Origin of the sequence: Stenotrophomonas sepilia, from assembly GCF_003244875.1 — a bacterium.
GTDB classification, from domain to species: Bacteria; Pseudomonadota; Gammaproteobacteria; order Xanthomonadales; family Xanthomonadaceae; genus Stenotrophomonas; species Stenotrophomonas sepilia.
In genome coordinates, this window is the sequence record NZ_LXXZ01000059.1 from 1 (window position 1) to 54,711 (window position 54,711).

General features: G+C 63.2%; 57 protein-coding genes and 1 tRNA gene (1 of these 58 only partly in view). 19 read left to right on the top strand and 39 right to left on the bottom strand.

Going from position 1 to position 54,711, the window contains the following annotated elements; translation table 11 throughout:
* Positions 1–272 precede the first annotated feature (272 nt).
* Complete coding sequence (locus tag A7X97_RS11980) at positions 273–659, bottom strand: H-NS family nucleoid-associated regulatory protein (RefSeq protein ID WP_008264690.1); 387 nt, start codon at positions 657–659, stop codon at positions 273–275.
* Between the two features lie 361 nt (positions 660–1,020).
* Entirely contained in the window at positions 1,021–1,926 is a 906-nt protein-coding gene (locus A7X97_RS11985; RefSeq protein ID WP_146260241.1) for a hypothetical protein, read from the bottom strand.
* Positions 1,927–2,854: 928 nt separating this feature from the next.
* Between A7X97_RS11985 and A7X97_RS11990 the strand changes: the two genes are divergently transcribed.
* From A7X97_RS11990 to A7X97_RS12000, 3 genes are read left to right on the top strand one after another with little or no spacing between them, the layout of a single operon-like run.
* Positions 2,855–4,543, top strand: coding sequence for a sensor domain-containing diguanylate cyclase (locus A7X97_RS11990; protein ID WP_008267364.1), 1,689 nt, complete (start codon positions 2,855–2,857; stop codon positions 4,541–4,543).
* A complete protein-coding gene (locus A7X97_RS22110; protein WP_245885002.1) occupies positions 4,540–4,917 on the top strand; it encodes a hypothetical protein in 378 nt (125 codons plus the stop codon). The genes A7X97_RS11990 and A7X97_RS22110 overlap by 4 nt, the downstream gene beginning before the upstream one ends.
* 6 nt (positions 4,918–4,923) lie before the next feature.
* On the top strand, positions 4,924–5,202 hold the full coding sequence (locus A7X97_RS12000; protein ID WP_040008414.1) for a membrane protein: 279 nt from the start codon (positions 4,924–4,926) through the stop codon (positions 5,200–5,202).
* A gap of 555 nt (positions 5,203–5,757) precedes the next feature.
* Here the strand turns inward: A7X97_RS12000 and A7X97_RS12010 are convergent.
* Positions 5,758–6,753 (bottom strand): magnesium transporter CorA family protein, encoded by a 996-nt coding sequence (locus A7X97_RS12010; protein WP_008265322.1) that lies wholly within the window; start codon positions 6,751–6,753, stop codon positions 5,758–5,760.
* A 190-nt stretch (positions 6,754–6,943) separates the two neighbouring features.
* Complete coding sequence (locus A7X97_RS12015; protein WP_008267992.1) at positions 6,944–7,357, bottom strand: hypothetical protein; 414 nt, start codon at positions 7,355–7,357, stop codon at positions 6,944–6,946.
* A gap of 244 nt (positions 7,358–7,601) precedes the next feature.
* Between A7X97_RS12015 and A7X97_RS12020 the strand changes: the two genes are divergently transcribed.
* Genes A7X97_RS12020 through A7X97_RS12030 form a run of 3 tightly spaced genes read left to right on the top strand, consistent with a single transcriptional unit; the run spans position 7,602 to position 9,374 of the window.
* Positions 7,602–8,096, top strand: a complete 495-nt coding sequence (locus tag A7X97_RS12020) for a YciE/YciF ferroxidase family protein (protein ID WP_040008420.1) — start codon at positions 7,602–7,604, stop codon at positions 8,094–8,096.
* Between the two features lie 47 nt (positions 8,097–8,143).
* A complete protein-coding gene (locus A7X97_RS12025; RefSeq protein ID WP_040008423.1) occupies positions 8,144–8,782 on the top strand; it encodes a DUF6766 family protein in 639 nt (212 codons plus the stop codon).
* Between the two features lies 1 nt (position 8,783).
* Positions 8,784–9,374: a cysteine hydrolase family protein gene (locus A7X97_RS12030; RefSeq protein WP_040008426.1), complete on the top strand. Its 591-nt coding sequence runs from the start codon at positions 8,784–8,786 to the stop codon at positions 9,372–9,374.
* Positions 9,375–9,403: 29 nt separating this feature from the next.
* Here the strand turns inward: A7X97_RS12030 and A7X97_RS12035 are convergent, their stop codons facing one another.
* The 6 genes from A7X97_RS12035 to A7X97_RS12060 all read right to left on the bottom strand — a co-directional run bounded on the left by A7X97_RS12035 (position 9,404) and on the right by A7X97_RS12060 (position 15,368).
* Complete coding sequence (locus A7X97_RS12035) at positions 9,404–10,333, bottom strand: NAD(P)/FAD-dependent oxidoreductase (RefSeq protein WP_050413388.1); 930 nt, start codon at positions 10,331–10,333, stop codon at positions 9,404–9,406.
* A gap of 66 nt (positions 10,334–10,399) precedes the next feature.
* Positions 10,400–10,969: a DUF488 domain-containing protein gene (locus tag A7X97_RS12040; RefSeq protein ID WP_111007974.1), complete on the bottom strand. Its 570-nt coding sequence runs from the start codon at positions 10,967–10,969 to the stop codon at positions 10,400–10,402.
* A gap of 106 nt (positions 10,970–11,075) precedes the next feature.
* Entirely contained in the window at positions 11,076–13,622 is a 2,547-nt protein-coding gene (gene ligD / locus A7X97_RS12045; RefSeq protein ID WP_111007975.1) for a DNA ligase D, read from the bottom strand.
* A 12-nt stretch (positions 13,623–13,634) separates the two neighbouring features.
* The gene (locus A7X97_RS12050) at positions 13,635–13,811 is read right to left on the bottom strand and encodes a DUF3606 domain-containing protein (protein WP_008266817.1); all 177 of its coding nucleotides are present in this window, start codon (positions 13,809–13,811) and stop codon (positions 13,635–13,637) included.
* 18 nt (positions 13,812–13,829) lie between these two features.
* A complete protein-coding gene (gene ku, locus A7X97_RS12055; RefSeq protein WP_111007976.1) occupies positions 13,830–14,774 on the bottom strand; it encodes a non-homologous end joining protein Ku in 945 nt (314 codons plus the stop codon).
* A gap of 84 nt (positions 14,775–14,858) precedes the next feature.
* Positions 14,859–15,368 (bottom strand): ferritin-like domain-containing protein, encoded by a 510-nt coding sequence (locus A7X97_RS12060; protein WP_111007977.1) that lies wholly within the window; start codon positions 15,366–15,368, stop codon positions 14,859–14,861.
* Between A7X97_RS12060 and A7X97_RS12065 the strand changes: the two genes are divergently transcribed.
* Positions 15,367–17,364, top strand: coding sequence for a YbhB/YbcL family Raf kinase inhibitor-like protein (locus tag A7X97_RS12065; RefSeq protein ID WP_218958786.1), 1,998 nt, complete (start codon positions 15,367–15,369; stop codon positions 17,362–17,364). The two genes, A7X97_RS12060 and A7X97_RS12065, sit on opposite strands and share 2 nt — an antisense overlap.
* Before the next feature lie 44 nt (positions 17,365–17,408).
* Here the strand turns inward: A7X97_RS12065 and A7X97_RS12070 are convergent, their stop codons facing one another.
* Complete coding sequence (locus tag A7X97_RS12070) at positions 17,409–17,786, bottom strand: response regulator (protein WP_102944373.1); 378 nt, start codon at positions 17,784–17,786, stop codon at positions 17,409–17,411.
* A 161-nt stretch (positions 17,787–17,947) separates the two neighbouring features.
* On the opposite strand from A7X97_RS12070, the gene A7X97_RS12075 reads away from it, so the two are divergent.
* On the top strand, positions 17,948–19,090 hold the full coding sequence (locus A7X97_RS12075) for a two-component system sensor histidine kinase NtrB (RefSeq protein ID WP_111007978.1): 1,143 nt from the start codon (positions 17,948–17,950) through the stop codon (positions 19,088–19,090).
* A gap of 1 nt (position 19,091) precedes the next feature.
* Complete coding sequence (locus tag A7X97_RS12080; protein WP_024957534.1) at positions 19,092–19,454, top strand: response regulator; 363 nt, start codon at positions 19,092–19,094, stop codon at positions 19,452–19,454.
* A gap of 39 nt (positions 19,455–19,493) precedes the next feature.
* Here the strand turns inward: A7X97_RS12080 and A7X97_RS12085 are convergent, their stop codons facing one another.
* Positions 19,494–19,946 carry a BLUF domain-containing protein gene (locus A7X97_RS12085; RefSeq protein ID WP_049422543.1) on the bottom strand — a complete coding sequence of 151 codons (453 nt, stop codon included), beginning with the start codon at positions 19,944–19,946 and terminating at the stop codon, positions 19,494–19,496.
* A gap of 144 nt (positions 19,947–20,090) precedes the next feature.
* Here A7X97_RS12085 and A7X97_RS12090 point away from each other — a divergent pair, with 144 nt between their 5' ends.
* Positions 20,091–20,924: a hypothetical protein gene (locus A7X97_RS12090; RefSeq protein WP_111007998.1), complete on the top strand. Its 834-nt coding sequence runs from the start codon at positions 20,091–20,093 to the stop codon at positions 20,922–20,924.
* On the opposite strand, the gene A7X97_RS12095 is transcribed toward A7X97_RS12090, so the two are convergent.
* The 3 genes from A7X97_RS12095 to A7X97_RS12105 all read right to left on the bottom strand — a co-directional run bounded on the left by A7X97_RS12095 (position 20,921) and on the right by A7X97_RS12105 (position 24,402).
* Complete coding sequence (locus A7X97_RS12095) at positions 20,921–23,122, bottom strand: fimbria/pilus outer membrane usher protein (protein ID WP_111007979.1); 2,202 nt, start codon at positions 23,120–23,122, stop codon at positions 20,921–20,923. The two genes, A7X97_RS12090 and A7X97_RS12095, sit on opposite strands and share 4 nt — an antisense overlap.
* A 9-nt stretch (positions 23,123–23,131) precedes the next feature.
* Positions 23,132–23,788, bottom strand: a complete 657-nt coding sequence (locus A7X97_RS12100; protein ID WP_158003717.1) for a fimbrial biogenesis chaperone — start codon at positions 23,786–23,788, stop codon at positions 23,132–23,134.
* A 116-nt stretch (positions 23,789–23,904) separates the two neighbouring features.
* Positions 23,905–24,402: a Csu type fimbrial protein gene (locus tag A7X97_RS12105; RefSeq protein ID WP_008266871.1), complete on the bottom strand. Its 498-nt coding sequence runs from the start codon at positions 24,400–24,402 to the stop codon at positions 23,905–23,907.
* A 351-nt stretch (positions 24,403–24,753) separates the two neighbouring features.
* On the opposite strand from A7X97_RS12105, the gene A7X97_RS22310 reads away from it, so the two are divergent.
* Together A7X97_RS22310 and A7X97_RS12115 are read left to right on the top strand one after the other, a co-directional pair.
* Entirely contained in the window at positions 24,754–25,026 is a 273-nt protein-coding gene (locus tag A7X97_RS22310; protein ID WP_322888679.1) for an HNH endonuclease, read from the top strand.
* Positions 25,013–25,834: a GIY-YIG nuclease family protein gene (locus tag A7X97_RS12115; protein ID WP_040008437.1), complete on the top strand. Its 822-nt coding sequence runs from the start codon at positions 25,013–25,015 to the stop codon at positions 25,832–25,834. Before A7X97_RS22310 ends, A7X97_RS12115 begins: the two co-directional genes overlap by 14 nt.
* A gap of 89 nt (positions 25,835–25,923) precedes the next feature.
* Here the strand turns inward: A7X97_RS12115 and A7X97_RS12120 are convergent, their stop codons facing one another.
* The gene (locus A7X97_RS12120; RefSeq protein WP_040008438.1) at positions 25,924–26,391 is read right to left on the bottom strand and encodes a hypothetical protein; all 468 of its coding nucleotides are present in this window, start codon (positions 26,389–26,391) and stop codon (positions 25,924–25,926) included.
* 369 nt (positions 26,392–26,760) lie between these two features.
* Positions 26,761–27,273 (bottom strand): H-NS family nucleoid-associated regulatory protein, encoded by a 513-nt coding sequence (locus A7X97_RS12130; RefSeq protein ID WP_040008444.1) that lies wholly within the window; start codon positions 27,271–27,273, stop codon positions 26,761–26,763.
* Between the two features lie 174 nt (positions 27,274–27,447).
* Between A7X97_RS12130 and A7X97_RS12135 the strand changes: the two genes are divergently transcribed.
* Entirely contained in the window at positions 27,448–27,939 is a 492-nt protein-coding gene (locus tag A7X97_RS12135; RefSeq protein WP_008266996.1) for a hypothetical protein, read from the top strand.
* Between the two features lie 38 nt (positions 27,940–27,977).
* Here the strand turns inward: A7X97_RS12135 and A7X97_RS12140 are convergent, their stop codons facing one another.
* From A7X97_RS12140 to A7X97_RS12230, 19 genes are all read right to left on the bottom strand, one after another.
* On the bottom strand, positions 27,978–28,796 hold the full coding sequence (locus A7X97_RS12140; RefSeq protein WP_040008446.1) for a hypothetical protein: 819 nt from the start codon (positions 28,794–28,796) through the stop codon (positions 27,978–27,980).
* A gap of 75 nt (positions 28,797–28,871) precedes the next feature.
* The gene (locus A7X97_RS12145) at positions 28,872–31,523 is read right to left on the bottom strand and encodes a DEAD/DEAH box helicase (RefSeq protein WP_008264601.1); all 2,652 of its coding nucleotides are present in this window, start codon (positions 31,521–31,523) and stop codon (positions 28,872–28,874) included.
* A 2-nt stretch (positions 31,524–31,525) separates the two neighbouring features.
* Positions 31,526–33,043: a site-specific DNA-methyltransferase gene (locus tag A7X97_RS12150; protein WP_040009802.1), complete on the bottom strand. Its 1,518-nt coding sequence runs from the start codon at positions 33,041–33,043 to the stop codon at positions 31,526–31,528.
* Between the two features lie 175 nt (positions 33,044–33,218).
* Positions 33,219–33,632: a hypothetical protein gene (locus A7X97_RS12155; protein WP_181503439.1), complete on the bottom strand. Its 414-nt coding sequence runs from the start codon at positions 33,630–33,632 to the stop codon at positions 33,219–33,221.
* 65 nt (positions 33,633–33,697) lie between these two features.
* Positions 33,698–34,009, bottom strand: coding sequence for a hypothetical protein (locus tag A7X97_RS12160; RefSeq protein ID WP_146260244.1), 312 nt, complete (start codon positions 34,007–34,009; stop codon positions 33,698–33,700).
* 68 nt (positions 34,010–34,077) lie between these two features.
* Complete coding sequence (locus A7X97_RS12165; protein WP_111007981.1) at positions 34,078–34,392, bottom strand: hypothetical protein; 315 nt, start codon at positions 34,390–34,392, stop codon at positions 34,078–34,080.
* Positions 34,389–34,709: a hypothetical protein gene (locus A7X97_RS12170; protein ID WP_111007982.1), complete on the bottom strand. Its 321-nt coding sequence runs from the start codon at positions 34,707–34,709 to the stop codon at positions 34,389–34,391. The genes A7X97_RS12165 and A7X97_RS12170 overlap by 4 nt, the downstream gene beginning before the upstream one ends.
* A 187-nt stretch (positions 34,710–34,896) precedes the next feature.
* Positions 34,897–35,106 (bottom strand): hypothetical protein, encoded by a 210-nt coding sequence (locus tag A7X97_RS12175; protein ID WP_008266166.1) that lies wholly within the window; start codon positions 35,104–35,106, stop codon positions 34,897–34,899.
* Positions 35,106–35,690: a hypothetical protein gene (locus A7X97_RS12180; RefSeq protein ID WP_024957517.1), complete on the bottom strand. Its 585-nt coding sequence runs from the start codon at positions 35,688–35,690 to the stop codon at positions 35,106–35,108. Before A7X97_RS12180 ends, A7X97_RS12175 begins: the two co-directional genes overlap by 1 nt.
* Before the next feature lie 106 nt (positions 35,691–35,796).
* On the bottom strand, positions 35,797–36,372 hold the full coding sequence (locus A7X97_RS12185) for a hypothetical protein (RefSeq protein ID WP_111007983.1): 576 nt from the start codon (positions 36,370–36,372) through the stop codon (positions 35,797–35,799).
* A gap of 166 nt (positions 36,373–36,538) precedes the next feature.
* Entirely contained in the window at positions 36,539–37,552 is a 1,014-nt protein-coding gene (locus tag A7X97_RS12190) for an ArdC family protein (RefSeq protein ID WP_111007984.1), read from the bottom strand.
* 67 nt (positions 37,553–37,619) lie between these two features.
* Positions 37,620–37,865 (bottom strand): hypothetical protein, encoded by a 246-nt coding sequence (locus A7X97_RS12195; protein WP_111007985.1) that lies wholly within the window; start codon positions 37,863–37,865, stop codon positions 37,620–37,622.
* 91 nt (positions 37,866–37,956) lie between these two features.
* On the bottom strand, positions 37,957–39,831 hold the full coding sequence (locus A7X97_RS12200; protein ID WP_146260245.1) for a DUF5906 domain-containing protein: 1,875 nt from the start codon (positions 39,829–39,831) through the stop codon (positions 37,957–37,959).
* Between the two features lie 56 nt (positions 39,832–39,887).
* A complete protein-coding gene (locus tag A7X97_RS12205) occupies positions 39,888–40,049 on the bottom strand; it encodes a DUF3450 domain-containing protein (protein ID WP_136191690.1) in 162 nt (53 codons plus the stop codon).
* A gap of 599 nt (positions 40,050–40,648) precedes the next feature.
* Positions 40,649–41,311 carry an N-6 DNA methylase gene (locus tag A7X97_RS12210; protein ID WP_111007987.1) on the bottom strand — a complete coding sequence of 221 codons (663 nt, stop codon included), beginning with the start codon at positions 41,309–41,311 and terminating at the stop codon, positions 40,649–40,651.
* On the bottom strand, positions 41,304–41,975 hold the full coding sequence (locus A7X97_RS12215) for a DNA N-6-adenine-methyltransferase (protein WP_181503440.1): 672 nt from the start codon (positions 41,973–41,975) through the stop codon (positions 41,304–41,306). Before A7X97_RS12215 ends, A7X97_RS12210 begins: the two co-directional genes overlap by 8 nt.
* Before the next feature lie 126 nt (positions 41,976–42,101).
* A complete protein-coding gene (locus tag A7X97_RS12220; protein WP_057502480.1) occupies positions 42,102–42,350 on the bottom strand; it encodes a hypothetical protein in 249 nt (82 codons plus the stop codon).
* Positions 42,351–42,562: 212 nt separating this feature from the next.
* Entirely contained in the window at positions 42,563–43,882 is a 1,320-nt protein-coding gene (locus A7X97_RS12225; RefSeq protein ID WP_111007988.1) for a hypothetical protein, read from the bottom strand.
* Between the two features lie 37 nt (positions 43,883–43,919).
* On the bottom strand, positions 43,920–44,690 hold the full coding sequence (locus A7X97_RS12230; RefSeq protein WP_111007989.1) for a hypothetical protein: 771 nt from the start codon (positions 44,688–44,690) through the stop codon (positions 43,920–43,922).
* Between A7X97_RS12230 and A7X97_RS21920 the strand changes: the two genes are divergently transcribed.
* Positions 44,680–44,832: a hypothetical protein gene (locus A7X97_RS21920; protein ID WP_181503441.1), complete on the top strand. Its 153-nt coding sequence runs from the start codon at positions 44,680–44,682 to the stop codon at positions 44,830–44,832. The two genes, A7X97_RS12230 and A7X97_RS21920, sit on opposite strands and share 11 nt — an antisense overlap.
* A gap of 3 nt (positions 44,833–44,835) precedes the next feature.
* On the opposite strand, the gene A7X97_RS12235 is transcribed toward A7X97_RS21920, so the two are convergent.
* The 3 genes from A7X97_RS12235 to A7X97_RS12245 form a co-directional block, all read right to left on the bottom strand.
* Positions 44,836–44,911: transfer RNA gene (locus A7X97_RS12235), tRNA-Thr, on the bottom strand.
* A 50-nt stretch (positions 44,912–44,961) separates the two neighbouring features.
* Positions 44,962–45,966, bottom strand: a complete 1,005-nt coding sequence (locus A7X97_RS12240) for a 2-hydroxyacid dehydrogenase (protein ID WP_111007990.1) — start codon at positions 45,964–45,966, stop codon at positions 44,962–44,964.
* A 97-nt stretch (positions 45,967–46,063) separates the two neighbouring features.
* Positions 46,064–48,937, bottom strand: a complete 2,874-nt coding sequence (locus A7X97_RS12245) for an autotransporter outer membrane beta-barrel domain-containing protein (protein ID WP_111007991.1) — start codon at positions 48,935–48,937, stop codon at positions 46,064–46,066.
* 236 nt (positions 48,938–49,173) lie between these two features.
* Here A7X97_RS12245 and A7X97_RS12250 point away from each other — a divergent pair, with 236 nt between their 5' ends.
* The 5 genes in view from A7X97_RS12250 to A7X97_RS12270 are tightly spaced (at most 44 nt apart) and all read left to right on the top strand, a layout consistent with a single transcriptional unit that may run on beyond the window.
* A complete protein-coding gene (locus A7X97_RS12250; RefSeq protein WP_088496450.1) occupies positions 49,174–49,701 on the top strand; it encodes an RNA polymerase sigma factor in 528 nt (175 codons plus the stop codon).
* Complete coding sequence (locus A7X97_RS12255; RefSeq protein ID WP_072166911.1) at positions 49,698–50,666, top strand: FecR family protein; 969 nt, start codon at positions 49,698–49,700, stop codon at positions 50,664–50,666. The genes A7X97_RS12250 and A7X97_RS12255 overlap by 4 nt, the downstream gene beginning before the upstream one ends.
* An 11-nt stretch (positions 50,667–50,677) precedes the next feature.
* Positions 50,678–53,476, top strand: coding sequence for a TonB-dependent receptor plug domain-containing protein (locus A7X97_RS12260; RefSeq protein ID WP_088496451.1), 2,799 nt, complete (start codon positions 50,678–50,680; stop codon positions 53,474–53,476).
* A gap of 44 nt (positions 53,477–53,520) precedes the next feature.
* Complete coding sequence (locus tag A7X97_RS12265) at positions 53,521–54,477, top strand: hypothetical protein (RefSeq protein ID WP_111007992.1); 957 nt, start codon at positions 53,521–53,523, stop codon at positions 54,475–54,477.
* On the top strand, positions 54,474–54,711 hold the beginning of the coding sequence (locus A7X97_RS12270) for a hypothetical protein (protein ID WP_072166914.1). 470 nt of this gene lie beyond the right edge of the window; only the first 238 of its 708 coding nucleotides appear in the window; it begins with the start codon at positions 54,474–54,476; its stop codon lies beyond the right edge, outside the window. The genes A7X97_RS12265 and A7X97_RS12270 overlap by 4 nt, the downstream gene beginning before the upstream one ends.

Sequence of the window (54,711 nt, forward strand, 5' to 3'; positions counted from 1 at the left end):
AAAACCGCCATAAGGGCCGCAGATCGCCGGAAAACTTGAACCGCAGCACATTTCCCGCCCAGCACCGGGCCCGGTGGAAGCCGAGGCCCCACCCGCCCTTTTTCCAACGCACTTTAAAAGAACGCGGCCCGGGGCCGCGCCTGAAAAGCCCCCTCCGGGGAGGAACGGCCCAGGGCCGGGGCTCCCGCCCCAGCCCCCGCTTCGCCCTGGTTCAACGCCCACAAAAAAAGCCCCGGTTTCCCGGGGCTCTATCTGCAACGCTGTAATGCCGGTCAGGCCTTATACGGGTGCGCCGGCCATTCCTGGTCCGGGTGCTTCTTTTTCCACGCCTTGCCTTCAGCGGTTTCGGCCCACGCAAGGAAGGCCTTCGGCTGACGTCCAGTGCCAGCCCAGGTGGTGCCGTCCGGGATCTGGAACTTCGGGGCGCGACTGATGCCGGCGCTCGCGGAAACCGCCTTGCGTGGCTCAAGCAGCGCCTTCAGATCGTTCTTCTGCTTCGTTGTGTAATGCTGCCCAAACTGCTGCAAGGTCTCGTAGACTCCTGCAAAGCTGGCCCCGGCTTCGGCCGCAAGCGCATCGCCTTCAGCCTTTTCCATTTCGGCCAGTAAGGCCTCGGCCTCGGCCTTTTTCTTTCGGATTTGTTCAAGCGTCAATGCCACGGCTTTCCCTTGGGGTTGGTCAAACCCCGATCCTGCCTTTTTGCGAGATTACTGTAAACCCTCAACGGCCCAACTCCGGCTCTCCAGTGGCGACTGCCACGGGGCTTCACCCTCAAGAGTCACTGAGGGCATGCCTTCCGCCGGCCACTGGAGCAAGCCCTCGGAGGTTAAGGGGACCGGCCGTGCCCACCTCCGCGTTCCACCATGCAATGCCGCAATGTCCAGGGGCTACCGGGCGCCGGCAAAGCCTTGGGCAGCGGTCCCGCGATCCGGGCGTTCAGGCGGTCAACCAGGTGCAAGGCGTGCTTGTGGAAGATGACGTGGATGTTGCCGTTCTTAAACCGCCCGCCCAGGAACGGCTTCAGCAGTTCCCCACCTCGTGCGTCACCAAGAACCCTTCGGAGCCCCGTGTCTCATCGGATGCAGGCTGCTGGGTGGCGCGATTGGCCTTCATGGCCATCGTCTCGGCCCAGACCCGCAATCCGATGTCCTGCAGAAGGATATCTTCCCTCTTTCGTGCGGTCGATTCGATGATCCAGTGGCGGCCATACGCGCCATGCAGCAATGGCCCCTCTGGCCATCCTTTCCGGGCGACGGTCATGGCCAGTCCGGCGATCAACTGAACGTCAAAGCATCGCCCCGTCTCTTCCTCGGATAGCTCCAAGCGTGGAGCAAGCAAGGCTTCCCGGGCCTTCGTATCGGTCTGTATGACCCGCTCAAGCTCTGCTGGGGTTGGAGCCTCCATGCGCGTCCACACTTGCGCTGGCAAGCATGCCTTGACCCAGTTCCAAGCGCTTGCGGTGTCGTCAGACGGATCAGCCGGGTGCAGGATGAGCCGACTTTCAAACAACGCCTGGAGGGTTTCCGGGTGCTTCCACTGGCGACCGTGGATGTAGTGTCCCCAAGCCAGGATCTTGTCGCACACGGGCACCACCACGGGTGCTGGCACGGTCAGGAAATCGTTCAACGCGCGTCGCACTATTTCGCCCAGGCTGACCTGCTCCATCCATGCCCTCGACTTCAACGTCGCCACCAACTCTGCTGGGGCTGACACCGGAGCCAGGGCGATGCGAGGCCCAGGCACCAGGCCTTGCGACGGGGATAAAGGCTTGGTGATCGCATCGGCCAACACTTGGCGCACGGCTTCGGCGATGGTCACGCCAGAGGTGCTGGCTTGCACTTGCAGCGCTTGGTGCATGGCCTCCGGAAGCAAGACCTTGGGAAGGCGCTGCGGGGATTGAGGCTTGAAAAGACGGGGCATCAGCACGGCCCCTCTCCGCCGCAGTTGGAGGCCGGTCCCGTGCATGGCTGTTCATTGTCCCTCTCCAGGTCTCGCTACAACCAATGGCTTAGCAACGGCCCGGGAGAACTCAATCGTGGTCCTGCGCGTTGAGAATAGACCCGTCACCGTGACCGAGCAGGCATCCCAGCCTGAGCGTTCAGCAACGCGTAAACAGGCTTCACCGATTCGTTGGACGTCATACCCATCCCTGCGACTCTCAACGAGCTCCTCAAGCACCGGCAGCAGTCGGTCATAGCAGACGTTCGTTCGAAAGAGGTTGCCACCTGCGGTGCTTCTGCAGAACTGCGAGAGTCCTTCGCCGTCGTCCGGCGGTGGCCGTAGTGACCAACCCGCCAGACCCAACAACGCGGCTACCGCCCCTCCCAGCACGAGGCCCCTCGCCCTTCGTGACTCGGCCAGCGCCCGCAGTGCGTCGACGGAACGCTGATCCACTGTAGCCACACGTTGACGCCATTTATTGGCCCACTCATTCGACAACCCCATAAGACCCTCCCGTCTGAATGTTCGATGCATTCATCCTTGATCGAAATCTGACGTCTGCAATAGGCGACCACCCGTTGGCATTTGACTAAATATCGAATCCGCGAGACTGCCCACAAAAACCCGTGGCATTGCGAAATAGGCCGCATGTCAGACCGTCTTGGATCCGCGACTGCCAAACTCAGTGAGCCAAGGGGCTTGACGCTTCTCTCAGCGTCTTTGGGGTTGCCCGAGCGACTCAATAGCCACGTGGCGGCTATCGCCAAGCGGTCTAAGTCGCCGTCGCTGCCGGCTTGTAAGGAGCGGCCCGGAGGCACGGCGGCCCAATGGGCCACTCCGCCTGGCGTTCACCGGCCCCAGACGCAGGATCTGACTAATCTATCGCGGTAGCCCCACATGATGAAGGTGACCGATGGCCGAGGCCGCCCGTCAGACTGCTCTGGAGTCATTACGGATCCTTGATTCTGATCCCGAGCCCTTTTTCGACGCCCTGACCCGGGCCGCGAGAAACATGACGGGCATGCCGATCGCCCTGATCTCCTTGGTGGACGGGGATCGCCAATGGTTCAAGGCCCAAATAGGCCTTCCCGGTGTGGACGAGACGCCCCGCGACATTTCCTTCTGCACCTGGGCCATCCAGTCCGATGAGCTGTTTGAGGTGGCAGACGCCGCCCAGGACGCCCGCTTTTCGACCAACCCGTTGGTCCTGGGTCCGCCTTTCGTCCGCCACTACGTCGGTGCGCCCATCAGCGCCAATGGCCAGAACGTGGGAACGCTTTGCCTGCTCAGCCCAAACCCGGGAACGATCTCAGCGGAGCAGGGAGCAGCCCTGTCATGCTTGGCCCAGGCCGCCGCAGTCGGCATGCAGCAGCGCGCTCGCCTTCTTGAGCGGGTCAGCGAATCCCAGGCCTTGCAACGGCGTTTTCAGAGAAGCCAGTTCTTTCTGGAGCGCACCAATGCACTGGCCAAGGTCGGAGGGTGGGAGCTGGTGCTTGGAACTGGAGAAGTCAAATGGACCAAGGAGACCCGGAGGATCCATGGCGTCTCTGACGACGCGGTGCCCGGCCTGGACACGGCGATTGCCCTGTATCCGGAAGGCGCACGGCAGCGGCTGGAGGCCGCCCTGGAAGACTGTATCTCATCGGGTGTGCCCATCGATTTGACCCTTCCGTCCAGCAAGCTTTCGGGGGAGCGCACGTGGGTCCACGTGGTGGGCCAGCGGGAAGAGACCGAAACCGGTGCCCGATTGATCGGCGCGATCCAGGACGTGACGGAGCAACGGGCGGCGGTCGAGGCCTTGGCGCATAGCGAGGCACGCTACCGCAGGCTGTTCCAACACAGCCTCGGCCTCATCTGCACGCATTCCTTGGACGGGACGGTCACGTCGGTCAACCCTGCGGCCTCGCACTCACTGGGTCTCTCGGAGGGTGACGTCGTCGGCCGATCGCTGGCCGAGCTCATTCCCCAGAGCAAGCAGGACGCGTTCAAGGCTTACTTGGATCGCATCCGGGAAAACGAGAGCGACTCGGGCATGATGGAGCTGGTGGCCCGCGACGGATCGCGCCGCTTCTGGGCGTATCACAACGTGCTGGACACAGAAGCCCAACCGCCCTACGTGCTGGGCCACGCGCAAGACATCACGACTCAACACATCCAAGAGCAGCAGCTCCACGACTTGGCGACCCGCGACCCGCTCACCCGAGCGTTCAACCGTCGCTACTTGGCCGATCTGGCCCACCAGCAGTTCGATGGGTGGGGCTGTCTGGTGTTTGACTTGGACCACTTCAAAGAAGTCAACGACACCCAAGGCCACGCCCAAGGCGACAAGGTGCTGGTCGACTTCGTGGCTTTCCTGTCCGCCCCGCTCCAAGGCGAGGAAGCGGTGGTTCGGCTCGGGGGCGACGAGTTCCTCGTGTTCGTCCCCGATGCGACGTTGGAACGGCTGAGCGTGTTGGAGGACACCTACCACGAGCGCGCCGGCGAGGCACCGATCCGCTTTTCCGGCGGTTGCGCCATTGGTCGGCCCTCGGAATCGGTGGCCGATACCATCAATCGCGCAGACATGAAACTCTACGACCGCCGAAAGCGGGAACGGCAGTGAGCCTGCCCTCAGATCCGGGCATGGGGCCAGTTGTGGGCTGCCCCCTTACGTCGATGATCGCCTTTAGCGTAGCAAGCGGCCCTTCAGTGCCGCCCAATCTCACCGATGGAGAGGGCAACATGGATAAGCGGGTGTGCTTTGATTTCGAGATTGATTTCAGCAACGGGGGCGGGATTCAGGGCCAAGGCTTCCGGCTGGACATCGCCGGTGACGACATCACCAATGAGGCGTTGGCCGACTACATCGTGCGCGACATGCGCCTGCTGATGGTGGGTGAGGTTCGCATCCTCAACAAGGAAATCATTGAGGAGCCTCATAAGCGCCCGGCGCACGACCAAGACGGTTCAACTGTCCACGACTCAAAGGACGGGTGAGCGGCCATGCATCCTGATGTTCTCGGCTGGGCTGCAACCGTAGTGCTGATTGCCACGCTGGTCCGGCAAATGATCAAACAGTGGCAGTCTCCCCACCCCGAAACGGTCTCCAAGTGGCTGTTCGTCGGTCAGATGACCGCGTCCACCCTTTTCACCGTCTACAGTGCACTTTTGGGGTCAACGGTGTTTGTGGTGACCAATGCCCTGCTGCTGCTCACGGCCGTGGTGGGACAGATCCTGGCTTGGCGTCGACGTCGACGAACCGACGCATCGCCTCCCTGCTGACCCAGTATTTGCCGCACCAAGAAAGGCCGTCGTAGGCCTTGAGCAGCCGCTCTCATCAGATCCGAAACGCGCGTCGCCTGACATGTTCGACCCGGCCTCCGACCGTGACCAGCGTCGAGATGGCCCAGTCGCTGGAAGCGGACACGGGCGGAAGCAACAAGATCTCAACGCCGGCCCCCATCGCCGCGCCTTTCCATAGCTCCACGGCGCTGTCCCCGCTGGGAGTGCGGTGGAGGCCCCAATCCGAGGCGAACTCCGTCAGCTCCTGCCTTCCATGAATCCCATCGAGCGCGCTGCAAAGCGAATCATACTGAGCACTCCTCACTCCCCCTTGCATCGTTTTCTAACCTGCGCTTCACCATCCATCCCAGACTACTTCATGGCAGACATGAAGATCGAAAGCCAGTCTGAATCCCTCAGGAGAACGCCAACTTTCTGACGGGGCAGCCTCCGATCCATTACCTGAAGCTGGGACCAGGGACGACACGCAGCGGATTCAGGCAGGTTTCCGCCTGTGCCTCGCAGAAACCCTATCTGCCACGGACCGGGGCAGGATTACAGCCACCCGCGCTTTCGCCCGACGAAAATTGAGGTCGCGCCCAACCCCGCCATGATGCCCACCGCAATCCAGAAGCCTTCGGTCTTCATGCCGAAGAAGTTGGCATCGAAGTTCATGCCCAACGCGCCCGCGATGACGGCCAGCAAGCCGGTCACCACCGTCACGAAGGTCAGCAGCTTCATGCGTTCGTTGGTTTGGAGCTCGGTCTGGGTGCTGAAGAGCTGGAAGCTGCCAACAACGAGCTCTCGGGCGTTCTCAACCACGTCCAACGCTCGCTCAAACCTGTCGTCCAGATCGCGCAAGTGCCGCGCCACCTCTTCGGCCCCGTCAGGCACGAAGTCCGGCCGCGAGAGGCCGTCGAAGACAGTTCGGTGCGGTGCCAGCATCCGTCGGAGCCGAGAGGCCGCGGCTCGGAGCGCGGCGAGCTCGGGCAGGGCCGAGCGCCCAGGGGGCTGATCAGACAAGATCCGACTCTCCAACCGTTCGATCTCCACCTCAAACAGCGCGACGGCGGAGAAATACGTGGAAAGATGCCAATCCAACAATGCGGCCACGAAGCTCGCCTCGCCCAAGCAGCCGATGTCGCGGGCGCTCTCGGGTTCCCGCTCCCGCAGATCGGCCAAGAAGGCAATGTCTTCGTCGTGGTGGGTCACCACAAAGTTCGCCCCAGCCACGACGGTCAACACCGCGCCTTGGAACTTCAGCCCCTTCCCACGCAACACTGCCACTACACGCGCCATGAAATGGTCGGCGAACTTTTCAAGCCGGGGATTGGTGGCGATGGGACTGCTCGGCAGGGATGCGGGATTCAACCTCAGCGCGCGCCACACCTGTTCGGCTTGCTGATTGGGAGCCCCGCATAGATCCACCCAAAGAAGTTCGTCGTCGCTCGGAGGATTGCTAGGAAGATCCTCCAATCGAAGCGTGCAACTGCCCTTCTCGCGATAAAGCTTGATGGTCAAGCCACTTTCAGGAACGTCGGGGGTATCCATGCGGGAATCTTGCCGAGCGCCAGTTGAGCCACACGTGAAGATCCAACACTGCGCTTGCCCCGCGGCAAGAATGGCCTTGAAACTGCGCTACGCCGCCCGGACGGTCGTTGAGGTCCTCGGGGCGAAAGCGAAGACCCTTAGGGTTCGACAGTCCAAGGTCTAACTGCGCTCACTCGCTTCGCAAGGCTATTCATCCTTCGGCATCGGCGATCCGCACATACGCTTCTGTCATCGCCGCAGAGAAGTGAGCGCCGCAGCGAAACGCATTCAGCAACGCGCCCAAGAGGTAGCGGTGCTCGTCGACGGGGAACAGATCCACGTGGTGCTCGCCCTCTCGAGTCGCGTGCTTCACTGCATTCCGCAGTCCCACCATGTCCTCTTTGATGTCACGGTAGACCAGATCCTGGCGGGCGCTCATCTGCCTGGCCACCTGGAGCATGTGCTCGCCAATGGTGGGGGTGTCGTTGGCCGGGGGCAGCGCGCGAAGCATGTCCTCTGCCGTGCCGGCCAGAAGCACGACGGTGGCGGGGTGATGGCCCGCCAGATAGAGCGCGCACGCGGCTTCCAAGTGGCCGATGGCGATGTCCAGTTTGCTCAAGCGCATGGGACCACGCCGTGGGAGGGACGTTCATCATAACTCCCATGGCGGCGACCGGCCCGGGGAGTTCCTCATTGACAGGGCGCAGGGCTCCGGCCCTGACCGCTTCCCTTTCTGGGCACGTCTGATGGTGCAGATTTCTCCGTTTCCTCCGCTACGCGCGTGTCATAACCTTGATTGCACCGGTCCTTCACGCATCGTCGCCGACCAGCGGGGCATGGTAATGGCTCTCCCTAACTCGGATGCCCACATGGCTATCAAGACCGCTGAAGAACTGTTTGTGCACGAGCTCTCTGACATTTACAGCGCTGAAAAGCAGCTGACCAAGGCCCTGCCCCGCCTGGCCCGTGCTGCGGAGAATCCGGACCTGGCCGCCGCCTTCGAGACCCACTTGGAAGAGACCCAAGGGCAGATCGAACGCATCGATCAGGTCGTGGAGGTGCTGGGGATCCGCCTGAAGCGCATCAAATGCGCAGCGATGGAAGGCTTGGTGGAGGAAGGCAAGGAAGTGATCGATTCCATTGAGAAGGGCCCGGTGCGCGACGCCGCCCTGATTGGCGGTGCCCAAAAGGTGGAGCACTACGAGATCGCCTCCTACGGCACCATCGCGGCGTTGGCCAAACAGCTGGGCTACAAGGACGCCTTGCCCTACCTTCTGGAGACGTTGGAGGAGGAAAAGGCGACGGATGAAAAGCTCACCCTGCTGGCTGAGCAGGGCGGAAACCAGAAAGCCGCGAGCAAGTAAGCAACCACGGTGGGCCTTCGGGCCCGCCTTTCATTTGGGAGCAGGAAATGTGGCGTCGCAATGGTCTGTCGATCGTGCTCTTCGGCCTGATGGTGCTCTTTCTGGTGGGACAGGCTCTGACCGGTTGGCAGGTCCACAATGAAGAGCTGAACCAGCACGGCGTGGCGGCCATTGGCTTCTGGGACTACTTGGCCAGCGGGCACTTCAGCAGTGCCACGTTTGAGAACTGGGAAAGCGAGTTCCTCCAGATGGGCATGTATGTGCTGCTCACCGTCCGGCTGCGTCAAGCCGGCTCTGCTGAGTCGCGCCCCCTCGACCCAGCAGAAGAAGAGCCCCGTGTAGAATCAGGGCCGGTCCCTTGGCCGGTGCGCAAGGGGGGCGTCTGGAAGAGCCTCTACGGCCACTCTTTGGCCATTGTTTTCTTTCTCCTGTTCTTCCTCTCCTTCTCGCTCCATGCAGTGGGAAGTTGGAGAGCCAAGTCTCAGGAAAATCGACTGGACGGGTTGCTGCCCCCATCGTTTACCGATCACCTCTTCAGCAGCGACTTTTGGTTTGAGTCCATGCAGAACTGGCAAAGCGAGTTTCTAGCGGTCTTGGCGCTGGTTGTGCTGACCATCTTCCTGCGGCAGAAGGATTCGCCACAATCCAAGGCGGTGGAAGCGCCGCATTCACAGACGGGGGACTGAGGTGCGCACGCCCGCCCTCCTGATCATCGACCTGTTCAGCAAGTTCGACTTTCCCGATGGGCAGCAACTCGCACCGCTGGCCCTCCGGGCCGCGAAAAAAGCCGGTCAGATTCGAACGGCGTTTGACGAAAGGGGCTGGCCCGTCATCTATGCCAACGACAACTTTGGCGACTGGAAGTGCGGCTTTCACCAGCTGGCGGAGGTGTGTCGCCATGAGGGCGGTCCGGCCGGTGACATTGCCCGACTCCTTTTCCCTGGCCCGGATCATTACACGGTGCTCAAGCCGAAGCACTCGGCGTTCCTGGCGACCCCGCTGGCCGTGCTTCTCGCAAAGCTGGACGTTCGCACCCTGGTGCTTGTAGGCATGGCCTTGGATTCCTGTATTCACGCCACCGCTATCGACGCACACTCGCGGGAGTTCTCTACCGTTGTCATCTCCGACGCCACGGCGTGCCTGCCAAAGCGCCGGTCCGCCGCGCTGACGCTGCTGCGATCCACCGGGAGCGTCCAAGTGCGCACGACCGGAGCGCTGCTTCAGTCAATCGAGAGCGGCCCTCGCCGTTCAGCGATTGATCCTATTGGACGGAAATAGAGACATTCTTGAGCCCTTCGGGGCCTGCGTTAGGGGAGCAAGCCAAGCAAAGATCGGTGTGCGGCCACGCCCGCCAAGGCTCCCTCCCCCACCGCCAGGGCGATGTTCCCTGCAAACCGGGCTGCATCGCCGCACGCGAACACCCCTGGGATGGTGGATTGCTTGGCCGAATCGGTCGTGATGCATCCCGCGTCCTCGGTTGCGCAACCCAAGCATTTGGCCAAGCCGGAGGCCAACGTGGTTTCCGGGTGGACGAACAAGGCTTCCACTTCGCGGGAGCTGCCGTCTGCGAGAGTCAAGGACGCTTTGCCGGTCATGCCAACCAGGGCCTCCTTCTCCAGGGTCGCACCGATGCCCCTCAGCTGCAGAGAAAGCTCTTCCACCTCCGACGCAGAAAGCGCGCCGTCGTGGAACGCCGTGATCTGTCCCCACTGAGAAAGCGCCCTGACTTGATCCATCGCTTCGGATCTGGACGCAATAAGCACGCCGATGGCTGTTCCGCAGATTTCATAGCCGTGGCAGTAGGGGCAATGGAGGACGGTTTTTCCCCATCGCTCCGCGAGCCCCGGGACGTCGGGCAACCGATCCTCCACGCCGTGCGCAAGTATCAGTCGCTGGGCGTAGTAGTAATCGCCGGATACACAATCGACACGGAACCCGGCCTCCAGTGAACCGGCGGCGTCGGTGGCCTCATCGGTCACCCATTGCACTCCCTCGTAGGCCAGCAACTGCCGGCGGCCGGTCTCAAGCAAGGCTGCGGGGCTCGCCCCATCCCACCCCAAACACCCGTGCGCCTTCCCAGCGCGTTGGTTGCGGGGCTGCCCGTGGTCTATCACCAACACCGTGCGGCAAGCGCGCGCCAACTGCAAGGCAGCCGACATGCCCGCATAGCTTCCGCCGATCACGATGGCGTCGAAGGCAGGCAGGTCCTGCGAGGTTGGCGGGCTTGGACTGGTCATCTTCGCTTGCTCGATGGGGGAAATGCGCCGGGCGGTCGCGACACTCGTTCGCCCGAACTGGTTGGTTCAGAACAGCTCGGTCTGGGCCGGTGGGTAGACAAGCGCTGGCCCGGCGGCCTGCGCCATCGGGTTCAGCGGATGCGGCTTGGGTTCGGCGTGGGACACGATGTGCAACACCTCATGGCCCCGGTGCATCAGCAGGTCGGAGATGAGACGTCGGTGGCAGCGCCACCAGGGTGCCTCCGCGCACATCAGCGCGGTCCGATGTTTGCCCCCCAGTGCAAGCACCTTCGATAGCCCGCCGGCGAACTCGGCGGTCGCCATGTGATCTGCGTAGCCCTGAAACGCGGCGTTGTCCCACGCACCATTGGGCGAATCCGGCTGCACCTTGCGCCGCCCGCCCAGTTCAGGAATCCAGAGATACTCCACGCCGTGCGCTGGCAACGTTTCAGCCATCTGCTCGGACGAAAACCAAGGGTAACGACGCGATCCTGGGAAGCGACGCACGTCCGCGATCGCCGAGATGCCTTGTGCGGACAGCAGTTGTAAGAACTCGTCCCAAGGTCGAGTGGAATGCCCGATGGTCCAGACGGTCACCGGGGTCGGAGCGGGAGCATCGCATTGCATGAGGCTCATTGGACAGGAGCCGGCATCAAGCCCGCGTGCTCATCACGTGCTCGGCAGCTGCCAACGACGCTCGCGTCTGCCCGTCTAGGCTCGGACACGACCGCGGGGATAGCGGTTAGTCGTTTCGGGCCCATTTCGACAAGTTCTGCTTCAACGCATCGATGCCGTCCCAGGGATCCTTGCGGCGACGTTTCAGCTTGCCCGGCACGTCCTTGATCGTGAACGCGTCAGCCCGTTTGAGGTTTGGCAGCTCGCTCCACGCCAGAGGCATCGCGACAGGCGCGCCCGGTCTACCCCGCAGGGAATACGACGCCACTGCGGTGGCACCTCGACCGTTACGCAGGTAGTCGACAAAGATCCGCTTGTTTCGAAGGGCTTTGGTGGCGGTGGCCAGGAAGCGCTGCGGTTCGGACTGCGCCAACGCGTCGGCGAAGCCTTTGGCGAAGCGCTTGGTCAGGTCCCAGTCGCACCCGGGATTCAAGGGCACCACGACATGAAGGCCCTTGCCTCCGGATACCCGCAGGAAGGACTCCAGCTCTAGTTGGGCCAGAAGCTTCCGGATATCAGTGGCAGCCTTTTTTACCTCCGCGAAAGGCACATCTGGGCCGGGGTCTAGATCGAATACCACCCGGTCGGCACGGTCAGGCTCCTCCGCGTGGCTTCCCCACGGATGGAACTCCAGGGCATTGAACTGGACCAGCTCCAGCAAGCTGGCCGCGTCGCGCACTACGAGGTAGTGGGCGTTGATGCCGCTGTCCTCCTTCAGCTTGACCGAGTCCACCAGCTCCAGCCCGGCGGTGTGGTGCTTTTGGAAGAAGCAAGGCTTGCCAGTGCCGGCGGGACAGCGAATGATCGACAAGGGCCGGTTGATCACCTCGGGCAGCAGGTGATCCATCACTGCCGAGTAGTAATCCCAAACGTCTTGCTTCGTATAGCCGTCGCCAGGGAAAAGGACCTTGCTCGGGGAGGACAGTTTGGGGGGCACGCGTTCGACTTGAGGCGTTGCGGCGGTCTTGCGGGCAGAAGACGCCGCCGATGCCCGTTTGCCACGGGCCGGTTTCGCCGGGGCGGCGCGATCCGAATCCGCCAAATCATTCACTTCCTTGTCGGCCCGCACGGCTTTCAAGGAGGCTTGGCGCAGCAGTTGCTGCCCCCCGATGCCGCGATAGAACACCTCCACCACGAAGCGCGGCTCGAACCACGTGGCAGAGCGAAGATCTGTGTCCTCGGTGGGCACGTAGGCCGTCGGCTTCTTGCCTCCCCCTTGGATCCTCTTGCTCACGTCCTTGATCAAGGCGTCGGAGAACCCGGTGCCCACCCGGCCCACGTAGAGCCAACCGTGTTTGGCGTCGGGCTTGGCCAGTAAAAGCGAGCCAAAGCCGCTGCGGCTGCCCTTGGGGGCCGTGTAGCCCACCACTGCGAACTCATCGCTGGCAAGCTGCTTGGTCTTGCGCCAGTCGTCGCTGCGGCCGGGGTGGTAGCCGCGATCGGCGCGCTTGGAAATGATGCCCTCGAAGTGCTGTTCGCCAGCCAGGCGGTAGGCTTCGTTGCCTTCGCCTTGAACGTGAGAGCTGAAGGCCAAATGGCCGGCTTGGCCTTCCAGCAGCTCCTGCAGGAGCGCCTTGCGCTCTAGCAGAGGTGCTGCGGCCACGTCCACGCCATCGATGTGCAGCAGGTCGAAGAGCGCGTAGGCCAGCGCGCCTTGCCGCTCCCCGGACAATGTCGCCTGGAGCAGGTTGAAGTCCTCCTTGGTGCCCGATCCGGCGATGAGCTCGCCATCCAAGGCAGCAGAGGTAAGGCCCAACGCCGCCACGGCGTCGCGTATCTCGGGGATCTTGTCGGTCCACTCCAACGCGTTGCGGGACCAGAGCCGGACGGCCCCATCGGCGACCGTTGCCAGGATCCGATACCCGTCCCACTTGATCTCATGGACCCATTGGTCGCCCTGCGGTGGGGCGTCCCCCAGCTTGGCCAACTGGGGCTCGAAGGGGCCGGAAGGCGGAGCCGCCTCTTTCGCTTTGGGGAGGACCAACGCCTTCTTGGCCCAGTTCTTCCGTCGCGCACGCTTTGCAGGGAGGGCTTTGAGCTTCTTCTTGTCGGCTTTACCGCCGCCGGCTCTCTTGATGTCTGTCGTTGGGGCCGCCGACACATCGGCGAGCATATCGTCCGCTTCCAGATCGCTCGCATACGCATCGTCGTCCTTGAACAACAGCCACTGCGGCTGACGGGCCGGTTTGCCGGACCGGACCAAATGCCAGCCGCCTTTGAGCTTGGTGCCGAAAAGCTCGAATCGCAGGTGACCCTTGGCAAGTTGTGCCTCTGGGTCTCCTTGGGTGGCCCAAACGCCGTGATCAAACTGGGCCACGTGCCCACCGCCGTATTGCCCCTTGGGGATCTCGCCTTCGAAGCTGGCGTAGTCGACGGGATGGTCTTCCACTTCCACCGCCATTCGTTTGACCTTGGGGTCGTAGCTGGGCCCCTTCGGCACCGCCCAACTCTTCAGGGCGTCGCCGACTTGCAAGCGGAAGTCGTAGTGTCGGCGGCTGGCGTGGTGGAGCTGCACCACGAAAATGGCGCGCTGCCCTTTTGGCAGCGCTTTGCCGGGTTCGGGCTCCTTGGTCTGGTCAAAGCGGCGCTTACGGCGGTATTCGACCAAGGACATGACGGCTCCTCGTTACTTGCCCAGGTGCTTGCGAACGGCCGCAGCGGTGGGGCCCACGGCTTTGACGGCGGCCCGGAGCTCGTCGGCGGACACGCCCAGCGCCTTGGTCCAATACTGGAGCTCGTAGTCTTCGTTGACGTTGATGCGGTCGCGGTCCGGGCTGCCGGTGTTCTTCTTGTCGTCGCTCATGGGATTCTCCTTGGGTGATCAGGCGCTCTTTCGAGCCTTCCTGGCGGGGGACTTCTTTGCGGCTTTCTTTGCTGGGGCCTTCTTAACGGCGGCCTTCTTGGCAGGCTTGCTGTCTTTGGTGGAGGGCTTGGAGGCGGTCTTCACCGGCGTTGCCTTCGCCGGGGTGCGCTTGTTGGTCTCCAAGCTCTTTTGGAGCAAGGCCATAAAATCCACCACGTTGGTCGCCGAGTCCTCGCGGTGCTCCGGTTCCTCAAACGTCGTCGTGGCACCGGCCTGCTTGACCCGCTTCTTGATGATGTCGGACAGGCGCTCGCGGAACTCGTCCTGGTAGCTGTCCGGCTCCCAGTCAGAGGTCATGCTCTCAATCAGCTGCTTGGCCATTTCGAGCTCTTTGGGCGCAACCCGGTAGTCCGACGCCCCACCCTGCGGCAGTTTGTATTCGTCCGGAGCCACCAACTCCTGCGGGTAGCGAAGCAGGATCATGATCAACGCATCGCCTTCGGGCATCACCGCGCAAATGTATTCGCGCGTGCGGATGACCACCCTGGCGATGCCCACCTTGCCGGTTTCCTTCAGGGTCTCTCGGAGCAGGACATAGCCTTTTTCGGCCTTCTTGCCGGGCACCAAAATGTAGGGTTTTTCGAAGAACCTCAGCCCGATGCTCTCGGCGTCGACAAACGCCTCCACGTCGATGGATTCGTGCGTCTCGGGGGCGGCCGCGGCGATGTCTTCTTTCTCTATGACGACGTAGCTGCCCTTGTCGTATTCGAAGGCTTTGACGATGTCCTTCCAAGGCACTTCTTCGCCGGTTTCGGCGTTGACCCGCTCGTAGCGAATGGGCTTTTTGTTTCGTGCGTCCAACATGCGAAAGCTCAGATCCATGCGACGCTCGCCGGACATGAGGGACACAGGAACGTTGAGCAGCCCGAAGGACAACGAACCACTCCAGATGGGCCTGGGCATGCCAGCCGCCTCCAATCCTAGGGCCTTTCGTTGTAGGCCCGCCCGCGTCGGCCGGGCGTGAACCCGGCCGGCGCGGCGCAGCGGTTACTTTTTGGCTTCGACGCCCGGGGTGGCATCGCGCACCATGAACTCCTCGGTCACCTCGGGCAGGTGGGCCGCCAGCCAGTCGGCCATCGCCTCTTCCTGCACGAGGATTTCTTCGCAGATCCGGGCCGTTTCTGTATCGCCCACCGTCTTCGCTGCGGCGATCAGGGCCGTGTAGGAGGCGATCTCGAAATGCTCGAAGACGTAACCGGCCATCGCGCCTTTGACGATCTCGTCGGAGGCCGTCATGCCGCCGACGGCCTGACCGAAGGCTGCCATCTTGCCCATCACGTCCTTGAGGGTCGACGGCGAGCCGCCCAAGCGCTTGATGCACCCTTCCAGCCGTTCGCGCTGGCCAATGGTTTCCTGAATGTGCTCTTCAATGCGCGCCTTCAGCACTGGGTAGTGCTCGATCCGCGAAGCCTGCCCCTTCAGCATGGTTTCGGCTTGCTGTTCCATCGCGTGTGCGTCGCGCAGCCAGTCCAACAGGTTCTCTTTGAGCTCTGCCATGGATGTCCTCCTCTCGTGTCGGGCGAAGCCTTACCGTATCGAGGCTGGGATGCGGATCAAGCGATCCCCGAGTGAAGGCTTGGCGAACGCCGGAGCGTCCGAGACCGGCGATGTGTGGGCCTGGCGATCGATGGCCTTCGTGGTGAACGGCGCGCATGCAACGCATTCGCAGCCCATTGACCGCTCCCGCCCGATGCTGAACGCTCCTCAGCGCCAGGCCATCCTCATGACCCGTTCCGCGCTTTTGCTCGTCTTCTTGGCCCCCTCCCTCGCCTTGGCTCAGCAGGGGGACGGAACCGACGTCCAAGCCAACGTCCATACGTTCAAACCCGCCAAGGTAGATGCGACGCCCGAGCGCGTTCAGGCCCTGAAGGTGCCCAGCGGCTTCCAAGTGCGTCCCCTTGCGCAAGGCCTTCAGAATCCCCGGATCATCGCCGTGGCACCAGACGGGCGGATTTATGTCTCACGTCGAGATCAAGGCGACGTGCTGTTGCTGGAGGATGCCAATGAAGACGGAGCCTTGGACGCCGAACCGAAGGTGGTCTTCTCACGTCCAGGAGCGCACGGGCTGGCCATCGCCAACGGGCAGCTGTATGTCGCCACGGCCAACGACGTGTATCGCGCCCCCATACACCCGGACGGGACGTTGGGTCCAGAGGAACGGATCATCAACGACCTGCCCGATGGCGGTCAGCACCCCAACCGCACGCTGGCCTTTGGCCCTGATGAGATGCTCTACATCAGCGTGGGCTCGTCCTGTAACGCGTGCAACGAGACCAATCCCGAGCATGCGGCGCTGCTGAGGTCCTCGCCGGATGGCAAGAACCGGTCCATCTTTGCCAGCGGCCTGCGGAACACCATCGGCTTTGCTTGGGACCCCAAAACGGGGGAGCTGTGGGGGATGGATCACGGCATCGACTACTTGGGCAATGACGAACAGCCCGAGGAGCTCAACCGCATTCAGAAGGGAAAGAAGTATGGTTGGCCTCACATCTGGGGCAAGGACGGGGTGAATCCCCAGAGCACGCCGCCAGGGCAGATCAGCAAACAGCAATGGGCGGCGACCAGCGAGCCCATGGTGCTCGGCTACACAGCCCACGCGGCCCCCATGCAGATGCTGTTCTACACCGGCCAGCAGTTTCCGGCGGCTTACCGGGGGGACGCCTTCGTGACGATGCGCGGTTCCTGGAACCGCAAGCCAGCGTCGGGCTACGAGGTGGTGCGGGTTCGTTTCAACGCCGGCAAGCCGGTCGGGCTTGAGCCCTTCCTGACCGGCTTCCTGGTCGACAATGGCCAGGCACACATTGCACGCCCGGTGGGATTGGCAATGACGAAGGGCGGTGCCCTGTTGGTCGGCGACGACGCCAATGGCGTCATCTATCGGGTGACTTACGGCCAGGGCCAAGCGTCCGCCTCCCCCGCTGCTGCGGTGCCCAGCGGTCCCTTAATGGCCCAAGTCAATCAGGGGTCTGGAGTGCCGTTGGCCAAGGATCGGATCGGCAAGGCCGCCGCGTTCGAGTTCCGCTCCCCGTCGTTCGCCTCGGGCCAAGCGTTGCCTCCCCGCTTCAGCGCGTATCACGACGATGCATCGCCCGCTCTTTCGTGGAGCCCGGTGCCTGGTGCCAAGTCTTATGCGCTGATCATGGAGGACCCGGACGCGGCCAACGTCAAGCCCTTTGTTCACTGGGTGGCCTACAACATCCCAGCCACCACACAATCACTGCGGGAGGGCCTGCCCGTCGATCCACGGCTGCTGAAACCGGAGGGAATGCTGCAGGGGGCCAACAGCCGAGGCTCGGTAGGCTACTTTGGCCCTAAACCGCCGGTCGAGGATCCACCGCACCATTACCATTTCCAGCTGTTGGCCTTGGACACCGTGCTTGATTTAAAGGCTGGCGCGACGCGGGACGAGGTGCTAAAGGCCGCGAAGGGCCACATCCTGGGTGTGGGCGAGACCGTGGGCACTTACCAGCAGACCGAGGCCCCGCTGAACTAAAAAAGGGACCCGAAGGTCCCGACCGGTGCCCAAGGCCCGGAAACTCAGTGAACCTCCAGTCCCTGGCGAAGGGACTGGAGGGCGGCGGCGATCTCTTTCAGGCGAAAAGGCTTTTCAAGGAAGGGCGTGTCTTTGAAGCGTTCGGGCAGCCGGTTGGCCCCAAGACCGGTCGTAAACAGGAACGGCACCCCCAACTCGACCAAGCGATCGGCCACGGGGTAAGACTCGACCCCGTTCAAGTTGACGTCCAGCACCGCCACATCGAAAGCGGCTTCCTCGGCGCATGCCAAGGCTGTGGGCAAGTCTTCCGCCGTCTTGGAGACGTCGTAGCCGACTTGGGCAATGGCCTGCTCCAAGACCATCATGAGAGTGGGCTCGTCCTCTACAAGAAGAACCCTTACTGCTTTGCCGTCCAATCCCATGACTTTCTCCCTACAAGCGCTCTGCGTGGTTGTGCCACGATTGAACAGTGTGGCCCGAGGGCTCGCCCGATTTGTGAAGGAAACGTAAAAGGATGACGGCCGTCGCTCTTCTACACTGCGCACTCTGTCGCCCTTCGGTGGCCCTGCCGAGAGGATGACCCATGAACCAACCAGCGAAAGCGAAAACCGATTTGAGGGACGAGAGCCGGCAGTTTGCCCTGCTGGTGAACTCCGTCACCGACTACGCCCTTTACATGCTCGACACCGCCGGGGTGATTCAGACCTGGAACCCGGGTGGGCAGCGAATCAAGGGATATGTCGCTGCCGACGTAGTCGGCACCAACTTTTCCCGCTTCTACCTGCCCGAGGAAGCCCAAGCCGGATTGCCAGAGCGAAACTTGCGCACCGCCGCCCTGGAGGGGCGCTACGCTGCCGAAGGCTGGCGATTGCGGCAGGACGGAACACGCTTCCGTGCCAGTGTGGTGATCGACCCCATCTGGGAAGACGGGGAGCTGGTGGGGTTTGCCAAAATCACCCGCGACATCACCGAGCGCCACGAGGCGCAGGAGCAGCTGCTCCAAGCCCAGCGCGATCTCCTGCAGGCGCAGAAGATGGAGGCCATCGGCAAGTTCACGCTCGGCTTGGCCCATGATTTCAACAACCTGTTGACGATCGTGGCCAACTGTCTGGATCTCATCAGCCTGAGGGTGAAAGACGGAGGCGTGGCCAAGCTCATCGATACCGCGCAGCGGGCCGCCGAGCGCGGGGCCCTTCTGACTCGGCAGTTGCTGACCTTCGGCAAGGGACAAACCCTGGTGCCAGAGGCCGTCGACTTGGCCGCCTTGATGGCCGAATGCGAAGCGCTGCTTCGCCGCTCTGCCGGTGACGCGATCACAGTGACGATCGAGGTTTCTCAAGGCCTTCCGACCCTGTCGCTGGACAAAGCACAGCTGGAGGCCGCAATCCTTAACCTGGTGTGCAACAGCCGCGACGCCATGCCGAAGGGCGGAACGATCCTCATCACGGCCTCTGCGCGGCAAACCCGTGATCCTACGTTGCCCAACACCAGTGAAAGACCTTACATCTGCCTGAGCATCCGAGACGACGGTTCAGGGATTGAGGCGGACCAGCAGGCCAGGGTATTCGAACCGTTTTTCACCACCAAACCCATTGGAAGGGGCAGCGGGTTGGGCTTGAGCCAAGTGTTTGGCTTCACGGCCCAGTCCGGCGGGTTCACCGAGCTCCAGAGCGAGCTTGGGAAGGGAACCCGCGTTAGCCTTTGCTTCCCCGCACCAGAGCATTGAGATGCCGATCCACGTGTTGTTTGTTGAAGACGAAGACGATCTCCGCAGCGTCGTCGTAGAGGCTCTGACCTCTCAGGGCTTCCAAGTCACTCCCGCCAGCAACGGGGATGAGGCCCTCGTCCTCCTGCGCGGCGACGCCAGGTTCGCGGTGGTAGTGACCGACTTCAACATGCCAGACAGCGCCGACGGGCTGGAGGTCGCGGCGGAAGCCGCGGTTGCTCAACCCCAGGCCCGCGTCATGCTCGCGTCTGGCCTTCAACGCTCGCAGCTGCCCCCGCTGCCCGAGACGGTTCGATTTCTCCCGAAGCCTTACCGCTTCCGACAGCTTGTTACGGCGATCCACGAAGACTTGGGCTGCACGTAGGGGGCGGATTCCTTGCGCGGCCAGGCGGTCGCCACTGGTTCATCTTCCTACCAGTGCGCGTCTGCTCACTAGGAACAGCAGCCGGTCGATCGCCGTTGCGTTCAACGCTTCTCCATCCCCCCGCACCTTGAAACCGGCCCAGTCGCCCACTGCGACCTCGCTCAGCTCTTTGACTTCCACAGGCAACCAGCGCATAGGCCAATAAGGCAAGCGGCGATCCATGATCGTCCCGCTTTGCAGCTCGATCAGGTCGTGATGGCTCGAAGCACCGAGCACCCTTGAGAACACCACGTCCAACCCGTCCGGGGGGCCCTCCAAGTATTGGAGGAAGCGCGTCCCGTCGAACAAGAGCACCCCACTGACACCTGCGTCCCGGTTAAATCGAGTTGCGTCGTCGACCAGCTCCTGGAGCTTGCCGCTCCGGAGGCCAAGCAGATCGCCGCGCAACGCGTCGGATGCCTCGCTGACATACACCACGGCCCTGATGGGCATTGGGCGCTCCTTCTCAACTTGTCTGGCCATCCCCCCTTCCACGAACTTTAGTCCCGCCCACGCATTTAGGCAATCGCGTTGGGAGATAGCGCCTACAGGCGGCTGTTAACGTGATCCCGAGTTCCAATCGAGTAACCTTTGATTATGGCCCTTTACAACATCGCGGAACGTTTAAGCACGGCTAAAGAACTAATCAGCAGGGGCGATGACGCGTCATTGATCTACGCCGCGCTGGAACTACGATTCTGCCTGGAATCCGTGGCGTATCAGAACTTGGCTGCATATGGTGAAGACGTTTCCACCGAGCTTGCTCGCGAGTGGCGACCGGACCAGATCATCAAAATGCTGGCCGCCTTCGATCCGAACTCTGATCAAACGGCCAGCTTCTCCATCTCGGTAACGCCACCGCCCAAAGACCTCGATTTTGCCTCAAGTGACTTGAAGGCCGCTTTCAAGGACAAGGATTTCTTGCCGATCGGCGAGGCCAAGCGCATTCCTTGGGGCAAGTTTCGCAGTTACTACAACTCGTTGGGGAGCTTTCTCCATCTGCGCAAAGATCTGACGAACGCACGGCCGAAGATCGAAAGGCTCCGTGTTCTCATCGCTGAGCTGGAAGAGGTTGCGAGCTCGACGCTGATCGCTGCCAGCAAGGATCTCGCGACGGGCAAATGCGTCGACTGCGGCCATGTGCTCATTCTCGGCCCGGCCGAGCAAGCGGGGGACAAGCCCGTTTTCTGCCCGAATACCAAGTGCAACTCGAGCTATTTGGCCATCAAGCGGGACCCGGAGCGGCGGGTGCAGAAGGTCGAAGCCCTGGGGCTGCGCTGCGAATGCGAGGCCATCGTTCCTATCTTGCCAGAGAGGCTTCTCAAGCCTGCGGTTTGCCCAGCTTGTGGGTCGACCGTTTGCGCAGTCATTGCTGCAAAGGCAAGGGTGCTAGGGGTGCCGCCCACTCGCGAGGGAGATCTAAGCGGCTAGTTGCACCTCACCTCCACCACGGCTTCCACGCCTGGTAGGGCTGACGGCAACACGGCTTTGCACACGCCCGACACCTCGACGGCCATCCCCGGCTCGGGGTGCTCCAAGTAGAGCGCTCCGTCGTAGCCCACCATTGCTTGTTCGTTCGGCGTAGATGCCAGCGTGCCCGGCGCGATGCTGGCCCCTGTCAGGGTGAAGGCCCGGGCGTTCTGGGTCAGCACCGGGAAGGTCACCCGCACGCCGCCTTGGCGGGGGGCCACGGATTGCTTTTCGGTCTCCCCAATCTCCACACCCACGGGCAGGTCTTTATCTTTGAGACTGAAGGTGGTGTGCAGCAGGGAGGGCACGTTGGTGACCAGCACGCGCCCCTGCCGGTTGGTGATGCCCACCGGCGCCCCGTTGACCCGCACCGGCAAGCCCGCTTGCCCGGGCACATCCACCACGGCGAAGCTGGCGTAGGCGGGACGCCCGAAGGCCACGCCGCGGTGGTCCAGGAACACGGCACCGGAGAAGTTGGCCGCCACCTGGGTTTGCCCGTCGTAGTGGTCCACCATGATCCGGGCGTCGCCGTAACGCGTCATGGCATCCGCCGTGGCCTGGGTGCTGCCCTGATCGCCCTCGGTGTGCTCTGCAGCCACGCGAAGGCCGCCCTCGGTGCGGTAGGTCGCTCGGGTGGTCAGGGCATCCTGGCCTGGGGCCTGGCGGGCCCGCACACCCACGCTGGCCTTGCTGCCGAAGCGATACGTGTAGCTCGCCGATACCTGGAGATCGCCGCCGTTGAGGTCCTTCAGCACGTTGGCGGACACCTGGCCTGCAGTGCCCAGGTTCGCGCTCGCGCCCAAGGAGGCGAAGGCCAGGCTGGAGCGCCCCGTGTCGATGGCGCTGTAGATGCCACGCACGGTGAAGCGGCGATCCGGGCGGTAGGAAACGCTGGCTTGGGTGCGCGAAGCGATGGGCAGCGCCGTCTCGCTCTGCAGTCGCCAGAAGCCGTCGTTTTCTTCGTGTTCCAGCCGCAGGCCAAACGCGGGCCCTCGGTAGTCGTAGCGGGCAGCCCAGCGCGTCCCGCCGTCGCTTGAGCGGCCCACCTCGCCGTCAAGCACGCCCCAGGTGCCCGGGGCCCAGGTGGAACCCACGGTGACGTTGCCCTTGCCGTTCTCGTCCACCTGCCCACCGGCTCGGATGGTCCAGCGGTCGTTGACGCCCTTGGCCCAAGAAGCACTGACGCCGGCCGTGCCGTAGCGATTTTCGTCTTCGCGGACCTGGCCGGCGGCGATTTCCCAGGCGGAGAGCCCGGGACGCAGCAGGGTCGGGGCGACATAGAGCCGTGCAGTGGAAACGGCGGTTTCCCGGCCGTAGGCGTCACGCACCACCACCGCCGTCTGGCTGGCTCCAAATGCCACGTTTCGACCGTCCACGGTGAAGGGGCCGGCCTTGACGTCTTGGCGTGTGATTTCAGCCTGGTTGGACAGGACCTTGACCTGCCCCGGGTCCAACGCGATCCCCCCTAAGGTCGGGACGGGCCACGTCGGCGTGAGCGGATCCAGCGCTGCCGGGTCCTTCGCGAGGCGAATGCCGCCCAGCGCCACCGGGCCGATGCGGGGCGTGGCGTAGACATCGCCGGCTTGCCAAGTCCGTTGGCGCGGCAGGTCGTCTTTCTGCCAAGCGGTCATGCCGCGGCGCATGCCAAACCCGTTGGGGGATTGGTTGAGCTGCCCGGTGGTGGAGACCACGCCCCAACGCCCTCCGGTGCGCGCGTCCAGTGCCAAGGACGTCGCTTGTTGCCCGCCTGCAATCTGGGTGGCGAGGTTGTAGTTGACCAAGACGCCCCCGATGCCGGGCGACACCTGAGAAACCGGAGTGCCGTGCTGGCTGAGCTGCTGCGCCGGCTTGCGGTCAGCCGGAATGGTGAGCTGGACGGTGGCGTTCTCGGGGGTGTAAGCCACGGTCACGCCCAAGGCTTGGTCGGTCAGGTCCTGGCCCTCCTCGCCCGGGCGAAGGGTCACGCCGAGCTTCTGCCAGGTCGTGGATTCGGCCACCCAGGCCCCACTTTGCTGCCAGAGCAACACGGGGTCCTTGGCGGGCAGCCCGTTGGCCCGGATTGGCGCGGCCAGCACCGGCTCCACCCCCTCTGGGATGGCCGCGTGCGCGCTGCCGATGGACAGGGCCAGCGCGAGGCCCAGGACCCTTCCCCGCCGCACGTGTCGCCCTCAGTTCACGGGGACGGCGACGGGGGACCCGTTGACCGTGATTGAGAGCGTGGACGCCTTGAGGCCAGGCTTGAGCTCCACGTGCTTGCTCTGCCCCGGCAATACCCATCCCAGCGCCCCTTCGCGCCACGCCGGCATGCCTTGAGGACCGACGGCGGTCAGACGCGCGGCGGTCGGACCGGTGTTGGTCAGCAGAAGGCCGTTGGCGGTCAGGCGGGCCGTGAGCACCGGAGGACCGGCCTTGGCGTCTTCAAACCCCACCGGCAGGTTCTGGTGGATCAACAACTGCACCTGGCCCGCCGTGGACGGCTGGGGCAACTGGCGCAGCAGCACGCGGTAGTAGCCGGGCGTGCCGACGCCTTGGGTGCGGACCAACCGCACGGCCCGGCGTGACCCAGGCGGGATTTCGACAATGGACGGTGCCGCGATCACCGCCTTGGCGGGGCCGGTCACGTCCTGCCCGCTGGGGTCTTGGGACCAGTCCAGCACCGTCACCTGAAAGCGCTCGGGGGTTTCCCCATGGTTTTCCAAGGTCAACGCCCCTGCCTTTTCTCCAGCCGGGGCCACGATGCTTGTGGGAAACAACGACACGTTGCCCGCCCACGCAGGAGCGGCGCACAGCATAAACAATGGAACCACCAACAAACGCTTCAACATCATTCCTCCAAATCGATCACCTCCTTTGATCCAACCAAAACATTTAAAGTTGTCAACCCACCCTCAAAAGAAAACCCCCGGAGATATCCGGGGGTTTGGTAGAAACCCTTTGAGGGTCAGTAAGTCAGGGTCACGGCGATGGTATCGGAGAAGGTCCCGCCGGGCACCTTGTTCAAATCATAGAAGGCATAACCGATGCCAATCATCTGCTGCTCACCGGTTCCCACGCCCTCCCAAGCGTCGGCCCCACTGCCCCACACTTGACTGGCACCAGGATCTTTGAAGAGGCCGTAGGCGACGAAGTTTCCGGCCCCATCGGACACGGCGCGGTGATTGGGACGAGCAATCGCGGCGCCGTAGTTCAACCCATCGCCGGGCACGATGCTGAAGGCGGTGCCTTGGTTGCAGCGAACCATCAACGCACCATTGGAATAGCCCTGCGTGCCGGACGCCAAGCCGTTGTATTCACCGCCGCCCAGCTGGGTCACGAGCAGGCTGCACTCGTTGTTCACGGTCGCAGAAATCATCAGGTCTTCGGTGACGTCAGCGGCGGACGCCGAAGTGGCAGAAAACGCGGCCATCAAGGCCAGAGAAAAAGAAAGGGTCTTGCGCATGAAAAATCCTCCTCGGATATTGGGGAAAAGGGATATGGCCCGGCTTGGGCTTACTTCACCAATACTCGATAAATCCATTTCCGCAAGAGGATCGGGCAACAAGAGTTGCAGGGGCCAACCCAAGCGCTTGCACCGAGGGCACGAGTGAGCTAAAAAGCAATCGCCGGTCGCAGAAGCGTCGGTGTTGTGCCCGCATAGCCAATAGGCTCCGGGTGCCCGAGGTCCACCCAATGGGGGCGCGGGAATCTTTTTTCGATTCCGGAGCCATCCATGACGACCAAACGCCGCAAATCCCTCCGCACGTCTGCCTTCCATGCCCAGTTCGGCCGCTGCTACTACTGCGGCCTGCCGATGTGGCTCGCAGCTCCTTCAGAGCTCGGGCTGAAGCCCAGCAAGGCTCGAGCCTTTCAATGCACCGCGGAGCACCTGGTCGCCCAGCAGGATGGGGGCCGAGACGTATCCGGGAATGTGGTGGCCGCGCATGCCCGATGCAACCAGTGCAGGCACAAGCGAACGGGACCAGCTCCCTCCCCTGAAGCGTTCCGGGCCTTGGTTCAGAAGCGGCTGGCAGTGGGAAGATGGTGGTCCAGACTGCCGCCAGGGATTGCGCATGCTCCTGTATGACCTCATCAAGCTCTACGAACCCTCGTTTGAGCCGGCTCGCACCAAGGTTCACTTGGCCCGAAACAATAAGATCGAGGATCCGATCGATGTTTGGCTGGACGGCCGGTTTGACGACTGGCAGTGCTGGCAGCGGCAGCGGAACTTCGACCGGGACATGGTCTTGTCCCTCATCCAAATCCCCAATACCTACCGTTGGATGTTCGCCGGCCTCTTCCGATCCGTGGGAAGCAGGCCCGATGTGGATGCCAACGGAACGCCCCACGTTGACTACACCTTGGAACGCATCGACAGCACACTTGCGTTAGAAGGACGCCTCTTCGTGACAGGGAAATACGTCAGCCGCACTTCCTACCTCAGAGGCGAGACCCTCTCGGGGGACATGGTGGTGCACGAACTTCTGGCAGAAAAGCTGGGAGACGGAGAGTTCCCTGGGTTCGGTCAAGTGGACATCGACAAAGGCACCCTGGACCGCATCGTTGCCAGCGGCAACAACTCTTGGCGTGCGGCTCTTTCCAGTGTCAAAGGCATCTATCTCTTAACGGACAGCAAGACCGGCCTGCTCTACGTCGGAAAAGCAGACGGCGACGCCGGCATCTGGGGACGCTGGTGCCAGTATTCGAGCACAGGGCACGGCTGGAACAAGGCCTTGGTCCAAGAGTTCGGCATCAAGGCCACTGACCGTCAACGGGATCTCCGCTTCTCGATCCTCGAAGTCATGGACCGGCGCTCCCAAGAGAGCCAAATCGACAAGAGGGAGTCGCACTGGAAGCGGATCTTGATGTCCCGCAACGGCTACAACCGCAACTAGCAATGTTCAGCGGAGCCGCAGAGAACCGCCATCTTGTGATCGTTAGCGGCATGCCCGGGGCATGCCGTTCTCGGCACACGAATGCTCTTTCAGACAGGCAGGCGCTCGGCGATCCAATCCATCCATTCGGATTGTGCAGCCGTCGCATTGGCACTCAAGGGTCCACGCCCAGGGATGAGCTCAAGGGCGTCTGCTTCGGCGCGGAACTGAGGGAAGAACGGGCCGTTGACGCCCGTCACGAAGTAGTCACCCTGTAATACGCCGCAGGCTTGGCAATGGTTGGCCCAATAAGTGGCATTGGCGGTTTCCGAGCGCCCTGGCTTGAGCCAAGGCGCCGCCTCGCGCACATGCGCAGCGACTTGATCGTCCAAGTCCTGGATACCATGCAAAGTGGCCGCATCGCCTGCTTCCGGCTCGTCCCCCGGCTCATCTACGTCTGCGTAGTCCACGAAGGACGGCACCCACACCGACGTGACCGGCGTTGCCTCGCCGCACTTCCAACACTCCACGCTGGCCTGCAGGAGTGCATAGCTCGGAGCGGACAAGGTTCGTTTCATTTGAGCTGCCCCACGGCCGCCGCTCGCACCTCTTGAAGACGCGGGGACAGCTTGCTGCCAGACAACTTCCCTCCGCGGCTGCCCCACGCCTCACCGACGACCGCCAGGGCCATGACCACGGCGTGGAGGAGATCCGATTTCGTCCGCCCCTGCTCGCTCCACTCGCCCGGAAGGGCAGCCAATGCAGCGACCGCGTCCTTCCCTGACAAGTATTGGACGCACGTCAAGGCGGACCAGTGAAGTCCAAACTCAGTGCGCAATCGCGTTCCCGCCTCCTCTTGCAAGAGCGTTCCGTCGGCCATGTCGAGCAACACGTGTGCAGCGGCCAACGCCTTGGCACGGGCATTCGCAGGGCCTTTGTCCACGGGATTAAGCAGCCGGCTTCGGCTTGGCCTTCTTGGCAGGTTTCCGAATCGGCTTTGCCTTCCCTGCCTTCTTGGCGACTTTCCCCACCCTCGCAGCTCCCTTAGACGCGGCCTTCTTCACCTTCCCAGCGGCGGGCGGGAACTTGGCCCCAGGGTTGGCTTGCGCCCACGCCTTGCCCTCGACCGACTTGGCCCATGCCGTGAAAGCCTTGGGTGCCAGCCCTCGGCCTGCCCAGGTCTCTCCCGTCGGGAGTCGATACTTGGGGGCGACTTTGCCGAGCTTTCGGCCTTTCAGCGGCCCCGCAGAAGATTTCGGGGAACGCGCCGGCTTGACGTCGATGGCCTCGCCAATGAGCTTGGCAACCTGACGACGCTGGGCGGGACTGAGAACCTTCGCATACTTCTGAAGCACCGCAATCGCCTTGGGCACCTCCCCATCGCGCTTCTCGACCAGCCGCTTTTGGGCTTCGAGCTGCTTGATTTCCGCGTTGATCGACTGGAGGGTGGTCAAGGCCAAGGGAAATACTCCGTTGAGGGCAAGCAAGGGTTATAGCCCATTGGCGGGACAAGGGCCAATGCAGGACCGACCCGTCGACCCGCTTACTCACAATAGCGCCACCTTCCCAGCGACTAATCACGCGTTGCCGGGCCCTTTCATATTGGGATCGTAGGGCCGAGATATGATGCCGGCATGCCCGTTCGCCCTGACCTCGCCTACGATCTGCTCAAGACCTTCAGCAAACTGGAGTTCCAGCTTCGACGGCATGGAGATTTCTTCCGGAAGGATAGGCAAGGCGATCCGATTCCCGATGTGGCTTGGCGCAAAGTGGAAGACCGCGCCCGCTCGCTTGGCGACGCCTTTTTGGAAGAAGTCCCCGAATGGGCACGCAAGCGCCTTCTTGGTCAGCGCGACGAACGCCCCATGAAACAGAAGATCGTGGAGGAAGACGGGCGCCTGGTGGCCCGTTTCATGCCTAGCCCCTTGGATGCAGACTCAGATGCGGTGGCGCTGGTCCAGGCCATGCAACAAGTCCGCAACAACCTCTTCCACGGGGGAAAGGAAGATTCGGAAGAGGATCCATACACGGAAGACGACGACTGGGTGTATGCCGCGACTCAAGTTGCCCTCGCCCTCCAACGCGCGTTGGTGAACGGATGGCTCGATAGCAGCGGGGAGCAATAACTCAACGACCAGCCCCATGCCATCAACGGCTCGGCTAGTCAGGGGGAGTGGGGAGCGGTCTGCTGCGTCATGAAGGTCGGACACCCGTCTTGCCGCATTGCTTTGGCGTAGAAGGATGGAAGCTCCAAAGCAGTCACCCCCTCTTCCACTGCCAGTTGAAGGGGGATGGCCTCCCAGAAGCTCACGATGGCATTTGAGAAAGCATCCAAATGCTCCTCGGTCACGCACATGTGGGTGTAGTCCACGTAGCGCCACGACCCCTCATCTGACTCCAGTTGGGGAACGAATCGAGGGAAACGCTGCTTCAAGGCTTCGAAGGCCGGGCCTTCGCCATGCTTGAAGACGTTGACGACCAGCCGCAAGGCCTCGAGGTCTTGGTAGTGCGGCACTGACGGCACATCCCACCCGAAAGCGACCAACAGCGCCTCCAGCTGAGTCCATTCGCACCGCCAGACCTGATCCCGGGTCTTCTCTCCAATGACCCACCCGGCCTGGCGCAGTTCGCGAGCGACGCGGACGCGAAAGCTCTTTTCGAAGTGGTGATACATGCCAGCGGCGATACCCAGCAGGGTGCGCTCTCGCATTTCATGGAGCAGGTCGTAATGTTCGAGGCTCTGATGAAAGGCCGCCTCGTAGACCATGGACATGTCCCATTGCTCGGGGTCGAAGCACTCTGGCGGATTCTCCAAGCAGTCCTGCTCCATGGCTTCCGCCTCTGCTTCGATCGCAGCAAACGGCGTCAGGAGGCGGGCTTTGGCTTGAGCCAAATAAAAGCGCTGCTCTTTGACTCGCAAAGCGATCTCTTCTGCCATGAAGCAGAAGACGCCTCTGCGCCTGCGCGTGACCAGGACTTGCATTGTCGGCACCGTTTTCCCTTGAGGGCTTATGGGGTAGAACGTGAGGTATAAGGCCGGTCTTCCATGACTGCTTGCTTACCTCTTTTCCCGAATGGCAGCCTGAAGTTGCTCGGTCACGCTGTTGCCCTTCTCGTCCCTCAGCTGGGCCATGAGGTAAATCCCCCTGCCCTTGCTCTTGGTGGCCCAAAGCTCACCGATCATGCGCTTCTCCCTCTCGGAGTCCGCCGTGTATCGGTCGCCGCCCTTGTATTCGACGACCAGCAGGCGACCGTCCTTGAGCTTTGCTACAAAGTCAGGGTAGGTCCGCTGCTTGGACGTCGGCATCCAGAACTGGCTTTTGTCCACCAGGTTGCGGACCCAAAACTCCACCTCGTCCAGCTGATCGATGGCCTGGGCGCAGAGGAACTCCTCGCCCACCTTGCCCCCGGCGGTCTTCCATTGAAGATCGCCCACGAAGGGGTAGTAGTGCTTGCGGAAGCGATATGTGCCGCCTTGGTAGTAAGAATGCGCTGGATACTGGGTCATGTCCGCCGGATAGGTGAACATGGCATCGGGCTCGTCGCTGACCACGATCTCTGCGTCGGCACCAAACAGGGCCTGCTGGAAGCCATCCTTGAGTGCTTCTGCCTTGGCGATCTGGAGCTGTTCGCCGAGCTTCCGTCGGAGCACGAACTGGCCATTGAGCAGTTGCGATAGCGAGAAGCCCCGATCTTCGGACAGCCCGCTGATGGACCGGCGCAACCACTCCCGCAGCACGGGCTGCTTGACCGCCGGATCGCGGATCTTCTGGTCCAGCCAGCCGACCAAGTCCGCTTGAGTGCGGTCCTTGGCGAAGCCTGGCAAGTAGGTGTTCACGTCGTCATCAATCGGCGTGTAGCTGACCTTCTCTTCCACCAAATCGACTTCAAAGGTCTTGCTATCTGCGTTGAACTTGAGGCTGGTCAAGTCCGGGGGATAGGCCAGCAAGTCCCAGGTGAAGCCCGGCGGCGTGGCGCCGCTCTCCACGAACTCCAGCTCGCCCTGCTCCATGACGCCCAGCCGCGGCACGCTGAACACTGCGCCGTTCTGGCTGGGTGCCTTGACGGCCTTGGCGGCGATCTGGTGCCGCTGGATCGTAGCCGTCGCTTCCTCGCGCTCCTTGGTTGGCACAGCCTTGGTGATCGCTTCCACGGTGGACTCGTCCACCTCGCCCGTGATCTCCACCGAGCCGCCCTTGCCTTCCTCGTTCGGAGTGAAAACAACGCTGGCCTGGTCCCGAGCAGGGATGCCGGTAAGATCAGGCTGTTTGCTCACAGCAATGGTGGCCCTGGGCGTCACGGGCACCGGATTGACCTTGCCGCCTTGCAAGTCCAAGCCGGGACCAGGGGTGGGATCCGGCAGCACCGCGCCCACGGCCTCCAGAGGGTTGAACCCGATGTCGATGAGCGACTTGGTGAGCTCTGCAGCAGCCAGATTGAACGCCGCAGTGGTGACGTGCGCGTAGGCCTTGTTCATGGCCTCCTGCTTGCGGCGGGTGGCATACGGCATGCGCAGCACGCGGCCCAGCAGCTGCTGGATGTCCTTGTCGCTCTTGACCTGGGCCACCGAGCAAAAGACGTAGGCAAACGAGCAATCCCACCCTTCCTTGAGCGCTTGCTTGGTGATGATGACCTCGATGGGGCAGTCCTTGGCGAACAGGTCCACCCCGTCGATCTCGCGCTGATCGCCCGTGGCGATGGCGATGGCTTTTTCGGGCACCTTCTCGTTGTCGATGAGGTGCTTCTTGACCTCCTCGACCGTGGCAGTGCCCTTGGCGTTCTCAGCCTGAATCAGCAGGATGGGACGGATATAGTCCGGCTCGCCCAGCGCGGTCTTGCCCAACTCGTTGCGGCGGGCCACGGCGCTGCCCACGGCCACCTCCCATTGCCCGACGTGCTCCTTGAGCACGACCGGGAACTTGATCATGTTCGCGTTCTTCAGCTCAAACGCGCTGACGCTCACCAGCACGTTGCTCTTGCTGGCCTCGGGCGTGGCGGTGAGTTCCACCACCACCTTGGCGCCCAGGCGCTCGTAGACCTGGTAAGACAACGGCGTGTTGGCGTTGTGGGCTTCGTCGGTGATGACCAACGGGCCGTGGAGCTTGAGCAGGTTGGCAAAGGACGCAATGGCCTTGCCGGCTTTGTTCTGCTCCAGGTAGGCCAGATCGGACACGCTGCCGGCGAAGTGCGCTTCCAGGTCCTCGTGGTGCTCGTAGACCTTCCGGCCTTCCTGGTTCTCCACGCGCAACGCGGCCATGGTGGTAATGACCACGCACACCTTGGTGCCCAGATCGGCGGGGCGGATGTGGGTGAAGTCTTCCACGTCGAACACCGCGACCTTGCCCCCGAACGCCTCGTCCAGTTCCTGGCGGTAGGGATGGCGGGGATTCTTGAAGGCCTCCAGCGTCTGGGTCTTGATCTGGGTGGTGGGGACCATCCACATGACCAGCGGAAACTCGCGCTCGAGGTAGGCGTCGCCTGCCGCCTGGATGATGTGCGCGCCCATGACGGTCTTTCCGCCGCCCGTGGGGATGCGTAGGCACACGTAGGGCGAGGCCTCCAGATGAGGCATGGGTTTGTATTGGGTGACCAGACCGGCATCCGCGTTCTTCTCAAACGCGGATGCGGGGCCGGTCAGCCGGGCGTCTTCGAGGAACTGGGCCAGGCTGGACAACGCCCGCTGCTGATACACCTTGAGGGAAAGAGCCATGCTTAGCGTGCCTTGATGTCGTAGGGGGTTTGCTTGAAGGTGATCTGGAGCTCCTCCAGCCGCTCTTTAGGCAAATCGCAGGATTCGCCGTAGATCACCTTGGGACCCTCGAAGGTCTGCAAGCCTTTCAACACCCGCTTGGTCAGCACGTTGCCGCCGGTCTTGCTCTCATCGCCCAAAATACCGTTGAACAGCAGGTAGTAGCCGACCCCGTGGTGCTCGCCCAGGAACGGCTGCTTCGGTGCTCGAGTGGAGCGTGCGGCGCCAGTCTCGGCGAACCAGACGTGGGCGGCCAGGTGCTCGAACTTGATGCCCTCGCGGATGTGGCCCGCATCATCGAACACGGGCACACCGAGCTTGTAGAAGCGGAAGCCGCCACCGCCCCTCCAGTCGGCACTTTTTGAGATGCCTCCTTGCTCACCATCAACAACCTTTTTCATCCTGGGTTGACCAAGCAACCGAGCGTGCTCACCGACTTCTATCCCAATCCATTTCCGGCGCATCTTGTGAGCAACCGCAGAAGTAGTCGCAGAGCCTAGGAAGCTATCCAAAACAAGATCCCCCTCTTCAGACGCTATGTGAATGACACGTTGAAGGAGACGTTCAGGCTTCGGCGTCATGAAGTTTTCACTACCAAAAAGTGCGACGACCTCTTTTTTCGCTTCCTGCGTATTTCCGACATCTGAGTTCATCCAGATCGTCTGAGGAACTACACCTTGCTTGACTTCCGAAAGAAATCTTTTTATTCGAGGAGCGTTGTTCCCTGCAGCGCCCCACCAGATCCGCCCATCGGAATCCATTTCCTGAAACTTCTCCTTCGACACACGCCAATACATTCCGTTTGGAGGGCCAGGTATTACCCTGCCACTGGGGCAAGTAATCGGATATGTTCCAGCGCCATAGAAGTTGCGCGCTGAAAGGTCGCCTGAGGTCCACGGACCACGCGGATCTTCATCGGGGTTCTTGTATGTGGCAGTTTGCCTCTCAGACCGAGGCATGTCGTTCGGGCGCCAAATATCTGCGTCTTTTGCATAGACAAACAGATGATCATGGTCGACGGAAAGATGTCGAGCACTGTTCTTCGGAGAGAAGACCTTCTGCCAAATCGCGTTTGCAATGAAGTTCTTACGGCCGAACACCTCATCTGCAATGACTTTGAAGTAATGGGCCTCATTGTCATCCAGGGTTATCCAAATCGATCCATCTTCAGCCAACAGATCTCGCAACAGCTCTAGGCGCGGATACATCATCGACAGCCACTTGGCGTGCTCAAGGTTGTCGTCGTAATGATCAAAGGCGCTGCGAGTGTTGTAAGGCGGATCGATGAAGATGCACTTCACCTGCCCTGCGTAGTAAGGCAGCAACGCCTTCAACGCATCCAAGTTGTCGCCTTCGATCAGCATGTTCGGAGAGTCGACCTCCCCATAGGACAAGCTGGCCACCGGCTCCAGAAGGCGGTAGGGCGTCAGGGCGGAACGGGTCAGGTCTTCATCACGGTTAGACCAGTTGAGCAGCGGCATCGAATACATCCCATCGAACAGGCACCAAGTATCGTTCAGAGGGTGCATTTCGGCCAATGCTCCAAAGCCTAACGGCGGCTAAGCCTTTGATCGAAATGACCTTCCCGTGATCGGAGCCTGATCGCGAACTATATGCTGGGCCACTTAACGACCGCCGGGCCAAGAGGCAACTAGGCTACGGACGGCTGAGGCCCACCTTCCCGCAGTAGCGATAGACAGCCGAGCTGCTCACCCCAAGCTCCCGCGCCAACTGAGCCCGGCTGACCACCTTCAAGCGATCCCGAACCTGGTCCAGGCCCAGCCCCCGGAAGCTGCGCTGCTCCGGCCTTTTCAGGACACGCCCTAACCGAAGGGCTTGGCGGTCCAGGCCGATGGTGGCCGGCGACACGCCCAAGCGCTTGGCCACCTCGGCGGATGTGAGCCCGGCTTGGATCAGCCGCTGCACCTGCTGGCGGCGCTCGATGAGCTCGCGGGCTTGGCGGGCCCGAAAGGTCTGCCGTCCGGAACCCGCCAGGCGGTGCCGCCGGACAAAGCGGTTCACGGCTTGGTGGGTGACGCCCAAGCGTTGGGCCAGGGCGCGCTGGGTCATCCTTTCGTCCAGCAAGGATTGAACCTGGGCCGGGGATCGGCCGCCGAGGAAGCCTTTGCGTGGACTCATCGATCCATCGCCGCCAAGTCGCCCTGAATCTCGGAGGGTGACACACCAAGCGCCTGGGCGATGGCCCCAAGCGTCAGGCCTGCGGTCATGCCGGCGCCAATCGCATACCGCCGCTGACGTTCATAGGCTTGGCGACGAGCCTCCGGGTCGATGGGCATTGCATCCGCAGGATCCACACGCTGGGCGTGCTCGATTTGCTCGGGTTCGCCGTGTGCGTTGCGGTGCGCGGCCAGGGCGTCGTCCACGTCCTTGCTGAAAGGCTTGTTGCGTTGGGCTGCGTCGTAGAGGGCCTGGATGTCCGGAGACATGGGGAGCAGCTCGAAGCTGCCCGGGCCGGAGAGAGGGCCTGGCTCAAAAAGGGTGGAAAGCTCGCGTGTCATCGGCCCACCCAGTAGCCCAGTCCCGCGCTAGTCAAGGTGGCCGCGTATAGAGCGGCGTCCTCAGCGCTGGAAATGTTGAGGGCCATTACCACCGCCCCGAATGCGAGCGTGAGGACGCAACTTGCGAAGATCCCCCCAAAAATCGCGAAATCCACGTAGAGCGATGCGTCGCGCTTCCCGGCGCAGAATAGGGCCAGCGATTGCTTTACGGTCGGGTAAGTCAACGCGATCATAAAAGAGAGAAACGCCGCCGAGCAGAGAAACACAGCAAGGACCAGCATGGAAAGGACCAGCATCGTCAACGCACTCATCCGCGCGACCTCCTCTTGCCCCAGAAAAAGGCCAGCAGACAGAGCACCGCGACCGTGCCGAGGACAAACAGGCCTCCCCCGGTGGCGAGCTGGTGCCAGACGCTGAAGGTGGCTTGGGCCAAGAACGCGGCGATGACCACCATCCCAACTCCAAACAGCCCGCCATGGATCACGACGCGGCCGTGCGTGCGAGCGTCTCGCTCACCGCCCCTCACCCGTTGCCAAGCTGCCTTGGCGTCGCCAAAGCGCTTGAACGTCCAGAGCGGGACCAGGACCATGAGGCCAAGCAGGGTCAGCAAAAGAATCGCGCTCACCATGGGCGGCCCCCCGCGCGACTCCTCAGCGGGCGCGCCTGGAAAGTGAGAGGTTGGCCCCACTGGCTGGGCTTGAGATTCCATGCCATTGGCAGGTGGTGCAGCTCGCGAGGTTGCGCAGGGGAGCAGTCCATGCCGTCTAGAATGAGGTGACCGTAATGGTGGGCAATGCTTTTGAATGTGGCTCCCATTAGCGCCGCCCTTTGCCGGTCGTTGCCGCGTTGGCAGAGCGCACGCCCCAGCCCTTGGCTTGGCGCAACCGATCGATCTGGGCTGCTGCTTCGTGAGAAAGGCCCAGGTATCCGCTTTCGTCCATCAAAACGTGGCCTGGAGATTGCTTGAAGTCCTCGATGCTCAGCGCGGCATCGGGGCGCTTGCGGAAAAATGCGAGCCATTTCATCAGCGCTGCCCTCCAACGGCTACATTTTCTCTGCCCGCACCGATGACTACGGATACGGAAGCTGCCTCAAGCTCTGTAATCACTGGCTGCGCGGTCCCTTCGGAGCGGAGAAAAACTTGATCCCCCACCTCAAAAGCCCCCTGCTCGTCGCCCTGCATGTAGAACGGCAGAATGCGGCCAGCGATGCGCAGCGCACATACGCTGTCATCCACACCGTTGTTTCGCGTGTCGCGGCATGGGACGCGCTCATACGTCACTCGGAGCGTGTAGTAGCGCTGCGCCTCGTCAATCACCCACAGCGTGACGCTTTCGCGTGTTGCGGGGTTCTTCTTCAAGATTGAGTTGTAAGCCGCGTATGGGCCACGGCCCGGCGCTTCCATGGGTTCGAAGGACTGAACCCCGGTGGCGGTTTCCGTGGGGGACGCCTCCCAGGCGTGTGTGACCCTTACTGCGATGGTGTGCGGCGTGATCACGGTGGCATTCACCCCGACGGCAACGGCGACCGAATCGCTACGGGGCTCGGCGGCGCTGGCGGCAAGGGGGAGCAGGCTGGCAAGGGCCAGAGAAAGAATCAACGCGCGCATGAGGCCTCCTTTTTTGAATGGGTTGCACTACCCATAACAAACGGTTTGGTTTGCGCAAGGGGATCGGGAAAAGAAAAGGCGGCTTTCGCCGCCCTTTCCCTTGGCCTTAGAAGCGCGCTCGCAAGCGAGGGGCTTCCAGGGTTTGGCCGTCCTGCCCATGGGCCTTCATGGCCGCACCGACCTGCCGTTGGGCGTCGGCCCCAAACCCGCCTTCCGGTGGCTTCCAAGCGTTGGCAGGCGGAAGTATACTGTCGAGGAGCTTGGCTCGGTTGTGGGCACGGATGACCTGATCCGATTGATCATTCCCGTGCCGCCCCAACAAATCTGTCGGGGTCGTTCCCTCCGAGTCCGCGTCCTGGGGCGTGCGTCCCGACTTGAGCAGGTCACCAGCCCATTCGGCATCGCCGGATGCGACGGCGAAGTGGAGCGGATACTCGGTGGCAGCGGTCAGGAAGGCCACGTAGTCCTTGTAGCTGGTTACCCAGGTCTCTTCCTTCCACTCTTCTTCATCGGTCTTGCCGTCGTAGTAATGGTCGAAGGCCGCTTGCCGCAGCTCGTCGTAAAGCTCGTCTACTGACCAATCGTTCTTCACCGCTTGGATGAGCAGGTCGCGCTCTTGTTCGCAGAGCTTCAGACCAAGGGCTTCGCGTGCGCTGATGGGTTGGGTGGAATCGTGTTGCATGGGGTCCTCCATTGGTTGGTGTTGAGTAGGTCACGGCTCACCAGCACCGCAGGAATGCGGTGGAAGCCGTTCTTCGTTTTCAACCCCGATGGGGAACCTGACAGGGGCATGGATGCCCACACCCAAGTTCTAGCAAACCGTTGAGGAAGGTCAAGCCCTACCAGCGTTAAGCTACTTGGCGCTCCTTGCGTCGCGACGGCGACCTTCGACCGGCTTCCGCCTTCCGCCGCTGCTCCATGTCCTGCTCCTTCTTGACCTGCGGCAGCGGCTCGCGTTCAAACGTCGGGATGTCGAGGAAGGTCATGACCTTCTCCGCTTGGCTGGCTGCGCGGAACAAGGTTCTGGGGTCGTCGGCGAGAGCCTTCATCCAACTCTGCAGGTAGGCGGCGTGCTGCTCTTCGTGCTCCTTGCCCAGGGCGATCCCCAGGCGCTCGGAAATGAAAAGGCTGGACAGCTCTGCCACCAGCTCCTCTTTGGCGTAGTCCGGGCTCCCGAAACGGCCGGTCTGATCGCGATCCAAGCGGTGCTTCGCGCCGGTCCAATGGGCCAGTTCGTGGAGCAACGTGGCCTGATAGCTGACGTCATCTCTGAAAGTGTGGTGCTTCGGCAAGTGAATCGAATCCGCGACGATAGAGTAGAACGCTCGGTTGCCACCGTCGTGATGGAGCTTTGGCTGGTGTTTGTCCAACAACTCCCGAACACGCAGGTTGCGAATCGACTCGGGCATGACGAAGGGCGGCGGGGGCTCGGGCATGCCGTCGATCTGGCTCGAATGGAACACCGTGGCTACGAACACCGATGGCCCCAGGTATCCGCTCTTCTGTTCACCCTCGGTCAACGGCTTGGCGTCGTCTTTGGCCTTGCCCGCCTTGCTGAAATCCCAGTAGGCGATCCGCTGCCCCTTCTCGCCGCGCTTGATCTGGGTCCCAATGCTTTCGGCCTGGCGATAGGTCAGCCAGCGGTCGTCTTGGTAGCCGTGGGTGAGTTGGGCGCGGCGCAGGATGAGTGTGTTGCTGCCGCGATAAGCCTTGCCCGTGGTCGGGTTCCAAGGCCCGCTGATCGCGCCGTTCTGCGGGGCCTCGGGATCATTCCATGGGCGGCGCCAGGGGATGGTGCCTTGTTTCATCAGGTCGAGCATGCGCCGGGTTTCGGCTTGAATGAGATCCGTATACTTGGACATGGGGTGGTCGCCTCAAATCTTTTTCAACCTCCTGCGCCTCTCAACAGGTGGTTGTGGGTGGATGGGGTCAGAACTCGATATGAAGGGTCAAAGTTTTGCGGTGATACAACGCTCGCCGCAGTAGCTCGGCGATGTCGTCTTCGCTGCGCAGGCCCTGGTCGCCGTCTTTGCCAAGACGGACATGGAGACCAAACCCGCTCTGCACGAGCAAGTATTGCGGGTCCGCTTCCGGCGTCTCTGGGCTCTCCAGATCGGCCGGGCCGATGGCCTCTTCGGGAAAAGCGTCGTCGGGGATATGGTTGGGCGATGGCATGGGGGCTCCGTTTTGGTTTGGATACCCCTTTGCAATAGCGCAACTGCGGGGGATGTAAAGGCCTGCCCCGGAAATGCCGGGCATTGCTGGGTTAGCCCACCTTCTTCTTTGCCGCCTCGGCCTTGCGTTGCTCGCGCGCCTGTCGCTCCCGGCGATCCTGCCTCTCCCATGCCGCGGCGCTCTTGGCTTGGCGCTCCCGCTCTGCGCGGCGTTCGGCCTGGACCTGCTCGTAGGGCGTGTTGGCAAAGCCGAACAGGTGCTGGATCGCCTCGGGCAGCTCGGCAAAATCCTGCTCATCTTGCCGTTCGGCGGCGGCGGCCAGTGCTGCGTTCTGGGCGTCGTTGGCCGCCTTGACCTGCTCAGTTTCGGCTTGACGGGCTTCTGGGGTCAGGGCCTCCAGCCGCTTGAGCTCCTGCTCTTGTGCGCGCTCGGCGTCGGTCTGCTCGCCCTTCCAGCAGCAGAGGTAGCAGTCCAACTGCTCGCCCTCCACGCGCCGATTCGACGGGCGCCCACGCAGGTGCCCGGCAGTCTTCAGGCCACGGGTGAACTGGCGCTGCGAGAGGATTTCCTCCGGTTCAAAGCCCTTCTTCTCGCACCAGGCCACATAGCGGGCATGGATGGCCTTGACGCTCTGCCATTGCTCACTGCCAGCGGCAGCGCCGAACAGCACGCGGTCGGCATGGGCCCAGGCGGCGATGGAATCGGCGTTGTGGATGACGGCCTGCTTGTAAGCACGCGCGGCCTCCGGGAGCTCGTGGTCGGCCATGAAGCGACCCCGCGCCACGACTCGGCGGGCACCTTCGAGCATCCAATCGAGGAACAGCTGGCCTTCTTCCTCCAGCAACTTACGACTGAAGTCCTCCACGCGGTCTTTTTCCGGAATGACGTTGGCCCACTCCACAATGGAAAGGCGTCGGGCGACGCCACCGGACTTGTCACGGTAGAACGGCGCGGAGTTGCTGCTGATGATCCACTTGGCCTTGGAGTGGTAGTTCAGAACGGAGAGGTGTTTTCGGTTGATGCCGATCCCATTGCCACTCACCAGCGTTTTGAACGTGCCTTCCTTCCACTTCTCGCACTCCACCTCATCCACCAGGATCAGCTGGCTGCCGAGGATGCCTTCGAGCGCAAACGTGTCCCCCAGGGTGGCCAGGTCCAAGCGAGCCACTTTGTTGTGGACGCCTTCCACGCATTCGGCCAGCGTCGATTTGCCGCTGCCGGCGGCCCCGTGCCACCACGCCGCGATCTGATAAGAACCAGGCAACAAGGTCATGCCGCATTGTTCCTGCACCAGTGCACGCACGCCTTCGTCCGGCAACGCATGGGCCAGGAACTTGCCCAGCAGGCTATCGGCCGGCACGGGGCTGGGGATGTAGCGCTGGCCGGGCGTGGCGCCCGTGGCGATGTTCAGGGCGTGGGTCATGCCATAGCGCGGCTGGGGTTCCAGCGCCTGGATGCTGTCCGCCGTGATTTCCAGGTAAGCGTCAGCGCACGGGACCACCGCCCGCTTGGGTTCCAGTTGCGGCAGCGCGCTCTGCTGACCCAACCGCGTCCGGGCGTAGGCCCAGCAGCTGGAAGCGAGCTTGTCGCTGGCCTTTGCGGGGATGTTGGCATCGAGCCAGTCGGACGCCAGGCCGTCGCCGAGGCCGCGGTGAACCAGCGCCCAGTGATTTGCACTCCAACGGTAGACCAACGTCGATTGCGTCGCGGATTCGTCGCGGACGCTGGCCCAGAGGTGGCCGTCAAGCCCCAACTGGAGGTGGCGAGCGAACAGGAAGTCCAGGCTTTCCGGTCGCAGCTCGCCTTTGTTGAGCTTGGTTTGCTTGTGGCGATCCAAGGCGCGTTGTTCGACCTTGAGATTGCTGGCGTAATCTCGCCGGTTTTTCTCCCAGTGCTTTTCGATGAGAAAAGCAACCTCAGGGGGGTTGACGACCGACGGATCTTGAGGGAGATTGTTCGTAGACATTGTAGTTGGCTCCAACGACTCCCCGCCCTGGCAGGCGGGGTTTCGCGTTTGTGGGGTTAGGCGACGTGCGGCAACGCGTTGTCGAGGATCCGGCGCAGCTTCTCGCTGGGAGAAATCCCCGACCGCTTGGCTTCGGCTTTCAGCCGCTCAATCAACGCCCTTTCCATGCGGGCATTGAAAGGGTCTTTGCGTGGGGTTTGGTTCTGCTGCGTGCTCATGGGTTCTCCGTGTTGCATCCGTAATACATTCAAGAAAGCAGGTTTCTTGAAACCGTCAAGCCCCTTTCCCAGAAATATTTTTTAGCTGCTGGTTAACTTTCCTGCTGGTTTTCTGTTTTTTCTTAAACCAGCAGCCAAACCAGCGACTAAAAACCTTCCAAGTGATTGTTTAATCTCGTTTTTGTTCAGAAAATAAGCTAACTGCTGGTTTGCTGATTAAAAAAACAGTTTTACGCTACGTGCCAACGTCTCATTTAGTCGTGAGATTTTAACTCATTCTTAACAAATCGCAGTTGCAGAGAAAAAGTGAAAATAATAACCAGCAAACCAGCAGGAGCCCTCAAAGCCTTACGCAGCAAGGTTTTTTTTTGCTGGTTTAGCTGCTGGTTAACGGTTTTGGCGTTAACCAGCAGGAGCGTTAACCAGCAGACATTCCTAACAACTCAATACGGATAGAGGTTTTTCCGTATTGCAGGCTCGGGGAACAAGTGCTTGTTACCTGGCTTCTGCCGGTTGAAGAGCCGGAGCAAAAGCGGCTAGATCAAGAGCCGGCGGCTGCTCGCCGCCGAGTCTTGGAGGGAAAGGCGGGCCTCCGGCCTCTACTCGTAGAGGTGGAAGTGGGACCAAAACCCGGGGCGCCTGGGACCGATCAGTTCGTTCCCCACCGTGACTTTGACCGCCCCAAGCGGCAAGAAATGAAACGTTTGATTCGCGTGGATCTGCAAAGCCGTCATCGCTGCGCACAACGGATCGATGTCCCCCGCCAGCACCAGGATTTTTTCGCTTGGAAGGTGTTTCAGTTGACTCCTGATCGCGGCAAGGGCAAGCGAACCCGCGCCGCAACAGCTGTCGTAGACCTTGGCTCCGCTCCCACCAGGCCGATGCCTGGTGGCAAGGGCTTGAACCAGATCGAGAAGATCGCCGGGAGTGAAAGACTGACCCAGCCCTTCTCCACCCTTCCTGGCCAGCAGCTCGGCATGGACCCGTCCCAGGACATCGTCAAACGGCCTGCTTGCGAAGACCGCTTTGATGTAAGCGTTGATGGCTGCTACCACTTCAGGCGCTTCTTCGACATTTTTTTTCAAGGGTCCAAAAGCAAGGACTTTGGTGTCGAGGTGACCCTTGGTGTCTGCGTGGATATGTGCCATTGACATCAGTGCGTGCTGAACGAACGTTTCGAATGCAACCCGCGGATTCCACGGCTTGCCAGGATTGGAAGGAATGGCGCGGATGGCCTTTACCAGGTTGGCGACCTCATTCATCGTTGGCCGCCCCCACGTCAGTGCGCGACACCCGGCTCACGTGGGCCATGTCGAGGTAGGTTCCGCGAATCAGGCCAGACTCCACTCCCCGCTTGAGCCTGCGCGCGGCTTCAGCACCGTAGCCGATGAACACCGAGCCAGCCGGGCAACTCGTGCCCGGGGTCCCATCCGGGCGGCAGAACGACAGACGCCCCTTCGTGAACACCACCGCTGAAACGTTGGGGTGGTTGAGCACCGAATCCTGCATCCAGCTCGTTTCCATCCGCGCCAGCACAAGGGCAATCCCGTTGCCATGCTCTGCGGCCTTCTCCATCCAGCGGTGCTGCGAGGTCGGGCTGTTCTTGTGCCCACCGTAGGGCGGATTCATCAACACGAACGCCGTCTTCGGCCAGAGAGTCTTGAGCCCGTCGTCACTGGGCTTCAGCATCCGGGTGGCCGTGCGCCAGGGCATGCCCTGCTGCGGGATGCAGGGATCCAGGTCAAACGGACCCAGGCCGTGGACGGTCTCCGGCGGGGTGAGCCAGGTTTCGGTCGTGATGCCTTTCGGCGCCCGGTCGTAACCAACGTTGTTGGCGACGGCGAGCGAAAGCCTGGTCTGCTTGGGCTTCTTCGCGGGCTTCTTCGGCTTGGTCGAAACAGGGAGGGGGCGAGCAACAGCGTTCATGGGAAATCTCCAGGGTTGAGTTTTTTGGGGCAAAGCTCCGCCAGCACGGCTGGTCGGCCGCGTTTCGCGAAAGGGTTTGAGGGGATTGGGCCAGACCTGGCCCCGGGCTACCGCTGCGCTGCTGGCTTAGCCGTTGGCGGCGTCTTGGACGTCGAGGAAGGCGTCCAGCGTTGCCAGCTGCAGGGTGAGCACCTGGCCGGAGGGCACGCCCCGCAGGTCGCGGTTGGGCACGATGACCGACGTGCTGGTGTCGGCGGCAAGCACGCCCAACGCGTGGGGCAGAACGTCGGCCAGGGCGTCCGCGAGGGCCTGCGGGGTCACGTTGGAGAACTGGTTCAAGAGCGAGGGGTCGAGCGAGAGGATGAGCGGCTGCATGTCGGCGTGTCCGTGCTGGGATGGTGTGAATCATCCGGGTTTGGGCAAGGCCGATACGCCCAGAATAGGGCACCTGCCCCTTTTTCCTTGGGGCATGAAAAAAGCCCCAGGGGTAATCTGGGGCTTGGGGTGGTGACCTGGGCTGCGGCGGAAGCCGCGGCCTCCCTGCCTCTTCTTCCAAGACCGAGCCGGCGGGCAGCCGGCGAGCAGGCTTAGAACCGGAACGGGGCGGGCTTCGTCGTCACCGCCGCTCGCGGCAGACTCACTTCAAAGCTCGCTCTGCGCGCACGGGCGCTCCATTCCCGAGCCATCTTCTCCTCCTCCTGCGCGTCCTGGATTTTCTGATCCAGCACCGCAACTCGCTTCGCTGTGACGCGCTCCCCCTGCTGCTCTTGCTTCCAACCCTCGATGGCCGTCGCCGCTTGGTTCGCAGCGCGGGAAAGCTCATCCCCCCAGAATCCCAGTGCGCTGATGTAATCCCTCAGCAGCTGTTCTCGCCTGAGGTTGTCCAGCCAGTCCAAGCTCAACGCTTCGGGGAGAGTTTGCTCGCGCGATTCAAACTTCAAGACGTTTCCAAAAGGGTCTACTTGCGCATACCCCTCTTTGATCATCGCCTTCCGGATTCGCTGGTTGTTGGTGAGATCGATGTCGATGATCTTCGAGGGGCCGTTCTTTCCCTCAAAGAAGACCCGGATGGCACCTTTTTCCAGCACCTGGATGTAGCCAATGATTTTCGATGGCTTGAGGGTCTTCGGTTGCCCATGGACAACGATCGATCTTCCAACGGGGTCAGCCTCCCCGCGAAAGGCCCTCCAGTCTTTCAAAACCGGATTTTGGTCGGCCCAGGAAATCAAGTCGCAAGGCAATACCCGCTCTTTGCTGCCCTCTCCCCGGCGTCTCGCCGGGTCTTTAGAAAGGCGGTCGTTCAACGCTCCTTGGGCTCCCTTAAGGATCTCAAGCTGTCGCTTTGCCTCCCCCTGCTTCAGCTTCGGCTTTTCAGGTTTGGCCTTTGCCTGAGTCTTCCCAGATTCAATCGAGGCCGTTCTCTGCGCGGCTTTCTCCAGCCGCTCCAAGCGCGCCTTTTCTTTGAGCGACACCGTTCCTTTTGAGGGAGTGAACAGCAGCGGCTCGGGCTGGGCGCTCGCTTTGAGCGCCTCGCACTCGTCTTGGCTTAGCCCCAGCAGTGCTGCCACGTCCGAAAAGCTCCACCGCTCGGGGATTCCCCGCAACAGCTCCTCTTGAAGCAAGCCGTCTTTGATGATCCCCATCAGCTGCCTGCTGGGCATATTGAAGAGCCCGGCCGCTTCGGCAAGGGTCATGGGGTCGGCCTGCTTCCCTCGCTCCACGTCTTCCTGGATGCCTTGGTAGACCTGGCTCCAGGTGGTGCCGTCCTCCCAGCTCCGAACCGACGCGCGCACGTCTGCGTCCAGCCTCTTACCCTTTTGCGTCAACTCGCGGTTTCGCGGTTTGACGTGGAGAGACCAGTGCCTCTTGAGGAGAACGGTCTCGCATTCTGCGCGCGTGTAGCTCATTGCTTCCCCTCAAGCCGCTGATCGGGATGGTAGCCGGTTAGAAGCGGAACGGCTTCCGGGTGCTGGGACCCGCCGCGGGCGGCAGGCCGTCGTCCAAGCCTTGAGCACGGGCTTGGTTGCGGACCTCGCTCCACGCCGCCTGGAACGCGGACTGTGCCGCCTCCATTGCGTCATCGAATCGCTCGCGCGCCTCCATGCTGACCCAGGGCTCCAGCAGGGCGTCGGCCAAGGGAGCCTCCCAGATTTTGCCCTCTGCCAGGGCCCTGTCGCGCTCTTCGATGGGCAGCAGTTGCACATGCCCCACCAAACGCCCGTCCTGCCGCACCCAGGGCTGAAGCTCAGCGAAGCAGTCGGCGGGCGTTGCGGTCAGCGCAGGGCGCTGCTGAGGCTGCCCCAGCACGGCCAACACCTCGCCCCAAAACTCCGTTGCATCGAAGGTGGCCAAGGCAAAGGCCAGGGACGTCATGTCGGCCAGTGCCATGTGCTTGGCCCGGTCAGGAACCCGCCCACCCTTGCGCGGCACAATGGGGTTGGCACCGGTGACCGTGTGCCGGGCTGGGTGGGCCTTGGGGGTGGCCTGTCCTGCAACGTCAGTGTCTGTGAGCCCGTCGAGCGCCTCGGCGAGCGCAGTCACCGGCACCAGCCAACTGCCGCCCAACTTGCGCAAGCCGGGAACGATGACGCCGGCCGCCAGTTGCTCGCGGGTCTGCTCGTAGCTGCCGGCCCCCGTTCGGTTGAGCACCCGCGCCACGTCCTCGACCGACAAGAGCGGCTTGTCGGGGAACATGGCGCGCAGGATGGGCAGCATTCCGGTCATGGGCTGGGGAAAAAGTGGGGAAAAACTATCCCTGGAAATCCCTGTTTTTCCCGGGGTGAACCAGCAGGGCAAGAAAAAGGGGTTGGTCGGAAATCCGGCCAACCCCTTGATTTTACTGCTTTTTCAAGCTTAAAACTGGTGCCGGAAACAGGAGTCGAACCTGCGACCTACGCATTACGAATGCGCCGCTCTACCAACTGAGCTATTCCGGCGGAGCACGCGATTTTACGGGCTGCGCGCCCCGACGGTCAATCCATCTGGCTCAGCCCGCCCCCACCCGGTTCGCACACACCCGCCCCTCGGCGAAATCCCGCAGGTTCCCCAGCGTGATCGCCGAGATCTCCTGCAGCGCCTCTACGGTGAGGAAGCCCTGGTGGCCGGTCACCAGCACGTTGGGGAAGGTCATCAGGCGCTGGAAGGCCTCGTCGTCGATGATCTCGCCGGACAGGTCCTGGAAGAACAGCGCGCTTTCCTGCTCGTAGACGTCGATGGCCAGATGACCCAGCCGCCGTGACTTCAGCGCGCGGATCACCGCATGGGTATCGACCAGCCCGCCGCGCGAGGTGTTGACCAGCATCGCGCCGGTCTTCATCCGCGCCAGCGAGGCGTCGTTGATCAGGTGCTGGGTATCGGGCGTCAGCGGGCAATGCAGCGACACGATATCGGCGCGCGCCAGCAGTTCATCCAGCCCAACCATGTCGCCCACGCCGGCGAAGGCCGGCGATGGATACGGGTCATGCCCCAGCACGGTGCAGCCCATGCCGCGGAAGATGCGCGCGGTAGCCAGGCCGATCTTGCCGGTGCCGACGATGCCGACCGTGCGCCCATGCAGGGTGCTGCCGAGCAGGCCATCGAGCATGAAGTTGCCCTCGCGCACGCGATTGTAGGCGCGATGGGTCTGCCGGTTGAGCGTCATCACCAGCGCCAGCGCGTGCTCGGCCACGGCTTCGGGGGAATAGGCCGGCACCCGCGCGACGAACAGGCCCAGCGCTTTGGCAGCTGCCAGGTCCACATTGTTGAAGCCGGCGCAGCGCAGCAGCACGGCGCGCACGCCCAAGGCATGCAGCGCGTGCAGTACCGGCGCGTCGAGGCGGTCATTGACGAACACGCATACCGCGGCGCAGTCCTGTGCCAACGCAGCGGTATGCACGTCCAGCGCGGCATCGAAGTACACGAATGCAAAGCCCTGCCCGGCCGCATCGCGCTGGTTGGCCTCATCGAGGAAACGACGATCGTAGGGGCGGGCACTGAAAACGGCGATCTGCATGGGCGGGCCTGGCGGGAATTCCCTGCCGACCATACCGCAGCACCTGCCCTGATGGGATGGCCCCGGCGATACGGATATCGCCGGGGCCGAGTGCCCTTTAGAACCGGTAGCCCAGGCCCAGCATCACGCCGTTCTGGATCTGCCCATCGCGGCGTTCGCCCACGTAGTCGGCCATGATCGACAGGCGCTCGCTGGCACGGCTGGTCACGCCCAGGTTCCAGGCCAGCACCTGCTCGCCCACGGCTTGGCTGCTGGCACCGAACAGCAGGTCCGGAGCTGCGGCGAAGCCGGTGCTGTAGCGGGCCTGGGTGTCACCCAGTTCCTTCTGCCAGACCACGCGCGCGCGCGGGGTGATGCGCTCGCCGTTGTTGCCTTCGAAGGTCTTGAACAGCTGCAGGCCCGCACCCACGCGAATGCTCTCCAGGCTGCCACTGCGGCCGACCAGCGCACCGGCGCCCTGCCCTTCATTGAAACGGGTGGCCGAGGTCCGTGCGTAGTCCACCACCGGCAGCAGCGGCTGGATCACCAGTCCCTTGCCGGCGGTGAAGGAGAACGCGTGTTCGACTCGCGCCGAGATCGCATCGTTGCTGTATCGGGCGCGCAGCGGCTGTTGCAGGCCATCGATGGCCGAAAGGCTGCGGCGGGTGTCATGCCGCAGATGGGTGTAGCGCACGGCCGCCGACAGATAGCCGCGCGCGTACGTGGCATCCAGGTAACCGCCCACGTCCAGCGCGCGCACATCACCGGTGAAACCGGAGCCATCGCTGGCCTTGGTCGACATGTCGGCCGCTGCCACGCTGACGCCAAGGGTGACGCGGTCATCGGCCACGCGGGTGTCGGCACCGACCACGATGCCACCGATGTTGTGGCTCAGGCCGGCCACGCCGCCGTCGGCATCGATGCGGCCATGGCTGGCGAAACCGCGCGCCCACAGGCCACGGCTGCGACCCGCTACGCCGCTGTCGCCGGCACCCTCGCCCGCCGGCTCGACCAGATGCATGGCCAGCTGGTTGAACAGGCTGCCATGGCGCATGCCCGGCTGCGCCGACACCGACTGCGCCGCCTGCGAAGCCAACCCGTCTGCATCGCCGCCACTGCGCATCGCTGCCTGGTGCTGCTGCACGACGTTGCCGATGCTGCCGATCAGTGCATTGTCGGCCAGGCGCAGGCTGGCGTGCGCGTCACCGCGCAGGGCGCCAGCCTGCTGTGCGATCACATCACGGTCAGCGAACTGCAGCGCGCCGAGCAACGACTTCAGGCCGCTGTCCTGGCGGGCCGATGCAGCGGCCAGCGCGCGCCCCAGGCCGTCGCCGGAGGTGCCATTGGTGAACAGGCCCAGCTGATCGAAGCCTGGATTGGCGGTCAACCACAGGCCATCGGCGGTCTGGTTGACGTTGAAGCTGAGCAGCGAATTGTGGCGCGGGCGGAACACTTCACCGGCCGTGATGCTGGCGCTGTAACCGGCATCGCCCAGCCGCACGGCATCCTGGAAGCCCCCCTGGTAGATCGGTCCTTCCACCAGGTCGCGACGGTAGGTGCCGGCATAGAAGCCCTGGGCGACGTTCAACGCCAGGTGTGCGCCCTGCGCGATCACCAGCGCGCCCTCCTCGGAGCCGCCATCGTAGAAGCTGCCCACGCGCAGGCGGCCACTGCCGGTACCACCGGTTTCGGTAACGTCGAACAGCACCTGCCCGCCGGGCATGATGTTGACGTAGCCGTGGGTCACCAGATCACCACCACGCGGCATCAGCGTGCCGAACACGCGCAGGCGGTTGAAGCCGTCTTCGCGGTAGGACGGGCCGGTGCCATCCAGCAACGCATCGCTGTCGGTGCCGACCGATGCGATATCACCGTGGCCGACCACGATGCTGCCCGGCATCACCCGCAGTTCGGGGGTGCGCAGCGCACCACCCTCCAGTGCGATGGTGCCGTTGTCCACCAGAATGAAATCGGCGCCGGTGGTTTCGGCGGTGCGCCAGGTGGCGCCGTTGCTGACACGGATCACGCCCGCCGAACTGCCCAGGGTGGACGCATCCAGATCGGCCAGCCGCAACTGGCCGCGCAGCTCTTCCTGGAGGTCGGGATCGGCGAGCAGCTGCTGCAGCGACTGCGTGCCGATGCCGTTCGGCCCCCGCGTGGAGACGTTGTACAGGCTCACCGCGTAGTTGATGTAGGTGCTGGCCCAGTCGGTGTTCCAGCGCGCGAAATCGTCGTCGACGAAGGCCTGCAGCTGGCGCGCGGTGCGCAGGTAGCCCGGGTTGATGTCGCCGCTGACGTTGCTGGTGACATGCAGGGTGTCGCCCGGATCGCGATAGCCTGCCGTGTTGATGATGTTGTTGCCGCGGATGTCCTGGCCCGGGAACGACTCCAGCTTGCTGCCGCTGCCATCCGGATCGAAGGTGACCGACGTACCCGTGGTGCGCGCCGGGTCGCGGAATACCAGCAGGCCATTGGGTTGAACCACTTCATACAGCGCCTTGTGCAACAGGCCCGCATCCATCCCGCCGCCGTAGTTGCCTGTGTAGATCTGGGTCATGCGCGCTGACGGCGCATAGGTGATCTTGCCGCCACTGCTGGCGGCATGGATCTGCACCGAGTCGACCAGTGGCAGATCGCCGCCGAGGTAACGGTTGACGCCACCGGACTGCATGATCGAGCAGGACGAGATGCAGTGGCCGGACACGATGGTGTCCAGGCCCTGGGTGCGGATCACCGCCTGCAGCCACTCGCCGGCGATCAGCGCGCCACCATTGGATGTGCGCAGCACGACCTCGCGGATCGGACGGCCTTCAGCCTGTGCCTTGGCCAGCAGCGCGGGCAGCGCCACCACATCGGCAACGGTGACGCCGCCGCTGAGGAAGACGCGATCGTCCCGCACGTGATAATTCATTGCCATGACGTCATCAACCGCCGCCATGGCGGTGATGCCCATCAGCCCGGCCAAGGCCAGGCTCAACTTCGAATGCTTCATGTGTTCTCTCTCCACCCGCAACACACGGGTCAGGAGTTCAACGTCCGGGCGGCGCAAACTCCCCCAGCGCACCAGGCCCCGAAACATGAATGCATTCACAATGGAATCAGGGGCCATGCACACTCTTCCCCATCCGGTCATCGTCGCGTAAAACTCGAAGACGCACCCGCCACCGACGCCCGAGGCCAGCCCTGTCCGCCCCCTCTCCTCTGATCCATCGCGCGCCGGACCTGTCCGTGCCGGCGGACGCGTTCATTGCGTTCGTACGGGAAGAGCGCGCGCCGTTGTGCGCTTTCCTGCGCACGCGCGGCGTTGGGCCGGAGGATGCCGAGGACATCGCGCAGGACTGCATGGAGCGGCTGATCCGCTATCGCGCGCACAGTGCCGACGAGCTGCGGTTGCTGCTGTATCGTATCGCCCGCAACCGCCTGGCGGACCGCGGCCGCTCGTCGCAGTCGCGGCCACACCTGTCCCTCGCCGAACACGATGGCGGCGACGAGCCCTCCAGCACGTCGCCCGATCCATTGCGCCAGGCCGAGTCCGGGCAGATGCTGTCCCTGCTGCGGCAGGCCCTGTTCAAGCTGCCCGAGCGCGCGCGCGAGGTGTACCTGCTCAACCGGATCACCGGCATGAGCTATACGCAGATCGCGCGGCACTGTGGAATCACCGCCAAGACCGTGGAAAAACATATCGCCCGCGCCCTGCAGGGCCTGCGCCAGGAACTCGGATCGGATCCGCTGCACAACGACAGGGACAACGGATGAGTCACGCCAGACCCAGGGAAGACACCCTGCTGTTTGAACGCGCCAGCGCCTGGGTGGCGCGGCTGGAGGCTCCGGACTGCACGGCGGGCGAGCGCGAGGCGTTCGAGGACTGGCTGGCCGAGGACCCGGCCCATGTCAGCGCCTGGATCCAGGCCGAGACCCTGTTCCAGCGGGGCGAAGAACTGGCCGCCGACCCGTGGCTGCGCACCGCCGCAGCACGTGCGGCACGGCCGGCGCAGCGTCGCTGGCTGCCGGCAGTGGCCGCCGCCGCAGGCGTCTGCCTGGCCATCGGGATCGGCTGGATGGTCGCCATCGACGGCAACCCCACAGCGCTGCGCTATGCCAACGATTCCCACCAGCCCCGGCAGCAGACGCTGGCCGATGGCAGCGTGGCCACGCTGGATGCGGGCACCACGCTGCACGCCCGATTCGGTTGGCGCCATCGCAACCTGGTGCTGGAACGGGGCCGCCTGCAGCTGCAGGTCGCACCGTCGAGCAAGGCGCTGCAGCTGCGCGCCGGCGACAGCACCATCCGCGACATCGGCACCACCTTCCAGGTGGAGCGCCTGAACGACGGCCTGGTCGAAGTCGCGCTACTGGAAGGTGCGGTGGAAGTCAGCAATGGCGGGGCCCAGCACACCCTGGCACCCGGCCAGCAGCTGCAGGTGCTGCCCTCGGGCCGCTTCCAGCCCGGCCCGGCGCTGTCGTCCAATGCCGCTGCCGAAGGCTGGCTGCAAGGGCAGCTGGTGTTCGATGCCACGCCGCTGTCGATCGTGGTCGAGCGCATGAACCGCTACGGTCGCACGCCGCTGGTGATCGCCGATCCCGAGATCGCCAGCCTGGCCGTGAGTGGCACCTTCCGTGCCGGCGATGCGCAGGAACTGCTGTCGGCGCTGGAACTGGGCTGGTCGGTGGCTGGCCAGACGCGACCGGATGGCGCGCTGGAACTGCGCCGCACGTACTGAGGAGGCCTGCAGTGAAGGCAGTACCGGGCGCGCTGCGGGAGGGGCTGCTCCGCACCCTGTTCTGCTTCGCGCTGAGCTTTGCCGCGCTGCCCTCTGCCGATGCAGCCGAACAGGCCGGCACCCTGGAGGTCGATGTGGGTTCAGGCCCGCTCGCACCTGCCCTGCAGCAATGGGCGCGCCAGAGTGGCATCGCCCTGCTGTTCGATGCGCGTGAACTGGATGGCCTGCGTACGGCCGGCACCCATGGCCAACGCGATGCGGCCGCGGCCCTGAAGGAACTGGTCGCCGGCATGCCGGTGACCATCCTGCGCACGCCTGCCGGCGGATTCGTCGTCCGCCGCACCCGGCCAGCACCGCCATCGCCCCCGCCGGTCGCGACGCGTGCGATGCCCGCGGCACCGTCGCCGGGCAGGGTGCCCGAGACGCCACCGCAGGTCGAGCTGGCGCCGATCCATGTCACCGGCAGCCGGCTGCCGCGCACCTCCGTGCAGACCACGCTGCCGGTGACCATCATCGACCGCGATGACATCCTGCGCAGCGGTTACGGCAGCCTGTTCGACCTGCTGCGGCACTTGCCGGGCATGAACGGCCACCCGGCAATGAGCACCTCGCGCAGTGGCGATTCGCAGTACCTGCCGGTGGGTGCGGCCACCACCACCAGCCTGGACGGCATGGGACCGCGTGCGACCTTGTTCCTGGTCAATGGCCGGCGCCTGCCACGCTATCCGATGGTGTCGCTGGAACAGGGCGGACTCACCGACCTGGGGGGCATCCCGCTCAGCTTCGTCGAGCGCATCGAACTGGTGCGTGGCGGTGCGTCGGCCATCTATGGTGCCGACGCGATGTCCGGCGTGGTCAACATCATCCTGCGTGACCAGGCCGATGGCCCTGAAGCCATGCTGCAGACCGGCCTGAGCGGGCGCGGCGACGCCGGCCAGTATCGCCTGCAGGCGGCCACCGGTGGCGTGCGCGACGGAGGGGACCGCTGGTTCGCTGGCATCGACCTGCATCGCATCGACCACGTGGCCGGCGATCGCCGCAAATGGCATGCGGAAACCTCGCAGTACCTGATCGGCGCGTTCCGCGATGGGCGCTACTGGCCGGCAACGCGCTGCGAAGGGCCATTGAAACGGCGCGATGGTGCCTGCTGGTTCGACAGCGCACGCCCGCGTTCGCTGCAACCGGCCTCGGACACCGCCTCGGCCTACCTGCGCTATCGGCATGAGCGCGGCGAGGGTCGCTATGCCTACGCCGAGGCGCGGGCCAGCCACAACCGGCAGCGCTTCGACCTCGGCCCGACCGCCGTAGCCATCGGACTTTATGGGTTCACCTTCAACAGCGTGCTGCGCGAAGCCGGCAACGTGCGTCCGCATGTACGTGCCACCGATGCCGACGTCACCTTCGGCATCGGCCACGACCAGGGCCGCCGCAGCTGGGATGCCGGCATCAGCGCACAGCGCAGCGATGTCACTCTGACGACGTCCGGCACCGTGCGCGCCCAACCACTGCTGCGCGCGGCCGAGACGCTGGATTTCCTGCCCGGCTTCACCTCATTGCCGGCAGAGACCGCCGCGCAGTTGTTCCCGTCGATCCGCAACCGCGGGCGCACCGAGCAGTGGCAGGGCTGGTGGGGCATGCAGCGCGAGTTGATGCCATTGGCCGGCGGTGCTGCACAAGTGGCCACCGGCATCGACCTGCGCCAGGAACGCTGGACGTCGCATCCCGACGCGCTGCTGAGCCAGGGCGACCTGGCGCTGGGTCTGCCACAGGAACAACGCCACCTGTCACGCCGCAGTGGCGGTGCCTACGCCGAACTCGGCCTGCCATTGGCGCGCACGCTGCGTATGGACCTGGCAGCACGCTGGGACCGCGATGGCGGTTACCAGGCTTTCTCGCCCCGCGTGGGCGTACGCTGGAGCCCGACACCGCAGTGGTCATTCCTGCTTGCCACCGGGCGCGGCTACCGGGCCCCCAGCCTGTTCGAGCAACGGCGGCCGCCGGGCTATTTCGGCGCGATCGAACTACCCGCCTCCAGTGCACTGCCCGACTGCGCGCAGAGCAACGGCAACGGACGCTGCAGCGTAACCGTGGACGTGGTGGAGAACGATGCGCTGAAAGCGGAGCGGTCGCGCAGTCATTCCCTGGGTGCGACCTGGACACCGACCGATGCGTTTTCACTGTCGCTGACCCACAACATCGTCGAACTGCGCAATGAAATCCTGGCCCTGCAACCGGCCGATGCGGTGTGGAACCGCAGCACCTGGGAGCTGGACGAGGATGGACGCCTGTACAACCTGCGCCTGTCCTTCGACAACATCGGCCGCACCACGTCGCGCAACCTTGTTCTGCGCGGGGAGTACCACATCGACACCGGCAGCACCGGCCAGTGGCTGTTCTCCGTCGATGCATTGAAACAGCAGGAACTGCGCCGCGAGCGTGGCCACGAAGCGACGGTGGACCTGCGTGGCCATGTCACGCCAGCAATGGCCGCCGTGCTCAATGTGCAGTGGCAGAACAGCAACTGGGACATCGCCCTGCGCGGCAACCAGGTGGGACGCACGCGTGCCTGGCTGCCCGGTGCGGAGTGCCCGGAAGAACAGCGCGAGCAGAACCATTGCATGAATCCGCGGCAGCTGCGCTGGAACCTGCATCTGGCAAGGCGGCTGGGGCCGCGCGTGGTCGCCGCGCTGGACGTGCACAACGTGCTCGACACGCAACCGGTGAACTACCTGGTCGGCAATGGCGGCCAGATGCCGGGGCTGGACGATCCACTCGGCCGCTACTTCCTGCTGACCCTGCAGATCCGCTGAGCGTAGTACCCTACGCGCCCTGTTCCATCGGTCCCCACCACCCCATGAAGGCCTATCTCTGGTTCTGGGGCGCGTTCCTGCTGTTCTTCGCGTTGCCCTTCCCCTGCATCCTCTACTTCGGCACGTCGTGGCCGGTGCCACTGGCCGACCGCAGCGCGCCATGGCTGGCCCTGCTGCTGCTCGCGCTGTCGCTGGCCCTGTGGCTCGCGTTGCTGCTCGCCTTCCTGCACTACCTGCTGCTGGGCCCACCGCGCGCGCTGCATCGGGTGCGCACCATCCTGGCCGACGGTGAGCCACGTGAGGCGTTGATCGAACAGGCCGAGCAGACCGGCGTGCACGTGCGCGGCTTCGCGCAGTGGAAGCTGCAACTGGGCTTCCAGAACCTGTCCGGCACGCCGATCAACGAACAGATGCTGGTGGTGGACAGCAAACCGCAGCTGCAGCGTTTCGTGGCCGGCCAGCGCATCGAGGTTCGCCTGAGCCGGATGCCGGGTGCGTTCCCCAATGTGGTGCTGGACGGTGCCCAGCCCGAACTGGATGTCGCCAGCCTCTGGCGCCGCGGCGCCGGCGCGGTCATCGGCATCGTCGTGGTTGCCAGCGCCTACGTGCTCGCCTATCGGCTGCAGAGCGAGGGCCTGGGCTGGACGTTCCTGTCCTTCGGCCACCCACTGCTGGTGTGCCCGCTGGTGTTGTGCGGCTACGCCCTGGGCCTGCGCGTCCTGGGGCGCGTGCTGCATGCCGATGCACGCGGAGACGCGCTGAAGTACCGCGGCATCGGCGTGGATGCGAAGGTGCTGAAGCTGCGCCAGACCGGCACCTACCTCAACGAGCAGCCGCAGGTGGAGTTCCAGCTGGAGTACACCGACCGCGAAGGTGGCATACAGCAGGTGAGCGTGCGCCGCTTCATCCCGTTGATCGAGCTGGCCAACCTTCCACGCGAGCAGGTCACGCTGCTGTACGACCCGGAAGATCGCGGCAACGTTCGCCTGGAGGGTGTATGAAGCAGCCCCCCTCGACGCGACTGGTATTTTCGATGGTGCTGCTGTTGCTGGCCGGCGTCGCCGTTGCCGGCGGGGCACTGCAGACCCTTGCCGAAACGATGGGTCATTCGGTGCAGGATGACCGCGCAACCACGCCGATCACCACGCCTCCACCGCGCGAGCGGCCTGCTTCGCTCGCACCGATTCCCGAACCGCGGCCGATGCCGATGCCCGAACGCAGCAACCGCTTGTTCG

Coding starts and splice junctions, on each gene's coding strand:
- A7X97_RS12080 (WP_024957534.1), top strand. CDS start 19,092: ATGCCGATCCACGTGTTGTTTGTTGAAGACGAAGACGATCTCCGCAGC.
- A7X97_RS12020 (WP_040008420.1), top strand. CDS start 7,602: ATGGCTATCAAGACCGCTGAAGAACTGTTTGTGCACGAGCTCTCTGAC.
- A7X97_RS12035 (WP_050413388.1), bottom strand. CDS start 10,333: ATGACCAGTCCAAGCCCGCCAACCTCGCAGGACCTGCCTGCCTTCGAC.
- A7X97_RS12170 (WP_111007982.1), bottom strand. CDS start 34,709: ATGGTGAGCGCGATTCTTTTGCTGACCCTGCTTGGCCTCATGGTCCTG.
- A7X97_RS12225 (WP_111007988.1), bottom strand. CDS start 43,882: ATGAGCTACACGCGCGCAGAATGCGAGACCGTTCTCCTCAAGAGGCAC.
- A7X97_RS12120 (WP_040008438.1), bottom strand. CDS start 26,391: ATGAAACGAACCTTGTCCGCTCCGAGCTATGCACTCCTGCAGGCCAGC.
- A7X97_RS12160 (WP_146260244.1), bottom strand. CDS start 34,009: ATGTCTCCGGACATCCAGGCCCTCTACGACGCAGCCCAACGCAACAAG.
- A7X97_RS12265 (WP_111007992.1), top strand. CDS start 53,521: ATGAAGGCCTATCTCTGGTTCTGGGGCGCGTTCCTGCTGTTCTTCGCG.
- A7X97_RS12135 (WP_008266996.1), top strand. CDS start 27,448: ATGCCCGTTCGCCCTGACCTCGCCTACGATCTGCTCAAGACCTTCAGC.
- A7X97_RS12200 (WP_146260245.1), bottom strand. CDS start 39,831: ATGTCTACGAACAATCTCCCTCAAGATCCGTCGGTCGTCAACCCCCCT.
- A7X97_RS22310 (WP_322888679.1), top strand. CDS start 24,754: ATGTGGCTCGCAGCTCCTTCAGAGCTCGGGCTGAAGCCCAGCAAGGCT.
- A7X97_RS12220 (WP_057502480.1), bottom strand. CDS start 42,350: ATGCAGCCGCTCATCCTCTCGCTCGACCCCTCGCTCTTGAACCAGTTC.
- A7X97_RS12090 (WP_111007998.1), top strand. CDS start 20,091: ATGGCCCTTTACAACATCGCGGAACGTTTAAGCACGGCTAAAGAACTA.
- A7X97_RS12255 (WP_072166911.1), top strand. CDS start 49,698: ATGAGTCACGCCAGACCCAGGGAAGACACCCTGCTGTTTGAACGCGCC.
- A7X97_RS12210 (WP_111007987.1), bottom strand. CDS start 41,311: ATGAATGAGGTCGCCAACCTGGTAAAGGCCATCCGCGCCATTCCTTCC.
- ligD (WP_111007975.1), bottom strand. CDS start 13,622: ATGTCCTTGGTCGAATACCGCCGTAAGCGCCGCTTTGACCAGACCAAG.
- A7X97_RS12150 (WP_040009802.1), bottom strand. CDS start 33,043: ATGCCGCTGCTCAACTGGTCTAACCGTGATGAAGACCTGACCCGTTCC.
- A7X97_RS21920 (WP_181503441.1), top strand. CDS start 44,680: ATGGGCAGCATTCCGGTCATGGGCTGGGGAAAAAGTGGGGAAAAACTA.
- A7X97_RS12075 (WP_111007978.1), top strand. CDS start 17,948: ATGAACCAACCAGCGAAAGCGAAAACCGATTTGAGGGACGAGAGCCGG.
- A7X97_RS12190 (WP_111007984.1), bottom strand. CDS start 37,552: ATGTCCAAGTATACGGATCTCATTCAAGCCGAAACCCGGCGCATGCTC.
- A7X97_RS12050 (WP_008266817.1), bottom strand. CDS start 13,811: ATGAGCGACGACAAGAAGAACACCGGCAGCCCGGACCGCGACCGCATC.
- A7X97_RS12010 (WP_008265322.1), bottom strand. CDS start 6,753: ATGGATACCCCCGACGTTCCTGAAAGTGGCTTGACCATCAAGCTTTAT.
- A7X97_RS12115 (WP_040008437.1), top strand. CDS start 25,013: ATGCTCCTGTATGACCTCATCAAGCTCTACGAACCCTCGTTTGAGCCG.
- A7X97_RS12245 (WP_111007991.1), bottom strand. CDS start 48,937: ATGAAGCATTCGAAGTTGAGCCTGGCCTTGGCCGGGCTGATGGGCATC.
- A7X97_RS12065 (WP_218958786.1), top strand. CDS start 15,367: ATGGATGTCCTCCTCTCGTGTCGGGCGAAGCCTTACCGTATCGAGGCT.
- A7X97_RS12215 (WP_181503440.1), bottom strand. CDS start 41,975: ATGAACGCTGTTGCTCGCCCCCTCCCTGTTTCGACCAAGCCGAAGAAG.
- A7X97_RS12025 (WP_040008423.1), top strand. CDS start 8,144: ATGTGGCGTCGCAATGGTCTGTCGATCGTGCTCTTCGGCCTGATGGTG.
- A7X97_RS12205 (WP_136191690.1), bottom strand. CDS start 40,049: ATGAGCACGCAGCAGAACCAAACCCCACGCAAAGACCCTTTCAATGCC.
- A7X97_RS12015 (WP_008267992.1), bottom strand. CDS start 7,357: ATGCGCTTGAGCAAACTGGACATCGCCATCGGCCACTTGGAAGCCGCG.
- A7X97_RS12145 (WP_008264601.1), bottom strand. CDS start 31,523: ATGGCTCTTTCCCTCAAGGTGTATCAGCAGCGGGCGTTGTCCAGCCTG.
- A7X97_RS12105 (WP_008266871.1), bottom strand. CDS start 24,402: ATGCGCAAGACCCTTTCTTTTTCTCTGGCCTTGATGGCCGCGTTTTCT.
- A7X97_RS12060 (WP_111007977.1), bottom strand. CDS start 15,368: ATGGCAGAGCTCAAAGAGAACCTGTTGGACTGGCTGCGCGACGCACAC.
- A7X97_RS12155 (WP_181503439.1), bottom strand. CDS start 33,632: ATGACCCAGCGCGCCCTGGCCCAACGCTTGGGCGTCACCCACCAAGCC.
- A7X97_RS12185 (WP_111007983.1), bottom strand. CDS start 36,372: ATGCAACACGATTCCACCCAACCCATCAGCGCACGCGAAGCCCTTGGT.
- A7X97_RS12180 (WP_024957517.1), bottom strand. CDS start 35,690: ATGCGCGCGTTGATTCTTTCTCTGGCCCTTGCCAGCCTGCTCCCCCTT.
- A7X97_RS11990 (WP_008267364.1), top strand. CDS start 2,855: ATGGCCGAGGCCGCCCGTCAGACTGCTCTGGAGTCATTACGGATCCTT.
- A7X97_RS12040 (WP_111007974.1), bottom strand. CDS start 10,969: ATGAGCCTCATGCAATGCGATGCTCCCGCTCCGACCCCGGTGACCGTC.
- A7X97_RS12195 (WP_111007985.1), bottom strand. CDS start 37,865: ATGCCATCGCCCAACCATATCCCCGACGACGCTTTTCCCGAAGAGGCC.
- A7X97_RS12140 (WP_040008446.1), bottom strand. CDS start 28,796: ATGCAAGTCCTGGTCACGCGCAGGCGCAGAGGCGTCTTCTGCTTCATG.
- A7X97_RS12240 (WP_111007990.1), bottom strand. CDS start 45,966: ATGCAGATCGCCGTTTTCAGTGCCCGCCCCTACGATCGTCGTTTCCTC.
- A7X97_RS12000 (WP_040008414.1), top strand. CDS start 4,924: ATGCATCCTGATGTTCTCGGCTGGGCTGCAACCGTAGTGCTGATTGCC.
- A7X97_RS12100 (WP_158003717.1), bottom strand. CDS start 23,788: ATGTTGAAGCGTTTGTTGGTGGTTCCATTGTTTATGCTGTGCGCCGCT.
- A7X97_RS12230 (WP_111007989.1), bottom strand. CDS start 44,690: ATGCTGCCCATCCTGCGCGCCATGTTCCCCGACAAGCCGCTCTTGTCG.
- A7X97_RS12175 (WP_008266166.1), bottom strand. CDS start 35,106: ATGAAATGGCTCGCATTTTTCCGCAAGCGCCCCGATGCCGCGCTGAGC.
- A7X97_RS12085 (WP_049422543.1), bottom strand. CDS start 19,946: ATGCCCATCAGGGCCGTGGTGTATGTCAGCGAGGCATCCGACGCGTTG.
- A7X97_RS12070 (WP_102944373.1), bottom strand. CDS start 17,786: ATGGGATTGGACGGCAAAGCAGTAAGGGTTCTTCTTGTAGAGGACGAG.
- ku (WP_111007976.1), bottom strand. CDS start 14,774: ATGCCCAGGCCCATCTGGAGTGGTTCGTTGTCCTTCGGGCTGCTCAAC.
- A7X97_RS12165 (WP_111007981.1), bottom strand. CDS start 34,392: ATGAGTGCGTTGACGATGCTGGTCCTTTCCATGCTGGTCCTTGCTGTG.